The sequence below is a fragment of the Paracoccus pantotrophus genome (assembly GCF_008824185.1).
Lineage (GTDB): Bacteria > Pseudomonadota > Alphaproteobacteria > Rhodobacterales > Rhodobacteraceae > Paracoccus > Paracoccus pantotrophus.
The window spans coordinates 278887-334979 of sequence record NZ_CP044425.1 but is presented as its reverse complement, the minus strand read 5'-3'; the positions used below and the strand labels follow the sequence as shown (position 1 = coordinate 334979).

At 69.0% G+C, this 56093-nt stretch carries 47 protein-coding genes and 1 pseudogene (2 of these 48 only partly in view); 21 read left to right on the top strand and 27 right to left on the bottom strand.

Features of this window, described 5'->3' with window-relative positions; translation table 11 throughout:
- The 6 genes in view from phnH to phnN are tightly spaced (at most 3 nt apart) and all read left to right on the top strand, a layout consistent with a single transcriptional unit that may run on beyond the window.
- Nucleotides 1-497: the 3' portion of a phosphonate C-P lyase system protein PhnH gene (gene phnH / locus ESD82_RS09465; protein WP_024843916.1), read on the top strand. Its footprint begins 70 nt before the window's first position; 497 of the gene's 567 nt are visible here — the last part of the coding sequence; its start codon lies off the left edge, out of view; it ends in the stop codon at nucleotides 495-497.
- A complete protein-coding gene (locus tag ESD82_RS09460) occupies nucleotides 497-1579 on the top strand; it encodes a carbon-phosphorus lyase complex subunit PhnI (RefSeq protein WP_024843915.1) in 1083 nt (360 codons plus the stop codon). Before phnH ends, ESD82_RS09460 begins: the two co-directional genes overlap by 1 nt.
- A complete protein-coding gene (locus ESD82_RS09455; protein WP_024843914.1) occupies nucleotides 1576-2448 on the top strand; it encodes an alpha-D-ribose 1-methylphosphonate 5-phosphate C-P-lyase PhnJ in 873 nt (290 codons plus the stop codon). Before ESD82_RS09460 ends, ESD82_RS09455 begins: the two co-directional genes overlap by 4 nt.
- Nucleotides 2445-3227, top strand: coding sequence for a phosphonate C-P lyase system protein PhnK (gene phnK / locus ESD82_RS09450; protein ID WP_028710243.1), 783 nt, complete (start codon nucleotides 2445-2447; stop codon nucleotides 3225-3227). The genes ESD82_RS09455 and phnK overlap by 4 nt, the downstream gene beginning before the upstream one ends.
- Before the next feature lie 3 nt (nucleotides 3228-3230).
- The gene (phnL, locus tag ESD82_RS09445) at nucleotides 3231-3914 is read left to right on the top strand and encodes a phosphonate C-P lyase system protein PhnL (RefSeq protein ID WP_024843912.1); all 684 of its coding nucleotides are present in this window, start codon (nucleotides 3231-3233) and stop codon (nucleotides 3912-3914) included.
- Entirely contained in the window at nucleotides 3911-4444 is a 534-nt protein-coding gene (phnN, locus tag ESD82_RS09440) for a phosphonate metabolism protein/1,5-bisphosphokinase (PRPP-forming) PhnN (protein ID WP_024843911.1), read from the top strand. Before phnL ends, phnN begins: the two co-directional genes overlap by 4 nt.
- On the opposite strand, the gene ESD82_RS09435 is transcribed toward phnN, so the two are convergent.
- Entirely contained in the window at nucleotides 4426-5106 is a 681-nt protein-coding gene (locus ESD82_RS09435; protein WP_024843910.1) for a DUF1045 domain-containing protein, read from the bottom strand. The two genes, phnN and ESD82_RS09435, sit on opposite strands and share 19 nt — an antisense overlap.
- Before the next feature lie 95 nt (nucleotides 5107-5201).
- Here ESD82_RS09435 and ESD82_RS09430 point away from each other — a divergent pair, with 95 nt between their 5' ends.
- The 3 genes from ESD82_RS09430 (at nucleotide 5202) to ESD82_RS09420 (ending at nucleotide 7792) form a co-directional block, all read left to right on the top strand.
- Nucleotides 5202-6344: an alpha-D-ribose 1-methylphosphonate 5-triphosphate diphosphatase gene (locus ESD82_RS09430; RefSeq protein ID WP_024843909.1), complete on the top strand. Its 1143-nt coding sequence runs from the start codon at nucleotides 5202-5204 to the stop codon at nucleotides 6342-6344.
- Between the two features lie 100 nt (nucleotides 6345-6444).
- Complete coding sequence (locus tag ESD82_RS09425; RefSeq protein ID WP_024843908.1) at nucleotides 6445-6918, top strand: carboxymuconolactone decarboxylase family protein; 474 nt, start codon at nucleotides 6445-6447, stop codon at nucleotides 6916-6918.
- Nucleotides 6908-7792 carry a sigma-70 family RNA polymerase sigma factor gene (locus ESD82_RS09420; protein WP_024843907.1) on the top strand — a complete coding sequence of 295 codons (885 nt, stop codon included), beginning with the start codon at nucleotides 6908-6910 and terminating at the stop codon, nucleotides 7790-7792. The genes ESD82_RS09425 and ESD82_RS09420 overlap by 11 nt, the downstream gene beginning before the upstream one ends.
- On the opposite strand, the gene ESD82_RS09415 is transcribed toward ESD82_RS09420, so the two are convergent.
- The 5 genes from ESD82_RS09415 to ESD82_RS09395 are packed head-to-tail and all read right to left on the bottom strand — an operon-like array spanning nucleotide 7771 to nucleotide 13338.
- Nucleotides 7771-8730, bottom strand: a complete 960-nt coding sequence (locus ESD82_RS09415; RefSeq protein WP_024843906.1) for an ABC transporter substrate-binding protein — start codon at nucleotides 8728-8730, stop codon at nucleotides 7771-7773. The genes ESD82_RS09420 and ESD82_RS09415 overlap by 22 nt on opposite strands.
- Nucleotides 8731-8748: 18 nt before the next feature.
- Complete coding sequence (locus tag ESD82_RS09410; RefSeq protein ID WP_024843905.1) at nucleotides 8749-9717, bottom strand: ABC transporter permease; 969 nt, start codon at nucleotides 9715-9717, stop codon at nucleotides 8749-8751.
- A complete protein-coding gene (locus ESD82_RS09405) occupies nucleotides 9714-11198 on the bottom strand; it encodes a sugar ABC transporter ATP-binding protein (protein ID WP_024843904.1) in 1485 nt (494 codons plus the stop codon). The genes ESD82_RS09410 and ESD82_RS09405 overlap by 4 nt, the downstream gene beginning before the upstream one ends.
- Complete coding sequence (locus ESD82_RS09400) at nucleotides 11195-12289, bottom strand: Gfo/Idh/MocA family protein (protein ID WP_024843903.1); 1095 nt, start codon at nucleotides 12287-12289, stop codon at nucleotides 11195-11197. Before ESD82_RS09400 ends, ESD82_RS09405 begins: the two co-directional genes overlap by 4 nt.
- Nucleotides 12286-13338 (bottom strand): sugar phosphate isomerase/epimerase family protein, encoded by a 1053-nt coding sequence (locus tag ESD82_RS09395; protein WP_147429271.1) that lies wholly within the window; start codon nucleotides 13336-13338, stop codon nucleotides 12286-12288. Before ESD82_RS09395 ends, ESD82_RS09400 begins: the two co-directional genes overlap by 4 nt.
- A 97-nt stretch (nucleotides 13339-13435) precedes the next feature.
- On the opposite strand from ESD82_RS09395, the gene ESD82_RS09390 reads away from it, so the two are divergent.
- Nucleotides 13436-14446, top strand: coding sequence for a LacI family DNA-binding transcriptional regulator (locus tag ESD82_RS09390; RefSeq protein WP_147429272.1), 1011 nt, complete (start codon nucleotides 13436-13438; stop codon nucleotides 14444-14446).
- Nucleotides 14447-14498: 52 nt separating this feature from the next.
- Here the strand turns inward: ESD82_RS09390 and ESD82_RS09385 are convergent, their stop codons facing one another.
- A complete protein-coding gene (locus ESD82_RS09385; protein ID WP_024843900.1) occupies nucleotides 14499-15866 on the bottom strand; it encodes a dicarboxylate/amino acid:cation symporter in 1368 nt (455 codons plus the stop codon).
- Between the two features lie 206 nt (nucleotides 15867-16072).
- On the opposite strand from ESD82_RS09385, the gene ESD82_RS09380 reads away from it, so the two are divergent.
- A complete protein-coding gene (locus tag ESD82_RS09380) occupies nucleotides 16073-17758 on the top strand; it encodes a sensor histidine kinase (protein WP_147429273.1) in 1686 nt (561 codons plus the stop codon).
- A complete protein-coding gene (locus ESD82_RS09375; protein WP_147429274.1) occupies nucleotides 17755-19101 on the top strand; it encodes a sigma-54-dependent transcriptional regulator in 1347 nt (448 codons plus the stop codon). The genes ESD82_RS09380 and ESD82_RS09375 overlap by 4 nt, the downstream gene beginning before the upstream one ends.
- Here the strand turns inward: ESD82_RS09375 and ESD82_RS09370 are convergent.
- The 7 genes from ESD82_RS09370 to ESD82_RS09340 form a co-directional block, all read right to left on the bottom strand.
- Nucleotides 19098-20114, bottom strand: a complete 1017-nt coding sequence (locus tag ESD82_RS09370; RefSeq protein ID WP_024843897.1) for a nucleotidyltransferase family protein — start codon at nucleotides 20112-20114, stop codon at nucleotides 19098-19100. The two genes, ESD82_RS09375 and ESD82_RS09370, sit on opposite strands and share 4 nt — an antisense overlap.
- Nucleotides 20115-20217: 103 nt before the next feature.
- Nucleotides 20218-20928 carry an adenosylcobinamide amidohydrolase gene (locus tag ESD82_RS09365; RefSeq protein WP_167521752.1) on the bottom strand — a complete coding sequence of 237 codons (711 nt, stop codon included), beginning with the start codon at nucleotides 20926-20928 and terminating at the stop codon, nucleotides 20218-20220.
- Nucleotides 20929-20974: 46 nt separating this feature from the next.
- Entirely contained in the window at nucleotides 20975-22363 is a 1389-nt protein-coding gene (gene lpdA / locus ESD82_RS09360) for a dihydrolipoyl dehydrogenase (RefSeq protein ID WP_147429277.1), read from the bottom strand.
- A gap of 3 nt (nucleotides 22364-22366) precedes the next feature.
- Nucleotides 22367-23662, bottom strand: coding sequence for a dihydrolipoamide acetyltransferase family protein (locus ESD82_RS09355; RefSeq protein ID WP_147429278.1), 1296 nt, complete (start codon nucleotides 23660-23662; stop codon nucleotides 22367-22369).
- A gap of 1 nt (nucleotide 23663) precedes the next feature.
- Entirely contained in the window at nucleotides 23664-24680 is a 1017-nt protein-coding gene (locus ESD82_RS09350) for an alpha-ketoacid dehydrogenase subunit beta (protein WP_147429279.1), read from the bottom strand.
- Between the two features lies 1 nt (nucleotide 24681).
- Nucleotides 24682-25935 (bottom strand): 3-methyl-2-oxobutanoate dehydrogenase (2-methylpropanoyl-transferring) subunit alpha, encoded by a 1254-nt coding sequence (locus ESD82_RS09345; protein ID WP_147429280.1) that lies wholly within the window; start codon nucleotides 25933-25935, stop codon nucleotides 24682-24684.
- A complete protein-coding gene (locus ESD82_RS09340) occupies nucleotides 25913-26173 on the bottom strand; it encodes a hypothetical protein (protein ID WP_147277960.1) in 261 nt (86 codons plus the stop codon). The genes ESD82_RS09345 and ESD82_RS09340 overlap by 23 nt, the downstream gene beginning before the upstream one ends.
- A 108-nt stretch (nucleotides 26174-26281) precedes the next feature.
- Between ESD82_RS09340 and ESD82_RS09335 the strand changes: the two genes are divergently transcribed.
- Nucleotides 26282-26779, top strand: a complete 498-nt coding sequence (locus ESD82_RS09335; RefSeq protein WP_024843891.1) for an Lrp/AsnC family transcriptional regulator — start codon at nucleotides 26282-26284, stop codon at nucleotides 26777-26779.
- Nucleotides 26780-26838: 59 nt separating this feature from the next.
- Here the strand turns inward: ESD82_RS09335 and ESD82_RS09330 are convergent, their stop codons facing one another.
- Nucleotides 26839-35142 (bottom strand): GH36-type glycosyl hydrolase domain-containing protein, encoded by an 8304-nt coding sequence (locus ESD82_RS09330; RefSeq protein ID WP_244314510.1) that lies wholly within the window; start codon nucleotides 35140-35142, stop codon nucleotides 26839-26841.
- Nucleotides 35143-35405: 263 nt separating this feature from the next.
- On the opposite strand from ESD82_RS09330, the gene ESD82_RS09325 reads away from it, so the two are divergent.
- The 4 genes from ESD82_RS09325 (at nucleotide 35406) to ESD82_RS09310 (ending at nucleotide 40462) form a co-directional block, all read left to right on the top strand.
- Nucleotides 35406-36707, top strand: coding sequence for an esterase-like activity of phytase family protein (locus ESD82_RS09325; protein WP_147429282.1), 1302 nt, complete (start codon nucleotides 35406-35408; stop codon nucleotides 36705-36707).
- 549 nt (nucleotides 36708-37256) lie between these two features.
- The gene (locus tag ESD82_RS09320; protein ID WP_024843889.1) at nucleotides 37257-37604 is read left to right on the top strand and encodes a COG4315 family predicted lipoprotein; all 348 of its coding nucleotides are present in this window, start codon (nucleotides 37257-37259) and stop codon (nucleotides 37602-37604) included.
- 81 nt (nucleotides 37605-37685) lie between these two features.
- Nucleotides 37686-39230 carry an SEL1-like repeat protein gene (locus tag ESD82_RS09315; protein WP_024843888.1) on the top strand — a complete coding sequence of 515 codons (1545 nt, stop codon included), beginning with the start codon at nucleotides 37686-37688 and terminating at the stop codon, nucleotides 39228-39230.
- Nucleotides 39227-40462: a hypothetical protein gene (locus tag ESD82_RS09310; protein WP_028710239.1), complete on the top strand. Its 1236-nt coding sequence runs from the start codon at nucleotides 39227-39229 to the stop codon at nucleotides 40460-40462. Before ESD82_RS09315 ends, ESD82_RS09310 begins: the two co-directional genes overlap by 4 nt.
- A gap of 9 nt (nucleotides 40463-40471) precedes the next feature.
- Here ESD82_RS09310 and ESD82_RS09305 read toward each other — a convergent pair whose 3' ends face one another.
- Nucleotides 40472-42070: a peptidoglycan-binding protein gene (locus tag ESD82_RS09305; protein ID WP_028710238.1), complete on the bottom strand. Its 1599-nt coding sequence runs from the start codon at nucleotides 42068-42070 to the stop codon at nucleotides 40472-40474.
- Nucleotides 42071-42603: 533 nt separating this feature from the next.
- Here ESD82_RS09305 and ESD82_RS09300 point away from each other — a divergent pair.
- The 3 genes from ESD82_RS09300 (at nucleotide 42604) to ESD82_RS09290 (ending at nucleotide 45465) form a co-directional block, all read left to right on the top strand.
- Nucleotides 42604-43014, top strand: coding sequence for a molybdopterin-dependent oxidoreductase (locus ESD82_RS09300; RefSeq protein WP_244314509.1), 411 nt, complete (start codon nucleotides 42604-42606; stop codon nucleotides 43012-43014).
- Nucleotides 43014-45029, top strand: a complete 2016-nt coding sequence (locus ESD82_RS09295; RefSeq protein WP_151208814.1) for an ATP-binding response regulator — start codon at nucleotides 43014-43016, stop codon at nucleotides 45027-45029. The genes ESD82_RS09300 and ESD82_RS09295 overlap by 1 nt, the downstream gene beginning before the upstream one ends.
- 94 nt (nucleotides 45030-45123) lie before the next feature.
- Nucleotides 45124-45465: a zinc ribbon domain-containing protein YjdM gene (locus tag ESD82_RS09290; protein ID WP_024843883.1), complete on the top strand. Its 342-nt coding sequence runs from the start codon at nucleotides 45124-45126 to the stop codon at nucleotides 45463-45465.
- Nucleotides 45466-45672: 207 nt separating this feature from the next.
- On the opposite strand, the gene ESD82_RS09285 is transcribed toward ESD82_RS09290, so the two are convergent.
- Both ESD82_RS09285 and ESD82_RS09280 read right to left on the bottom strand, forming a co-directional pair.
- A complete protein-coding gene (locus ESD82_RS09285) occupies nucleotides 45673-46302 on the bottom strand; it encodes a 3-oxoacid CoA-transferase subunit B (RefSeq protein ID WP_024843882.1) in 630 nt (209 codons plus the stop codon).
- Nucleotides 46302-47015 (bottom strand): CoA transferase subunit A, encoded by a 714-nt coding sequence (locus tag ESD82_RS09280; RefSeq protein WP_024843881.1) that lies wholly within the window; start codon nucleotides 47013-47015, stop codon nucleotides 46302-46304. The genes ESD82_RS09285 and ESD82_RS09280 overlap by 1 nt, the downstream gene beginning before the upstream one ends.
- A 115-nt stretch (nucleotides 47016-47130) precedes the next feature.
- Here ESD82_RS09280 and ESD82_RS09275 point away from each other — a divergent pair, with 115 nt between their 5' ends.
- Entirely contained in the window at nucleotides 47131-47709 is a 579-nt protein-coding gene (locus ESD82_RS09275; RefSeq protein ID WP_024843880.1) for a LuxR C-terminal-related transcriptional regulator, read from the top strand.
- 431 nt (nucleotides 47710-48140) lie between these two features.
- Here the strand turns inward: ESD82_RS09275 and ESD82_RS09270 are convergent, their stop codons facing one another.
- The 9 genes and pseudogenes from ESD82_RS09270 to hpbA form a co-directional block, all read right to left on the bottom strand.
- Nucleotides 48141-49142 (bottom strand): glycine betaine ABC transporter substrate-binding protein, encoded by a 1002-nt coding sequence (locus tag ESD82_RS09270; protein WP_147429283.1) that lies wholly within the window; start codon nucleotides 49140-49142, stop codon nucleotides 48141-48143.
- Between the two features lie 247 nt (nucleotides 49143-49389).
- A complete protein-coding gene (locus ESD82_RS09265) occupies nucleotides 49390-50508 on the bottom strand; it encodes a mandelate racemase/muconate lactonizing enzyme family protein (protein ID WP_147429284.1) in 1119 nt (372 codons plus the stop codon).
- 10 nt (nucleotides 50509-50518) lie between these two features.
- Nucleotides 50519-51622 carry an alcohol dehydrogenase family protein gene (locus tag ESD82_RS09260; RefSeq protein ID WP_211331221.1) on the bottom strand — a complete coding sequence of 368 codons (1104 nt, stop codon included), beginning with the start codon at nucleotides 51620-51622 and terminating at the stop codon, nucleotides 50519-50521.
- A gap of 175 nt (nucleotides 51623-51797) precedes the next feature.
- Nucleotides 51798-52739: a LysR family transcriptional regulator gene (locus tag ESD82_RS09255; RefSeq protein WP_024846063.1), complete on the bottom strand. Its 942-nt coding sequence runs from the start codon at nucleotides 52737-52739 to the stop codon at nucleotides 51798-51800.
- A 73-nt stretch (nucleotides 52740-52812) separates the two neighbouring features.
- Nucleotides 52813-52968, bottom strand: a pseudogene (locus tag ESD82_RS09250) (S-(hydroxymethyl)glutathione dehydrogenase); the annotation flags it as partial.
- A gap of 189 nt (nucleotides 52969-53157) precedes the next feature.
- A complete protein-coding gene (locus ESD82_RS09245; protein ID WP_147429285.1) occupies nucleotides 53158-54084 on the bottom strand; it encodes an electron transfer flavoprotein subunit alpha/FixB family protein in 927 nt (308 codons plus the stop codon).
- The gene (locus tag ESD82_RS09240) at nucleotides 54084-54842 is read right to left on the bottom strand and encodes an electron transfer flavoprotein subunit beta/FixA family protein (protein WP_123130202.1); all 759 of its coding nucleotides are present in this window, start codon (nucleotides 54840-54842) and stop codon (nucleotides 54084-54086) included. Before ESD82_RS09240 ends, ESD82_RS09245 begins: the two co-directional genes overlap by 1 nt.
- A 33-nt stretch (nucleotides 54843-54875) precedes the next feature.
- Nucleotides 54876-55457, bottom strand: coding sequence for a dimethylsulfonioproprionate lyase family protein (locus tag ESD82_RS09235; RefSeq protein WP_147429286.1), 582 nt, complete (start codon nucleotides 55455-55457; stop codon nucleotides 54876-54878).
- Between the two features lie 59 nt (nucleotides 55458-55516).
- A protein-coding gene (gene hpbA, locus ESD82_RS09230) for an N-methyl-L-proline N-demethylase HpbA (RefSeq protein ID WP_024844569.1) crosses the window boundary here: on the bottom strand, nucleotides 55517-56093 show its 3' end. It continues 1460 nt past the right edge of the window; 577 of the gene's 2037 nt are visible here — the last part of the coding sequence; the start codon falls outside the window, past its right edge — the gene reads right to left on this strand; the stop codon is at nucleotides 55517-55519.

The following is a 56093-nucleotide window of genomic DNA, read 5'->3' as shown; positions in this document are numbered from 1 at the left end:
TGGAGGCCATGGCCCGGCCCGGCCGCATCTTTGCCGTGCAGGGCGCCCGGCCGCCCGCGCCGATCTCGGTCGCGGCCGGGGTGGCGCTCTTGACCCTGACCGACGCCACCACGCCGCTGCATCTGGCCGGCGCCGCGGATTGCGAGGCGCTGCGCGGCTGGATCGGCTTTCACACCGGCGCGCCGCTGGTTGCGGCCGATCAGGCGCAATTCGCGCTTGGCCGCTGGGATGCGCTGCAACCGGTCAGCCGCTTTCGCATCGGCGAGCCGTCCTATCCCGACCGCTCGGCCACGCTGATCGTGGATCTGGACCGGCTGGAGGCAGAGGGCGCCCGCCTGACCGGCCCTGGCATCGAAACCGAGGCGCGGCTTTCGCTGCCCGAAACTGCCGGCTTCCGCGCCAACCGGGCGCTGTTCCCGCTGGGCCTCGATTGCATCCTGACCTGCGGCGCGCGCCTTGCCGCCCTGCCGCGCAGCACCATCGTGGAGGACGCCTGATGTATGTCGCCGTCAAAGGGGGCGAGCGCGCCATCGACGCCGCCCATGCCTGGCTGGCCGAGGAACGCCGCGGCGATCCCGCGGTCCCCGAGCTGACCGTGGCCCAGATCCGCGAGCAGATGGCGCTGGCGGTAAACCGGGTGATGGCCGAGGGCTCGCTTTACGATCCCGACCTCGCCGCGCTGGCGATCAAGCAGGCGCGCGGCGACCTGATCGAGGCGGTGTTCCTGATCCGCGCCTATCGCACCACATTGCCGCGTTTCGGCGCCTCGCGCCCGGTCGATACGGCGGCGATGGCGGTCGATCGCCGCGTCTCGGCCACCTTCAAGGATCTGCCGGGCGGGCAGGTGCTGGGCCCGACCTTCGACTATACCCACCGCCTGCTGGACTTCGCGCTGGCCGCCGAAGGCACGCCGCCGCCCGCCCCCATGGCGCCTGTCTCGGACGAGCCGGTGCCGCATGTCACCGGCCTGCTGGACCGCGACGGGCTGATCGAGCAGCAGCCGGCCGAGGACACGCCCGCCCCCGACCTGACCCGCCAGCCGCTGGAACTGCCGGCCTCGCGCGCGCTGCGCCTGCAGGCGCTGGCGCGGGCGGACGAGGGCTTCACCCTGTCGCTGGCCTATTCCACGCAGCGCGGCTATGGCCGCACCCATGCCTTTGTCGGCGAATTGCGCATCGGCCGCGTCGCGGTCGAGGTGGAGCTGCCCGAGCTGGGTTTCGCCGTCGAGATCGGCGAGGTCGAGCTGACCGAATGCGACACGGTGAACCAGTTCAAGGGCTCGAAGACCGAGCCGCCGCAATTCACCCGCGGCTATGGCCTGGTCATGGGCCAGTCGGAACGCAAGGCGATTTCCATGTCGCTGGTCGACCGCGCCCTGCGCTGGCAGGAACTGGGCGAGGATTTCACCGGCGCCCCCGCGCAGGATGAGGAATTCGTGCTAAGCCATTGCGACAACATCCAGTCGACGGGTTTCCTCGAACATATCAAGCTGCCGCATTACGTCGATTTCCAGGCCGAGCTGGAACTGGTCCGGCGCATGCGGCGCGAGGCCGTGCAGATGCAGGAGGCGGCGGAATGACCGACCAAGCCTATAATTTCGCCTATCTGGACGAACAGACCAAGCGGATGATCCGCCGCGCGCTTCTGAAGGCGTTGGCGGTGCCCGGCTATCAGGTGCCCTTCGCCAGCCGCGAGATGCCCATGCCCTATGGCTGGGGCACTGGCGGCGTGCAGGTGACGGCGGCCTGCCTGACCCCGGACGACCGGCTGAAGGTCATCGACCAGGGCGCCGACGACACCACCAATGCCGTGTCGATCCGCCGCTTCTTCCAGCGCACGGCGGGGGTCGAGACCACCGAGCGCACTGCGGAGGCCACGGTGATCCAGACCCGCCACCGCATCCCCGAGCAGCCGCTGGCCGAGGGGCAGATCCTGGTCTACCAGGTGCCGATCCCCGAGCCCCTGCGCTTTCTGGAGCCGCGAGAGACCGAGACGCGCAAGATGCACGAGCTTGAGGAATACGGGCTGATGCATGTCAAGCTTTACGAGGACATCGCCCGGCATGGCGAGATCGCGACCGCCTATGCCTATCCGGTGCGGGTCGAGGGGCGCTATGTCATGGACCCCTCGCCGATCCCGAAATTCGACAATCCGAAGCTGGCCGGCAACCCGGCGATCCAGCTGTTCGGCGCCGGGCGCGAGGCGCGCATCTATGCCGTGCCGCCATATTCGGATGTGGTCAGCCTGGATTTCGAGGACCATCCCTTTGTCGCCTCGAAGGCCGATCACGCATGCGACCTCTGCGGCTCGGCCGGCAGCTATCTGGACGAGGTCATCACCGACGACCGCGGCACGCGCATGTTCGTCTGTTCCGACACCGATTTCTGCGCCTCGCGCCGGGCACAGGGGCATCGCGGCCGCCTGTCGCCGCAAGGAGCCACGCCATGACCCTGATGCAGAACGCCATCACCGCCGCACCACTGCTGTCGGTGCAGGGCCTGACGAAACGCTACGGTGCCCGGATCGGCTGCATGGGCGTCGGCTTCGACCTTTATCCCGGCGAGGTGCTGGGCATCGTCGGCGAAAGCGGTTCGGGGAAATCGACGTTGCTGTCCTGCCTTGCCGGGCACCAGCGCCCGGACGAGGGGCGGATCCTGTTCGACGGCGCCGATGTGCTGGCTTTCTCCGAGGCCGAGCGGCGCCGGCTGTTGCGCGGCGACTGGGCCTATGTCCACCAGAACCCGCGCGACGGGCTGCGCATGGGCGTCTCGGCCGGCGGCAATGTCGGCGAGCGGCTGATGGCCGTGGGGGGGCGCAACTATGCCACCATCCGCGAGAGTGCCACCGACTGGCTGGGTCGGGTCGAGATCGCGGCGGACCGGATCGACGACCGCCCCTCGGCCTTCTCGGGCGGCATGCAGCAACGCTTGCAGATCGCCCGCAACCTGGTGACGGGGCCGCGGCTGGTGTTCATGGACGAACCCACCGGCGGGCTTGACGTCAGCGTGCAGGCGCGGCTGCTGGACCTGTTGCGCGGGCTGGTGCGCGACCTTGGCCTGTCGGTGGTGATCGTGACCCATGACCTTGCCGTGGTGCGGCTGCTTGCGGACCGGCTGATGGTGATGAAATCCGGCCGCGTGGTGGAATGCGGGCTGACCGACCAGGTGCTGGACGATCCGCAGCATGCCTATACCCAGCTTCTCGTGTCCTCTGTCCTTCAGGTGTAGCCCATGATCGAGATCCGGAACCTTTCGAAAAGCTTTACCCTGCACAATCAGGGCGGCGTGGCGATCCCGGTGATGGCGGGAGCGCATCTGCGCGTGGCCGGCGGCGAATGCGTTGGGCTGGTCGGCCGGTCCGGCGCCGGCAAATCGACGCTGATGCGCATGGTCTATGGCAATTACCTGGCCGAGGCCGGCTCGATCCGCATCGGCGAGGTCGATGTGGTCACGGCCGAGCCGCGGCAGATCCTGGCCTTGCGCCGCGCGGTTCTGGGCCATGTCAGCCAGTTCCTGCGCGTGGTGCCGCGCGTGCCGACGCTGGAGGTGGTGGCCGAGCCGCTGTTGCGGCTGGGCACCCCGGCCCCGCAGGCGCGGGCGCGTGCCGCGGATCTGCTGGCGCGGCTGAACATCCCCGAGCGGCTGTGGCGGCTGTCGCCCACCACCTTTTCGGGCGGCGAGCAGCAGCGGGTCAACATCGCCCGCGGCTTCGCCCATGACTATCCGGCGCTGCTGCTGGACGAGCCGACCGCGAGCCTCGACGCGCAGAACCGCGAGGTGGTGCTGCGCCTGATCGAGGAGGCCAAGGCCCGCGGCGCGGCGATCCTGGGCATCTTCCACGACGAGGGGGCGCGGGACCGGGTCTGCGACCGGCTGGTCGACGTGACCGGCTTTACGCCGGGGCTGGCGGCATGAGCCGGCGGCTGGTCGCCGTGGTCGGCCCCTCGGGCGCGGGCAAGGACACGCTGATGGCGCTGGCCTGCGCCGCGCGGCCTGACATCCGCGCCGCCCGCCGCGTCGTCACCCGCCCGGCCGAGGCGGGCGGCGAGGATTTCGACGGCGTCACCGAGGCCGAATTCGCCGCGCGCGAGCGGGCAGGCGCCTTTGCCCTGCATTGGCGCGCGCATGGGCTGGGCTATGGCATCCCGGCCGCGGCCTTGGCCGGGCAGGGGACGCTGCTCATCAATGCCAGCCGCGCCGTGCTGGCCGAGGCGCGGGCGCGCTTCCCCGGCCTGACGGTGCTGCTGGTGACGGCGCCGCCCGAGGTGCTGGCGCGGCGGCTTGCCGGGCGAGGCCGCGAAAGCGGCGCGGATCAGGCGGCGCGGCTGGCGCGGGCGGGCTTTCCGCTGCCGCCCGGCATCGTGCCGCGCGTGGTGGTGAACGACGGCACGCCGGAACAGGGGCTTGCCCGGTTCCTGGCCGCGCTTCAGCCGGAAAGGGTATAGCGATGCAGCAGGTGAAAGCGCCCGTCCCCGGCCTCGCCGAACAGGCACAGGTCCGAGACCTTGAAGGGCCGGGGCAGGACCGGGGCGAAATGCGCCTCCAGGATCCGCGCCGCCTCGGCGGCCAGCGGTTCCTCCAGCCGGTCGGTCAGGGTCAGGTGGAAGCGGAATTCCTCCATCACATAGGGATAGCCCCAAAGCTCCAGCAGCTCGCGCTGCCGCGGCGTCAGCTGCTCGGGGCGGCGGCGGGCGATCTCGGCCTCGGTCAGGGGCGCGCGAAAGCCGTCCAGCGCCGCCACCACCGTCGCGGCCAGGGTTTGCAGCGGCGCGGTGTCGCCCTCGGGCACCAAGGCCAGAAAGCCGCCAAGGCTCGCCAGCCGCAGCCCGGGCAGGATCACCGGCGAAAGCCGCGCCGCCAGAGCCTCGACCGCCCGGTGCAATGCTTCGGCATCCCGGCCCTCGGCCAGCCGGAAGGGCGGCTTCAGCGTGCCGTGAAAGCCGTATCGGCGCGGATCGCGGGTGATCTCCTCGGCCGGCAGGCCCAGTTCCGGCGGGGTCAGCGGCTGGCCCGTGGTGGCATCCCAGCCCAGCCATGCATCGGCGCGGCGGGCGAATTCCCCCTCGGGCGGGGCGTAATAGACGGCGTAACGCTTCATGATTTCCATGCGCAGGCTCTTATCGCTGGCATGTCACAGGCTTGTGACACGGCGCTGGCATTCAGCCCGCCCATGGAGCCAGACGCAAGACAGGACAGCACGAAATGACCGAGACGATCCTTGCCAATGCCACGCTTATCCTGCCGGGCGAGGTGATCCGCGGCGCGCTGCGCATGGCGGATGGCCGCATCGCCGCCATCGATCCGGGCCGGACGGTGCCGACGGGCGCGCTGGATTGCGAAGGCGATCTGGTGCTGCCGGGCCTGATCGAACTGCATACCGACAATCTGGAGCGGCACATCCAGCCGCGGCCTCGGGTGCATTGGCCGCATCAGGCGGCGATCCTGGCCCATGACGGCGAACTGGCCAGCGTGGGCATCACCACGGTCTTCGACGCGCTGCGCGTCGGCTCGGTCGTGTCGGACGGCAAGGCGAACTATGGCGAATATGCCCGGGCGCTGGCCGACGAGATCCTGGAGCTGCGCGCCATGGGCGCGCTGAAGATCAGCCATTTCCTGCACCTGCGGGCCGAGGTCTGTTCCGAAACCCTGGTGGCCGAGATGGCGAAATTCGGCCCCCGGGACCGCATCGGCATCGTCAGCCTGATGGACCACACGCCCGGAGAGCGGCAGTTCCGCGACCTCTCCAAGCTCAAGGACTACGTCTGCGGCAAGCACGGCCTGTCGGACGAGGGCTTTGCCGACCATGTCGCCAGCCAGCGCGCCCTGCGCGACCGGCTGGGCGCGCTGCACGAGGAAACGGCGGTGGCCGAGGCGCGGCGCTATGGCGCGGTGCTGGCCAGCCATGACGACACCACGGCGGCGCAGGTCGCGGTTTCGGCCGGGCATGGCGCGCATTTCGCCGAATTCCCGACCACGGCCGAGGCGGCGCGGGCCTGCCGCGACCACGGCATCCGGGTGATGATGGGGGCGCCGAACCTGATCCGCGGCGGCAGCCATTCCGGCAATGTCGCGGCGGCGGATCTGGCCGAGGCGGGGCTTCTGGACATCCTGTCCTCGGACTACGTGCCCTCGTCGCTGCTGTCGGCGGCGCTGCTTTTGGGCGATCTCTGGGGCGACATGGCGCGCGGCATCGCCACCGTGACCCAGGCCCCGGCCGAGGCGACCGGGCTCGGGGATCGCGGCCGGCTTGCGGCCGGGGCGCGCGCCGACGTGATCCGCGTCGCCCGCATCGGCGAGGCGGGGGCGCTGCGCGGCGCCTGGGTGCAGGGCAGGCGCGTGGCCTGACCGGGCGGACTGGCGGCGGCCGTGGATATTCTTGCGGGCCGATGTCACATTTCCGGGCGCTGCCTCGTCAAGCCGGTGCAACAGCAGAACGGAGCAACCGATGACACCCCGCATGACCGATCATTTCGACCGCGCCAGGACCGGCTATCGCGCGCTGACAGGCTTCGAGGCCGCGCTGCAGGCCGGCCCGCTGGAGCCGAAGCTGCTGCATCTGGTCAAGCTGCGCGCCTCGCAGATCAATGGCTGCGCCTTCTGCATCCAGATGCACGTGGCCGAGGCGTTGCAGGACGGCGAGACCCATCTGCGCCTGCACATGGTCGCCGGCTGGCGCGACAGCCCGCTGTTTTCCGACCGCGAGCGCGCGGCGCTGGCCTGGACCGAGGCGCTGACGCTGATCGCCCAGACCGGGGCGCCGGATGCGGATTGGCAGGCGGTCGAGGCGGCCTTTTCCCCGGACGAGCGCGCCTGGCTGACGCTGGCCATCGGCGCGATCAACCTGTGGAACCGCGTGCAGGTCGGCCTGCGCGCCCCGCATGCGATGGGCCTGCCGGCAGAACGGGCCGATGCGGCCTGACCGCGCCACGCAAACCTTTCAGGCGCAGCGGCCCCGTCTGCTGCGCCTGGCCTATCGCATGCTCGGCAGCCATGCCGAGGCCGAGGACATCCTGCAAGAGGCCTGGCTGCGCTGGAACCGCAGCGACCGGACGGGGATCGCCGAGCCGGCGGCATGGCTGACGCGGGTCGTCTCGCGCCTGTGCCTCGACCAGATGAAATCCGCCCGCGCCCGGCGCGAGTCCTATCCCGGCACCTGGCTGCCCGAGCCGCTGATCGAACCCCAGGACGACAGCCTGCGCGCCGACAACCTGACGCTGACCCTGATGATGGCGCTGGAGCGGCTGACGCCGCTGGAACGCGCCGCCTTCCTGCTGCACGACGTCTTTGGCGAAAGGCTGGACGAGGTCGCGGAAACCATCGGCCGCAGCCCGGCCGCGACGCGGCAGCTGGCCGCACGGGCGCGGGCGCATGTGCGCATCGACCGGCCCCGCCATGCCCTGCCGAAAGAGACCGGCGAGGCGCTGGCCCGCGCCTTCTTCGAGGCCTGCCGGCAAGGCGATCCGGCGGTGCTGGGCCGGATCCTTGCCCGCGACGTGCGGATCTATTCCGACGGCGGCGGCAAGGTGGTGGCCTTCCTCAACGTGATCGCGGGGGCCGAGCGCGTCGCCCGGCTCTATGCCGGGCTGGCGCGCAAGCCCGGCCCGCCGCCCGAGTTCCTGGGCGCCGTCACCATCGACGGCCTGCCCGGTTTCCTCAGCCGGGTCGGCGGCCACCTGCAAACCACCGCCCTGCAGATCAGGGACGACGGCCGCATCGCCGCCATCTTCATCACCCGCAACCCCGACAAGCTGGCGGGGCTGCGGCCGGCCGTTCAGAACGGGCTGTCGGGATAATAGAACTGCTCGGCGTTCTCGGGGGTGATGAGCTGGCTGCTGATGATGAAGCGCCCGGTCATCGGCGCATTCGACACGAAGTTCAGCGCCGTCATCTCGATGGCCGAGGAGATCAGCGCCGGCGGATAGGTCACGTTCACCGGCAGCTGCTTGTCGCCCTCCATGATGCGCTTGACGATTTCCTTCATGCCGGCGCCGCCGATCACCCACATCTCGTCCTGCCGGTTCGCGGCCGAGATCGCTTCGAGCACGCCGATGGCCATGTCGTCGTCGGCCGCCCAGACCGCGTCGATCTGCGGATATTTCGCCAGATAGTCCTGCATCACCGCAAAGGCGTCGTCGCGGTTCCAGTTGCCGTGCTGCATGTCGAGGATCTCGACCTCGGACCCCTCCAGCGCCGCCCGGAACGCATCGACGCGCTCGTTGTCCAGCGTGGTCGGGATGCCGCGCAGCACCACGACCTTGGCGCCGGGCTCAAGGTTCTCCTTGAAGTACTCCCCCGCGACGCGGCCGAAGGCGGTGTTGTCGCCGGCGACGTAAAGATCCTCGATCCCCTCCTGGCTCAGCCCGCGATCCACCACGGTCACGAACTTGCCCGCATCCTTGACCGCCTTGACCGGCGCGGTCAGCGGCTCGGATTCGAAGGGCAGCACCACCAGCGCGTCGATGTTGCGCGTGGCCATCATGTCCTCGATGTCGTTGACCTGCTTGGCCGGGTCGCCGGCGGTGGAGAGCACGAATTCAAGGTTGGGATAGGCGGCGCCCAGCCGCTTGATCGTGTCCTGCGCGTGCCAGTTCAGCCCGCCCATGAACCCATGCGTGGCGGACGGGATCGACACGCCGATGATCTTCTTCTCGGCCTCCTGCGCGACGGCAGGGGCGGCGATCCCCATCGCCGCCATCAGGGCCGCGGCTTTCATCAGGCTTCTGCGTTTCATCTGTTGCTTCCTCCCCAGTCACCGCTCCTCGGCGGTGCGTTTCTCCCGCTGCAAGACGACAGCAAGAACGATGATGACCCCCTGGATCGCCCCGTTCAGATAGGGGCTGACCAGATCGGCCAGATTCAGGATGTTGTCGATCAGCGACAGGATCAGCACGCCGACCACCGTGCCCCAGACCCGGCCGCGGCCGCCCTTCAGCGCCGTGCCGCCGATGATGACCGCGGCGATGGCCTCAAGCTCCCACAGAACCCCGGTCGAGCCCGAGGCCGAGCCCAGCCGCGGCACGTAAAGCACAACCGCCAGCCCGACCAGCACGCCCAGCAGCACATAGGTCAGAAGCCGCATGCGATTCACGTCGATGGCCGAATAGCGCGCGACCCGGTCGTTCGAGCCGATGGCCTCGACATGGCGGCCAAAGCGGGAATGGCGCATGGTCCATTCGCCAAGGACCGCGACGATGGCAAAGGTGATGATCGGCCAGGTGATCCAGCCGATGCCGCTGTAATAGACCGGCCGGTAAAGCGTGCGCAGCCCGTAATCCAGCGACAGCGTGCCGCCATCGGCCAGCCATGTGACCAGCGAGCGGAAGATGCCCATGGTGCCCAGCGTGACGATGAAGGGCTCGATCCGCGCCTTGGTGACCAGCGCGCCGTTCAGGTATCCGGCGGCGACGCCGCCAAGGATCGCCACGCCCATGCCGACCAGGACCGTGCCCCAGTTCAGGCCGGTCGTCGGCAGGGCGGCGTTCATGGCGATGATGGCGATGCCGGCCAGAAACGCGGCCATGGACCCCACCGACAGGTCCAGCCCGCCCGCGGTGATGACGAAGGTCATGCCGACCGCGATCAGCCCGATGAAGGCCGAGCGCGCCAGCACGTTGGTGATGTTCGCCGGCGCCAGGAAGGCGCTGTTCAGCGCCGCGCCCAGGATCACCAGGGCGACCAAAGCGACAAGTGGGCCAAGGGTATGCAGGTCGATCTTCATGCGGCTTCTCCGGTCACGCCCATGGCAAGGCGGACGATGCGGTCCTCGGTCATGTCCTCGCCGGCCAGTTCGCCGGCCAGCCGCCCCTCGCGCATCACCAGCACGCGGTCGGCCAGGCCGATCACCTCGGTCATCTCGCTGCTGATGACGATCAGGCTGCGTCCCTCGGCGGCAAGCTTGCGGATGAAGGCATAGATCTGCCGCTTGGTGCCCACGTCGATGCCGCGCGTCGGCTCGTCAATGAGAATGATTCGAGGATCTGGAAGCATCACCTTGGCCATCAACAGCTTTTGCTGGTTTCCTCCCGACAGCTTTCCGGCCGGCATGTCGCGGCGCGGGGCGCGGATGTCGAATTCCCGCGTCGCGCTGTCCAGCGCGGCATCTTCGGCCCTGGTGTCCAGTCGCCATCCGCCGAAGCGTTCCAGCGTCGCCAGCGTCAGGTTCTCGCGCAGCCCCTTGTCGAGCAGCAGCCCCGCCTCCTTGCGGTCCTCGGTCAGATAGGCGAGGCCGGCGGCAAAGGCGTCGCGCAGGCTGCGGATGGCGACGGGCCGGCCCTCGACCCGGATCTCGCCGGTCGAGGGACGCAGCCCGACCAGCCCCTCGGCCAGTTCGGTGCGGCCGGACCCGACAAGGCCGGCGATGCCCAGCACCTCGCCCCGGCGCAGGGTAAAGCTGACGTCGCGGACCCGGCCGGGCACGGACAGGCCCCGGACCTCCAGCGCAGGCGCGTCGCCCGGCTGGCCCTTGGGCGGGTAGAAATCCTGCAATTCGCGGCCGACCATGGCGGTGGCCATGCCGTCCTCGGTCAGCTCGCCGCGCAGCGCCTGCCGCACGACGCGGCCGTCGCGCAGCACGGTGATGCGGTCGGCCAGATGCGCCACCTCGTCCAGCCGGTGAGAGCAGTAAAGGATCGCCACCCCCTCGGCCCGCAGCCGGTCGATCTGGGCGTAAAGCGCGCCGACCTCGCGATGGGTCAAGACGGCGCTGGGTTCGTCCATGATCAGCACGCGGGCCTTGCGCGACAGGGCCTTGGCGATCTCGACCATCTGGCGGTCGGGCACGGACAGGTCGCGGATGCGCGCCTCGGGGTCGATGCGGGTGTCCAGCCGCTTGAGCAGCGCGGCGGTCGCGTCCCGCATCGCGGCATGGTCCAGCCGCCAGCCGCCGATCTCGCGGCCCAGGAACACATTCGCCGCCACGGTCAGGTCGGGGGCAAGGTTGAATTCCTGGTGGATGACGACGATGCCCTGCGCCTCGGCCTCGGGCCCGCTGGCGAAATGGACGGGCTGGCCGTCCAGCAGGATCTGGCCCGATGTCGGGTCAAGGAAACCGCCCAGGATCTTCATGATCGTGGATTTTCCGGCGCCGTTCTCGCCGATCAGGGCATGGACCTCGCCCGGCTCCAGTGCCAGTCCGACGCCGTGCAGCACTTCGATCGGGCCGAAGCTTTTCGAGACGTTGTCGAGCGCCAGCACGGTCACGGCCGGACCTCGACCCAGGCGCCGCCGCGTGCCGAGGAAGCCTGCGCGGCAGCGATGAACGCCATGCCGGACAGCCCGGCCTCCAGACCCGGCACGCGGTCGGAGAGGCTGGAGTCGCCTCGAATAATCGAGGCTATATCTCGGTAAAGATTGGCGAAACCTTCCAAATATCCCTCGGGATGTCCCGGCGGCGTGCGATATGAGGCGCTGCGGTCCTGCGCCCGGGTCAGGATGCGGGCCGGGCCGTCCTTGGGCGACAGGATCAGCCGCTCGGGGTCGGTCAGGCGCCATTCCAGCGCCGCCTCGGTGCCGAAGACGCGCAGCGACAGTCCGTTTTCCTGGCCGACGGCGACCTGGCTGACCCAGATGCCGCCCCGCGCGCCCGAGCCGTAGCGCAGCGCGATGCGGGCATCGTCATCGACCGTGCGGCTCGGCACCATGCTGGAGAGTTCCGCCGACAGGGACGCGGGCGTCTGGCCGGTGACGAATTGCGCCAACTGCCAGGCATGGGTGCCGATGTCGCCGATGGCCCCGGCACCGGCGCGGGCGGGATCGGTGCGCCATTCGGCCTGCTTGCTGTCGGCGCGGTCGGCCAGCCAGCCCTGCAGATATTCGGCCTGCACCAGGCGGATATCCCCCAGCGCGCCCTCGGCCACCAGCGCACGGGCCTCGCGCACCATGGGCATCGCGCAATAGTTATGGGTCAGGAAGAACCGCGCGCCGCTGGCCCGCGCTGCCTCGGCGATCTCGCGCGCCTGTTCGGGCGTCGCGGCCAGCGGCTTGTCGCAGATCACATGGATGCCGGCGCGCAGAAAGGCCGCGGCGGGGGCGGCGTGCAGGTGGTTCGGGGTGACGATGCTGACCGCCTCGATCCCGTCCTCGCGGGCGGCCTCGGCCCGCGCCATCTCGGCGAAGTCGTCATAGCCGCGGATGCCCAGTTCGGCGGCGCTGGCCGCCGCGCGCGCGGGGTCCGAGGACAGCGCCCCCGCGACCAGCACGAATTGCCCGTCCATGCGCGCCGCGATGCGATGGATGGCGCCGATGAAGGCGCCGCTGCCGCCGCCGACCATGCCCAGGCGAACCGGCCTCATAGCCCCAGCGCCCTGTCGATGGCCGCTCGGTCGACGCGGCTGGCGGCGAAATCGTCGAAGGCGTGCGGCGTCACCCGGATGATGTGGTCGCGCACGAAACGCGCGCCTTCGCGCGCGCCGTCCTCGGGGTGCTTCAGCGCGCATTCCCATTCGACCACCGCCCAGCCGTCGAAACCGTATTGCGTCAGCTTGGAAAACACCGCGCCGAAATCCACCTGACCGTCGCCGGGACTGCGGAAACGGCCCGCGCGTTCGGCCCAACCCTGATAGCCGCCATAGACCCCCTGCCGGCCGGTCGGGCGGAACTCGGCATCCTTGACGTGGAACATGCGGATGCGGTCGCGATAGATGTCGATGTTCTGAAGGTAATCAAGCTGTTGCAGGACATAATGCGAAGGGTCGTAAAGCATGTTCGCCCGGCGGTGCCCGTCCACGCGGTCGAGGAACATCTCGAATGTCACGCCGTCGTGCAGATCCTCGCCCGGATGGATCTCATAGCAGAGATCCACCCCGTTTTCCTCGGCCAGGTCCAGCAGCGGACGCCAGCGTGCGGCCAGCGTGTCGAAGGCGGCCTCGATCAGCCCCGGCGCGCGCTGCGGCCAGGGGTAAAGATAGGGCCAGGCCAGGGCGCCCGAGAAGGTCGCCATCCGGTCCAGCCCCAACAGCCGGCTGACCCGGATGGCGCGGGCGACCTGATCGACCGCCCATTCCTGCCGCGCGCGGGGATTGCCGCGCAGGGCCGGCGGCGCAAAGGCGTCGAAACCCGCGTCATAGGCCGGATGCACGGCGACAAGCTGGCCTTGCAGATGCGTCGAAAGCTCGGTCACATCGACGCCGTTCTGCCGGGCGATGCCCAGGAATTCGTCGCGGTAATCCTGCGACTCCCCGGCGCGCGCCAGGTCCAGGATGCGCGGGTCGCTGGTCGGTACCTGCACGCCCAGATAGCCGCAATCGGCGGCCCAGCGGGTGATTCCGTCCCAACTGTCGAAGGGCGCCGTCTCGCCGATGAACTGCGCCAGGAACAGCGCCGGTCCCTTGATGGTCCGCATGGTTTCCCTCTCTCCCCAAGGGTCAGGCTGCACTTGTCTGCAATCGATTGCAAACATTTTCTTGCGCCGGGCCGCGCCGGGCGCGTAACCTTGGGCGATGGAAAGCCGGACCCCGCCCGGACGGGCCAGATTGTCGGATGTCGCGCGGCGCGCGGGCGTGTCGGCCTCGACCGTCAGCCGGGTGCTGTCCAATCCGGGCGTGGTGGCCGAGGCCACGCGCGAGGCGGTGATGCAGGCGGTGGCCGAGACCGGCTATCGCATGAACCACGCCGCGCGAAACCTGCGCAAGCAGCGGACCGGCTGCGTCGTGGCGCTGGTGCCCAATCTGGGCAACCCGTTCTTTGCCAAGATCCTGGACGGCATGGGCCGGGAACTGGCCGGCGCCGGCTATGACCTGCTGGTCGCCGATACGCTGGAGGACAGCGGGCGGCATAGGCGGCTGGACCGGTTCCTCGACCCCTCGCGGGCGGACGGGATCATCCTGCTGGACGGGCTCGCGCCCTTTGGCGACCTGGCCGGGCGCGCGGACCTGCCGCCGGTGATCACCGCCTGCGAATGGATCGAGGGCGCGGACCTGCCCCGCGTCATGCTGGACAATCGCGAGGGCGGGCGGCTGGCCGTGGCGCATCTGCGCGCGCTTGGCCACGCGCATATCGGCCTGATCGGCGGCCCGCCCGGCAACGTGCTGCACAAGGCCCGGCGCGAGGGCGCGCGCGAGGCCGCCGGCGGGGCGCGGATCACCGAGTTTCCCGGCGACTTCACCCTGCAATCGGGGCAGCAGGCGGCGCTGGCCTGGCAGGCCCTGCCGCCCTTGGACCGCCCGACTGGCATCTTCGCCTTTTCCGACGAGATGGCCTGCGCCTTCATGGCCGGGCTTCAGCGCGCCGGGCATCATGTGCCGCGCGACGTGTCCATTGTCGGCTTTGACGATATCGAGCTGGTCTCGCACCTGGCCCCGGCACTGACCACCATCCGCCAGCCCAAGCGCGAGATCGGCCGCAAGGCGGCGCGGACCATCCTGGACCGCATCGCCGGGTGCGAGATCCCGGCCGTGACCCTGCTGGCGCCGCTGATGATGGCGCGCGAGACGACGGCGCCGCCGCCCTGAATGGCCAAAGGGCGCCCCTGCGGACGCCCCCCTTGCTGCGATATGGGTCGGTTCAGTCGGCGCTGGCCTCGTTCAGGCGCAGCCCGGCGGGGGCGCCGTGCAGGTCGTGGATCGGGGCGACCTCGGCCCCGGCCTCGCCGGCCAGCACGCGGTCGAACTGTTCGCGGTCCAGCGCGCCTTCCCAGCGGCTGACGACGACCGTGGCCACCGCATTGCCGATGAAATTGGTGATCGAGCGGCATTCCGACATGAAGCGGTCCACGCCCAGGATCAGCGCCATGCCGGCGACCGGCACCGTGGGCACCACCGACAGCGTCGCGGCCAGGGTGATGAAGCCCGCCCCGGTCACGCCCGCCGCGCCTTTCGACGACAGCATGGCGACCAGCAAGAGCAGGATCTGCTGTTGCAGCGTCAGGTCGGTATTGGTGGCCTGGGCGATGAACAGCGCCGCCAGCGTCATGTAGATGTTGGTGCCGTCCAGGTTGAAGCTGTAGCCGGTGGGCACGACCAGACCGACGACGGAACGCTTGCAGCCGGCCTTCTCCATCTTCTCCATCAGCGAGGGCAGGGCGGATTCCGAGGAGGAGGTGCCCAGCACCAGCAGGATCTCGGCCTTGAGATAGGAGATCAGCCGGAAGATCGAAAAGCCGTTGAGCATGCAGACCGTGCCCAGGATCACGATGACGAACAGCGCCGAGGTCAGGTAGAAGGTGCCGACCAGCGTCGCCAGGTTCACCACCGAGGCGATGCCGTATTTGCCGATGGTGAAGGCGAAGGCGCCGAAGGCGCCGATGGGCGCGGCCTTCATCAGGATGTCGACCATGCGGAACACGGCATGGCTGATCGCCTCGAACAGCGCCACGACCGGCTTGCCCTTGTCGCCGATCAGGATCAGGCCGATGCCGAACAGGATGGCGACGAACAGCACCTGCAGGATATTGCCGTCGACGAAGGCCGAGGTGATCGTGGACGGGATGATGTCCATGACAAAGCCGGTCAGCGAGGATTCATGCGCCTTGGCGGCGTAATCCGAGACCTTGCTGGCATCCAGCGTCGCCGGGTCGATGTTCATGCCGGCACCGGGCCGGATGACGTTGGCGGTGATCAGCCCGACGATCAGCGCCAGGGTCGAGAAGGTCAGGAAATAGCCGAAGGCCTTGCCGACGACCGAACCCACGCCCTTCAGCGTGCCCATGCCGGCCAGGCCGGTGACGATGGTCAGGAAGATGACTGGGGCGATGATCATCTTGACCAGCTTGATGAAGGCGTCGCCCAGCGGCTTCAGCGCCTCGCCGGTCTCGGGATAGAAATGCCCGATCAGCGCGCCGGCGGCGATGGCGCAAAGGACTTGGAAATAGAGATGCCTGTAAAAGGGCCGCGGTGCGTGAGCGACCGGCGCGGCCGTGGTGTCGATGTGCATGGGGCCTCCTCCAACCTGCGTATGACGATGATGTGACCGCCATGATAAATTCGCGGGCCGCGGCGCCCAAAAACCCGGCGCATGACAGCAATGCATTGTAATCATGGCTTTTTGTCCAAGGGCGCCGGTCAAATCCGTGTGGTTTTCCGCACAGTGCGGATCTGCTAGTGTGGAAATCCGCACAAAGCCCGACCGCAAGGGAATCCATGGCTGCCACAACCGATTCGCAAGGCGAGAGACCCAGCCCGATGCTGTGGCGGCTGACGCTCGCCGTCGCCGTGGCGCTGGCCCTGCTGGCGGCGATGGCGCTGACCTTTCGGCTGGCCCATGGCAATGCCGCCCGCGCCCTGACCGAGCGGCTGGAGATCAGCGCGCAAAGCCGGGTGCAGACGCTGGAAAGCGTGCTGGCCAAGCAGCGCGCGGTGGCCACGGTGCTGTCCGACGATGCCGCCGTGCTTCAGGCGCTGGCCGAGCCGTCGCCCGCCAATGTCGCGCGGGTGTCGGAAAAGCTGGAACGGTTGCAGGAACAGACCAGCAGCGCGGTGATCTACCTGCTGGATCGCGACGGCACGGCCATCGCTGCCTCGAACTGGCACGATCCCGACAGTTTCGTCGGCTCGGACTACAGCTTCCGCAGCTATTTCAGCGAGGCGCTGCTGCGGGGCGAGGCGACGCAATTCGCGCTTGGCACCGTCAGCCGCCGGCCGGGGCTCTACCTGTCTCACGACGTGCCGCAGAGGGGCGAGCCCCTGGGCGTCATCGTGGTGAAGGTGGAATTCGACGCGATGGAACAGGGCTGGGCGCAGGCGGCCGAGACCACGCTGGTCGCGGACGCGGCCGGGCAGGTGATCCTGTCCAGCGCGCCGCAATTGCGCTTTGCGCCCCTGCCGCCGATCCCGGCCGGGCAGGTCTCGGCCCGGCGCGCGGTGCCGGGGGCGGGCTGGGTGCTGTGGATCCACGCTCCGGGGACCGAGGCGGTGCGGGCGGGGCTGCTGGCGGTGGGCACCGTCGGCTTCCTGTTCACGCTGCTGCTGGCGGGCGGGGTTTCGGCCGCGCGGGCCCGCACCCGCGCCGCCCGCCGCATGGACGCCGAGCGCCGCTATCGCGCCGACCTGGAGCGCGCGGTCGAGGAACGCACCCGCGACCTGACCGCCGAGATGCGCGAGCGCCGCACGGCCGAGCAGCGGCTGGCGCAATTGCAGGGCGAGATGGTGCAGGCCAACAAGCTGGCGACGCTGGGCCAGATCACCGCCGGCGTCGCGCATGAGGTGAACACCCCCCTGGCCACCATCCGCCTTCTGGCCGAGAACGGCCGGCAGATGCTGCCGGCAGAGGCGCCCGACCTGGACCGCAACCTGGGCCAGATCCTGCGCATGACCGACCGCATCGCCCAGATCACCACCGAGCTGCGCGGCTTTGCCCGCAAGGCTACGGGCGAGCTGGGTCCGGTCGCGCTCAAGGATGCGCTGGATGCGGCGCTGCTTCTGACCGCCAGCCGGCGGCGGGCGCAGGACATCCGCCTGGTCCTGCCCCAGATCCCGCCCGGCCTGCGGGTCATGGCCGAGACCGTGCGGCTGGAGCAGGTGCTGGTGAACCTGATCCAGAACGCGCAAGAGGCGCTGGAGGGCCGGCCCGAGCCGGAAATCCGCATCGCGCTGCAGGACGACGGGCCGGTGCTGCGGCTCAGCATCTCGGACAACGGGCCGGGGCTGTCGCCGCAGATCGCCGCCCAGCTTTTCACCCCTTTCGCCACCAGCAAGCCCGAGGGGCTGGGTCTGGGCCTGGTGATCTCGCAAGAGATCGCGCGGGATTTCGGCGGCCGCCTGACGGCCGGGCCGCAGCGCGAAGGGCAGGGCGCCACTTTCCACCTGGACCTGCCGAAAGCCGCATGACCGATACACCCACCCCCGATACCCCGCTTGTCCGCCTTGTCGATGACGATCCCGACCTGCTCGAGGCGCAGATGCAGGCGCTGCACCTGGCGGGTTTTCGCGCCGAAGCCTTCACCGATGCGGCCGCGGCGCTTGGCGGGCTTGGCCCGGACTGGCCCGGCGTGGTGCTGTCGGACGTGCGCATGCCCGGCATGGACGGGTTCCAGCTGTTCGAACGCATCCGCGCGCTCGACCCCGACCTGCCGGTGATCCTGCTGACCGGGCATGGCGATGTGCCGATGGCGGTCGCGGCGCTGAAGCAGGGGGTCTATGACTTCCTGGCCAAGCCGGTCGGCGGCGGCACGCTGGCGGCGGCGCTGGCGCGTGCGGCCTCCAGCCGGGCCCTGGTGCTGGAAAACCGCGCCCTGCGCCGCCAGCAACAGGACAGCGCCGCGCGCGAGACCCGGCTGATCGGGCAAAGCCCCTTCATGCAGCACCTGCGCGAGACCGTGGCGCGGCTGGCCGAGGCGGGGGGCGACGTGCTGATCCTGGGCCCCGGCGGCTCGGGCAAGGAAACCGTGGCCCGCGCCATCCACCGCCAGGGTCCGCGCCGCGCCCGCGCCTTCGTTCCTGTCGCCTGCGCCGCGCTGGACGAGGCGCGTTTCGAATCCGAGATGCTGGGCGCCGAGCCGCAGGGCCGCACCCCGCGCGCGCCCGGCCGGCTCGAGGCCGCGCATCGCGGCACGCTCTATCTGGACGAGATCGACGCGCTTGCCCCCGCGCTGCAAGCCCGCCTGCTGGCGCTGATCGAGGCGGGCCAGATCCAGCCCCCCGGCAGCGCCGCGCCGCGGCCGCTGGACCTGCGCGTCATCGCCTCGAGCCGTGCCGACCTGGAACGGCTGATGCGCGAGGGGGCATTTCGCAGCGACCTCTACTACCGGCTGTCGGGCGCCGTCCTGACCCTGCCGCCGCTGGCCGAGCGGCGCGAGGACATCCCCGCGCTGTTTAGGCATTTCCTGCTGGCAGCGGCGGCGCGGCTGAACCTGCCGGTGGCGCCGGTCACGGGCGCGGTCAAGGCTCGGCTGGCCGGCCATGGCTGGCCCGGCAACCTGCGCGAATTGCGGCAATTCGCCGAAAGCCATGCGCTCGGCCTGACCCCCTTCGATCCGCCGGCCGAAGGCGGCGACGCGCCGGGCCTGTCGGACCTGGTCGCGGAATACGAGGCCGAACTGATCCGCGAGGCGCTGCGGCTCGCGCAGGGCAATGCCACCCAGGCGATGGCGCGGCTGCGCCTGCCGCGCAAGACCTTCTACGACAAGCTGGCGCGCCACGGCATCAAGCCCGCCGACTTCCGCCCCGGCTAAAGCGCAGCCAGCCGCTGGCGCAGATGCGGCATCCGCGCCAGCGTCGCGGCCAGCCGTGCGCGCCAGGACGGGCCCTGCGCCATCGCCGTCTCATAGGCGTCGTGCAATTCCTCGGGGCGCTCCTCGGCCAGAACCTCGATCAGGAACTCGGCCTGCGCCCGGTCCTTGCGCGCCTTCAGCGTATCGGGCCCGTCGCGGCGGCGGTCGGCGACGATCAGCTTGTGGATGGCGTAACGCTCGGGCCGCGGCACCTGGATCAGGAAACCGGCGCGGTAAAGCAGCGGCACCCGGATCGGCTCGGCGATCAGGAAGTTCAGGTAATGCAGGCTCTGCGCCGAGACGCCAAGCGCCGGCAGGTCGCGCAGCCCCTCGGTGCCGTCGAAACAGGGGGTCAGGAACTCGACCAGCGTCTGCTGCTCGCCCTGGCGCCAGCGCCAGACCCGCTGCCCCTCGACCGAGGGCAGGGGGGCAAAGCGCAACTCGCGGAACACTTCGGCCAGCGGCTCGGTCACCTGGTCGCCCAGCACCAGGGACAGCCGTTCGAAACTGGCGATGTCGATATCGTCGGTCATCGCCGCCTGGTCGAAGCCGATGCGCACGCCCAACTCGCCCTCGTAGCAGCGGAAGGCCTGGGTGCCGACCAGCGTGCCGCCCAGGCGGAACACCCCCGCCCGCGCCATGGCCGAGATCACCTGCCCCGAGCCGCGGTCGGTCATCAGGCAGCCCTCGGCCCGCAGGATGCGCATCAGGCGCGCGCGTTCGCGCTGGCTCTGCTTCTCGGCCTCGCGCAGGCTCTCCAGCCGCTCCAGCCGCGCGCGCAATTCCTCGCCGTCCTCGCCGATATAGCGGTCGAGGGTGCGGTCGCCGATGCGGAAATGGTCATACCAATACCCCTTCCGCCCGACCTTCTTCAGCCGCGGCACGCCGCGCAGCTCGCTGACCGCCGCATCCTTGAGATGCCGCAGCAGATCGGTCCAGGCCGCCACCGCCACCGGCGAAAGATGCTGCGCCATGAAGGCTACCCCACGGATTTTTTCCCGTGGGGCAGGATAGCGCCCCAAAACCTACCCCACAAGAAAAAATATGTGGGGTAGTCAAGCCCATCTTCTTCGTTCCTTAAATACCCAATGCTCCCGTGCAACCTGGCGCTGCCAGGGCCGGCTCGGCGCCATGCTCGGCGACCCAGGCCAGGGCGCCTGCCAGCACGGCCTCGTGCACCGCGGCGCCGATGGCCTCGCCCAAGGCGGTGTGCAGCCCGGCGAATGCGACACCGCCCGCATCGCAGGCGACCGCGATGCAATCCGTGCCGGTGCCGGTCGCACGCCCGGTCGGCAACGCGATCCCGGCATCCATCACCGCGGCGGTGCGGGCCTCGGCCGCGATGCTCAGCGCCTCGATCATGGCGGCATCGGTCAGCCCCTCCTCGACCAGCAGGGCGATGTTGATCGTGCCGTAGCCGCCGGGCGAAACCATGCGGCGCCGGCCCACCCGCTCGGCATTGCCCAGGCCGACGGTGGCCAGGCAGGCCACCGGCCCGGCATGGGCCAGCCGGTGATGGTGCAAGCCGCGCGAGGTCATCATGCCCACGTCGCCGCCATGGCCGATCCGCGCCATCTCGGCCCCCAGCCAGCCCATGGCATCCAGGTCCGGGGCCAGGTCGGCGTCGCGGACCTGGCGGATCAGGATATGCCGGGCGCTGCGAAAGCCGGGGCGATGCGGGGCAAAGGACAGCACGCGCCGCACCCGTCCCAGATCGGCCCCCAGCCAGGGCGAGGCCAGCGTGACCCGCAAATCCACCCGTGCCACCGCAATCCCTCCTGTGCCCATGCCGGCAGGGGTTTGCGCCATCGCGGGGCGGCGATCAATGCCCCTTTCAGATATGCAGCGCGTGGCCAAGCGCGCGCAGGCAGGCTTCGTGCAGCGCCTCGCCGCGGGTCGGATGGGCGTGGATGGTGCCGGCGATGTCCTCCAGCCGGGCGCCCATCTCCAGCGCCAGGGCAAAGCCGCCGGCCATCTCGGCCACGCCGGCGCCGACCGCCTGGATGCCCAGCACCTCATGCGTATCGGGCCGGGCGGTGACGCGGATGAAGCCCGCCTCGTCGCCCGCCGTCATCGCCCGGCCGTTGGCGGCAAAGGGGAAAAAGCCGGTCACGACCTCGCGCCCGGCCGCCGCGGCCTCCTCGGGGGAAATGCCGACGCTGACGATTTCGGGGTCGGTAAAGCAGACCGCCGGGATCGCCCGCTTGTCCCAGGCGCGGCGCTGGCCGGCGACCAGCTCGGCCACCATCTCGCCCTGGGCCATGGCGCGATGGGCCAGCATCGGCTCGCCGGTCACGTCGCCGATGGCCAGCACGCCGGTCATCGAGGTGCGGCAGCGCTCGTCGATGCGGATGAACGGTCCCGCCATCTCCAACCGCAGCCCCGCCACCCCCGCACCGGTCGCGCGCGGGCGGCGGCCCACCGTCACCAGCACCTTGTCGGCCTGGATGTCCTCGGCCCCGTCCACGCCGGCGACGCGCAGCGCGCCGCTGTCCGACAGTCCCCCGGCCCGCGCCCCGGTCAGCACCCGCACGCCCAGCTGGGTCAGGCGCTGCGCCACCGGCCGCGTCAGTTCGGCATCGTATTGCGGCAGGATGCGCGGCGCGGCCTCGACCACCGTCACTTCGGCGCCCAGCTTGGCATAGGCGATGCCCAGCTCCAGCCCGATATAGCCACCGCCGACCACGGCCAGCCGGCCCGGCACCTCGGTCAGCGCCAGCGCGTCGGTCGAGGAGATGACCTTGCCGCCGAAAGGCAGCGCCGGGATCTCGATCGGCTCCGAGCCGGTGGCGATGACCAGCACCTCGGTGCGGATCTGCACCGGGCCTTCGGGCGTCTCGACCAGCACGGTCTTGCCGTCGCGCACCGTCGCCCGGCCCGTCACCAGCCGCACCTTGGCCTTGCGCAAGAGCGTGGCGACTCCGCCGGTCAGCCGCTCGACGATGCCGTCCTTCCAGGCCATCGTCGCCCCCAGGTCCAGCCGGGCCGGACCGGCCGAAATTCCCATCGAAGGCACCGAGGAAAGCTGCGCAAGACGATGAAACTCCTCGGCCGCATGGATCAGCGCCTTCGAGGGGATGCAGCCCACGTTCAGGCAGGTTCCCCCGGGCGGCTCGGCATCAACCACCACCGTATCGACGCCCAGTTGCCCGGCGCGGATGGCGCAGACATAGCCGCCCGGACCGGCGCCGATCACCAGCAGCCTGCATTGGATCTCGCGCATCGCTCAGCCCTCCACGAAGATCAGCGCCGGGGTTTCCAGCAGTTCTTTCAGCCGCGCCACGAAGACGGCGGCGTCCCAGCCGTCGATCACCCGGTGGTCGAAGCTGCACGACAGGTTCATCATCTTGCGCGGCTCGAAGGCGGCGCCGTTCCAGTGGGGCCGGACCGCCAGCCGGTTGACGCCGACGATGGCGACCTCGGGCACGTTCAGGATCGGGGTCGAGGCGATGGCGCCCAATGGCCCCAGCGAGGTGATGGTGATGGTCGAGCCGGCCAACTCGTCGCGTTTTGCCGTGCCCTCCTTGGCGGCCGTGCCCAGCCGCCCGATCTCGGCGGCGAGGCTGCGCAGGTCCAGCGCCTCGGCATGGCGGACCACCGGCACCATCAGCCCCGAGGGCGTCTGCGCGGCGATGCCGATATGCACCCCGCCAAAGCGGCGGATCAGCCCGGCCGCGGCATCGTAATGCGCGTTCATCAGCGGCTGGTCGTGCACGGCGCGCACGATGGCGCGGGCGATGAAGGGCAGCAGCGTCAGCCGCGCGCCCTTGGCCTGCGCATTCATCCGGCCGCGCAGATCCTCGACCGCCGTGGCGTCGATTTCCTCGACGATGGTGATCTGCGGGATGCTGTTCGCGGCCTCCATCCGCTCGGCGATCTTGCGGCGCAGGCCGATGACGCGGATCTCCTCGACCGAATTGTCGGGCTGCGGACCCGAGGGGGCGGGGATGCCGCCCGAGGCGATGAAGGCGTCCAGATCCTCGTGCCCGATCCGGCCGGCCGGACCCGAGCCGCGCACCAGCCGCAGGTCCACCCCCGCCTCGCGGGCCCGCGCCCGCACGGCGGGCGAGGCGATGGGCCTTTCGCCCTCGGGGCGCAGGGGCGCGGCGGTGGCGGCGGGGCGTGCTGCCGGTTTCGGGGCGGGCTGCTCTGTCGCGGCTTCGGCCTTCGCCTCCGCCGGCTCTGGATCGGGCGGCGCTGTCTCGGCCTGTCGCGACGGGCCCGATGCTTCGGCCGTCGCCGGTGCCGGGGGGGCGGCGTCGCCGGCCACGTTGCCCGGCCCGTCCACCTCCAGCCGGATCAGCTCGGCGCCGACGGCGATCACGTCGCCGGGCTGCCCGGCCTGCCAGACCACCGTGCCGGTGACGGGCGAGGGGATTTCCACCGTCGCCTTGTCGGTCATCACGGCGACCATCGGGTCGTCCTCGCGCAGGACATCGCCGGGCTTGACCAGCCATTCGGAAATCTCGGCCTCGGCAATGCCTTCGCCGATATCGGGCATGCGGATTGCGTGAATACCCATCTCAGGCCACCTCGACCAGTTGACGCAATGCCTCGGCCACCCGTGCGGGGCCGGGGAAATAGCTCCATTCATGCGTATGCGGATAGGGCGTGTCCCAGCCCGCCACCCGCCGGATCGGCGCTTCCAGGTGCCAGAAGCATTCCGCCTGCACCAGCGCCGCCAGTTCCGCGCCATAGCCCGAGGTCAGCGTCGCCTCGTGCAGCACCAGGCAGCGGCCGGTCTTGTTGACCGAGGCCAGGATGGTTTCCATGTCCAAGGGCAGCAGGGTGCGCAGGTCGATCACCTCGGCATCGACGTCGGATTCCTCGGCGGCGGCAAGCGCGACATGGACCATGGTGCCATAGGTCAGCACCGTCGCCGCCCGGCCCTGGCGGCGCAGCACCGCCTTGCCCAGCGGGACGGTGTAATGCCCCTCGGGCACCTCGCCCAGCTCATGGCTTTTCCAGGCCGTGACCGGCCGGTCGTGATGGCCGTCGAAGGGCCCGTTGTAAAGCCGCTTCGGCTCCATGAAGATCACCGGGTCGGGATCCTCGATGGCGGCCAGCAGCAGCCCCTTGGCGTCGCGCGGGTTCGAGGGCACCACGGTCTTGAGCCCCGTGACATGGGTGAACAGCGCCTCGGGGCTCTGGCTGTGGGTCTGGCCGCCGAAGATGCCGCCGCCGGTGGGCATCCTGACCACCATCGGGCAGGTGAACTGCCCGGCCGAGCGATAGCGCAGCCGCGCCGCCTCGGACACGATCTGGTCATAGGCGGGATACATGTAGTCGGCGAACTGGATCTCGACCACCGGCTTCAGCCCGTATGCGGCCATGCCGATGCCGGCGCCGACGATGCCGGATTCGTTGATCGGCGTGTCGAAGCAGCGGGTCTTGCCGTATTTCGCCTGCAAGCCGGCGGTGCAGCGGAAGACGCCGCCGAAATAGCCCACATCCTCGCCGAAGACCACGACGGAGGGGTCGGCGCCCATGGCCACGTCCAGCGCGTCGCGGATGGCCTCGATCATCGTCATGCGTGCCATGTCAGAACCCCGCCTCGTGACGTTGCTTCAGAAGATGCGGCGGCATCTCGGCATAGACATCCTCGAACATGTCCGCGGGGCTGGGGTGCTGGCCGTGGTGCAGGGTGCCGATGGCCTCGGCGCGCTTCTGCTGTTCGGTGATCTCGGCCAGGATCTGGGCCTCGGCCTGCTGGTGGCGTTCGTCGCTCCAGACGCCAAGCGCGATCAGGTGGTTTTTCAGCCGCAGGATCGGGTCGCCCAGCGGCCAGGCCGCGCTTTCCTCGGCCGGGCGATAGGCCGAGGGATCGTCCGAGGTCGAATGCCCGCCGGCGCGATAGGTGACGTATTCGATCAGCGTCGGGCCGAGGTTGCGCCGGGCGCGTTCCGCCGCCCATTTCGCCACCGCCAGCACCGCCAGATAGTCATTGCCGTCGACGCGCAGCGAGGGGATGCCGAAGCCGTGCCCGCGCGCCGCAAAGGTGCCCGAACCTCCGCGCGCAATGCCCTGGAAGGTCGAGATCGCCCATTGGTTGTTGACGATGTTCAGGATCACCGGTGCCTTGTAGGTCGAGGCAAAGACCAGCGCGGCATGGAAGTCGCTCTCTGCCGTCGAGCCGTCGCCGATCCAGGCCGCCGAGATCTTGCGGTCGCCCGAGATGGCCGAGGCCATGGCCCAGCCGACCGCCTGGATGAACTGCGTGGCCAGGTTGCCCGAGATGGTGAAGAAGCCATGCTCGCGCGAGGAATAGCAGACCGGCAACTGCCGGCCGCGCATCGGATCCTCGGAATTCGAGAAGATCTGGTTCATCATCGAGCTGAGCGGATAACCGGCGGCGATCAGCAGCCCGGCCTGGCGATAGGTCGGGAAGTTCATGTCGCCCGGCGCCAGGGCCCGCTGGAAGGCGCAGGAAATCGCTTCCTCGCCCAGGTGCTGCATGTAGAAGCTGGTCTTTTGCTGGCGCTGCGCGTTCAGCATCCGCGCGTCATAGATGCGCAGCGTCATCATGTGGCGCAGCCCCTCCAGCAGGTCGTCGGGGGTGATCTCCAGCGCCTCGGCCCAGGGCCCGACGGCCTGGCCCTCGCGGTTCAGGACGCGGATGATGGTGAAGGCCAGGTCGCGGATCTCCTCGGGATCGACATCGACCGGCGGGCGGCGCACCGTGCCGGCGCGCGGGATCGCGACATGCGAGAAATCCGGCTGCCCGCCGGGCCGCACCTCGGGCTCGGGCACCACAAGGCCAAGCGGCGGATAGTCATTCGGGTCTGGCCTCTGCATCGGCACCTCCTTTGCCTTGGGGAACGGGATGGGATCGGGCCACGCTGCCGCGGATGTCGCGGATGCCGGGTATCCGGGCCAGGCCGGTCTGCGCCGGGATGCCCGCCGCAGAGCGGCACGCCCTATGCAGCGCCCGGCTGTATTGCCGGTCGCCGTTGCGGTGCAATGCGCCCGGCGCGCGCGCCAGGTGTTCCGGCGGCGCGCCGGTCGGAAAACTGACGACGTGAAGATGTTCCATCCCGTTCCTCCCAAGCGGATGATGCCACAGATCGTCGCAAAATCTTCTTTCTTTGTTTCCGGCTATCAGCCAAAATGCAAAAGATTCTTCTGATAAACCCGGTAAGACATGAGTGGACCTTCTGCCACGCGCCAGCTTGACGCGATCGACCTCAGGATCCTGCGGGCGCTGAGTCGCGACGGGCGGCTGTCCAACAGCCAGCTTGCCGAAAAGGTCGGCCTGTCGCCCAGCCCCTGCTGGCAGCGCACCCGCCGGCTGGAGGCCGAGGGCGTCATCAAGGGCTACAGCGCCATCCTGGACCAGTCGCGCCTGGGCGCCGCCGAAACCGTCATCATCGAGATCACGCTGGAGCGGCACGACGACAAGGTGCTGGAGGAGTTCGGCCGCGCCATGGCCGCCATCCCCGAGGTGCAGGAGGTCTGGCTGACCACCGGCGAATACGACTACCTGCTGAAGGTCGCGGTCAGCGGCACCCGCGGCTACGAGGAGTTTCTGCGCCGCAAGCTTTACCGGGTGCCGGGGATCCGCAACGCCCGCTCGATCTTCACCCTGCGCTGCCTGAAGGAACGCGGCAGCATCCTGCCGCTGCTGGCCGAAACGGATTGACGCGGCGCGGGCACCGCCGCGACGGGCCTTGGGCCGTGTCGCCTGCCAGAAGCGGGCCGTCATGCCGCCCCCTCGGCGTCGATGCGGATACGCGGGGTGCCGGCCTGGTCGCGCGTCACCTCGACCTCGTGCCGGCGATTGCCGATCATCACCCTGGCGCGGAAGCCCGGCCAATGCGAGGGCAGGGCGGGCGCCACCTCCAGCCTTTCGCCGTCCTTGATGCGCAGGCCCAGGATATGCTCGACCGCGACGCGGTGCAGCCAGCCGGCCGAGCCGGTATACCAGGTCCAGCCGGCGCGGCCGGTCTTTTCCTCGGCGCCATAGACATCGGCGGCGACGACATAGGGCTCGCCGCGATAGACCTGCAGGGTGGCGGTGTCGCTGGCATGGCTGATCGGGTTGAGCAGCCGGAACACCCGCCAGGCGTCGTCGGCGCGGCCCGCCATGCACAGCGCCTGCACCATCCAGATCGCGGCATGGGTATATTGCCCGCCGTTCTCGCGCACGCCGGGCGGATAGCCCTTGATATAGCCGGGATCCTGCGGCGCGCGGGCAAAGGGCGGGGTGAACAGCCGCAAGAGCATGCCGTCCTCGTCCAGCAGATGCTCCAGCGCCGCGTCCAGCGCCGGGTCGCGGCGGTCCCTGCGCCCGGCGCCCGAGATCACCGACCAGCTTTGCGCGATGGAATCGATGCGGCATTCCTGCGACGCGGCCGAGCCCAGCGGTGTGCCGTCGTCATAAATGCCGCGCAGATACCAGCCGCCGTCCCAGCCGTGCCGGTCCAGCGCGCGGGACAGCTTGGCGGCATGGGCGCGCCAGCGTTTCGCGCGCCCGTCCTCGCCGCGCGCCTCGGCCAGGGGGGCCATCATGGCGATGGTCTGGGCCAGGAACCAGCCCATCCAGACCGACTGGCCGCGCCCCGCCGCGCCGACGCGGTTCATGCCGTCGTTCCAGTCGCCGCCCAGGAACAGCGGCAGGCCCTGTTCGCCGGTGCGCGCGATGGCCAGTTCCAGCGCCAGCGCGGCATGGTCGTAAAGCGGGGCCATGCGGTCGCTGGTCTCGGGCCGGTAGAAGGCATCGTGTTCGCCCGGCTCCAGCGCGCGGCCCAGGATGAAGGGCAGGGGCTCGTCCAGGACGCTCCGGTCGCCCGTCACCTCGACATAGCGCGCCAGCGCATGGCCCAGCCAGACCACGTCGTCGGCGATCAGGGTGCGCACGCCCGCGCCGGTGCCGGGCAGCCACCAATGCTGCACGTCGCCTTCGGGGAACTGGCGCGAGCCGGCTTCCAGCAACTGGGCGCGGGCCAGCGCCGGATCATAGACCAGCATGGCCGAGGTGTCCTGCAACTGGTCGCGGAACCCGTAGGCCCCAGAAGCCTGGTAGAAGGCCGAGCGCGCCCGGATCCGGCAGGCGATGGCCTGATAGGGCAGCCAGCGGTTCACCATCAGGTCGAAGGCCGGGTCGGGGGTCTGCACCTGCAGGCGGTCGAAGATGTGCTGCCAATGCTCGGTCTGGGCGGTGGCGGCCTGCCGGGCGGTGTCGGTGCGGGCCAGCAGCGGGGCTGCGGCGGCGCCGGGCGCGGCGGCCAGCCGGAAGGTCACGTTCTGGCTTTCGCCCGGCTCGATCTCGATGCGGGTTTCCAGCATCATCACCGGGTCGCCGTCGTGGCGATGCACGAAGCGGCGGCTCAGCGTGGCGTCGAACCAGGCCGGCAGGCCGGCGTCGCGGTTGCGGCCCTGCCAGATCAGCCGCGACAGGCATAGCCCCGTCACCTCGCGGTCCACCGACAGGATCATGCGCTGGCCGGCATAGTCGATGGAATAGGGGTTCTCGCATTCCACCGCCCGCGCCTCGGGCAGGTAGCGCAGCTGCAGATAGGGCGCGGTCTTGGCGCGGGCGCCGCCCATCACCGGCTCCAGGAAATGTGCCACGTCCAGCGTCAGCCGGCGCGTGCCGTGGTTGGTCAGCCGCAGCCCGATCACCCGCAGGGCCGCATCGGGCGTCAGGCTGTGCAGCGCGGTGATCTCCAGCTCGCCCGACCAGGCGGTGAATTCGGAAAACCCGGCGCCGTGGCGGCATTGGTAAAGTGCCTCGCGCTGGCTCGACAGCGCCGCATAGGGGGTGTGGATCGCGCCGGTGCCCAGGTCGCGGATCAGGATGCCCTCGCCCGGCGGGTTGCTGACCGCGTCGTTCGACCAGGGCGTCAGCTGGTGGTCGCGCGAATTGGCCGACCAGGTAAAGCCCGCGCCCTCGGCCGAGATGTGAAAGCCGAAATCGCTGCGGGCCACGACATTGATCCAGGGGTTCGGCGTCGCCTCGCCATGGCGCAGGCGGATGACGTAATTGCCCTGCGCGTCGAAGCCGCCGGTGCCGTTCCAGAAATGCAGATCCTCGGGAGGGAAATCGCTGCGCAGCGCGGGGCGCTGCAGGGGCCGGGCCGGCGGACGGGCGATGCCGCGGCGCAGCTCGGCCGCCTCCAGCCGCTGGATCTGCCCGGCCAGGCTGCCGTTCTGGGCATGGATCACCACGCGCGCCACGGCCAGCAGCGTGTCGCGCGTCTCGGCCGAAAGCCCGTTGGCATCGACGGCAAAGACCGAGGGGCGCGAATGCAGCAACTGCATGCTGTGGCACAGGTTGTTCAGCGCCTCGTGCAGATGGGCGGCATAGCTCACGCGCTGCTCGTTCAGGATCACCAGGTCGCATTCGAGGCCGCGCATGCGCAGGTATTCCTGCATGCGGATCGCCTGGCGGGCCACCGGCATCAGGTCGGGGTCGTTGATGCGCAGCACCATGATCGGATTGTCGCCCGAGACCGACATCGGCCAGAGCGCCGATTGCGGTCCCATGACATGGCGCACCTGCGAGGCCAGCATCTGGTTGGGATAGACCAGCAGCGCGGCATAGCGGCGGAACAGCGCCGCCTCCTCGGGGGTGATGCTGGCATGATGCAGCTGCACCTGGCTACGGGTCCAGGCCATCTGGTGTTCGTTGTCATAGCTGGCTTCGTCGGCCAGGTGCAGATGCGCCTCTTCCAGCGCCTCGCGGCTGGCGGCGGCGACGGTCCAGAAGGTCACGACCGCCTCTTTCCCCGGATCCAGGGTCAGCCGCCGGCTGAGCGAGAAGATCGGGTCCAGCGTATAGTTTTCGCCCGGCGCCACCTGGGTCAGCAGGTCGGGATCGTCCAGCGCCTGCGGCGCGCGGATCGAGCGGCCGCGGCCGATGAACAGCCGCCGGTCGGTGGCCGCGCCATCGGGCACGCCGGCCCCGGCGCTCAGATGCATCAGGTGGCGGTCTGGGTCATGCGGGTTGCGCTTGTTGCGGCGGGCGAAGATGCGGCCGCGCTCGGGCTGGGCCTCGGTCGCGACGAACATGCGCGAGAAGGCGGTATGGGCGCGGTCGGCGTCGTTCTGGTCCAGCACGATCTCGCCATAGCTGGTCAGCGCCAGCTGGCGCGGCCGGTCCGACAGGTTGCGCAGCTTGACCCGCGCGCCGCGCGCGTCCAGGTCGTCGGACAGGATCACCTCGGTCTCGCAATGGATGCCCTCGCCCAGGGCGGCGAAATTCGCCTTGTAGTCGAACAGCCGGGCGGCATAGGCGATCTCGGGGTCGAAGCCGGGCGCGGCGGTGGCCGACCACCAGCGCCCCGAGGCCAGGTCGCGGATGAACAGGAACTCGCCCCAGGCATCCGCCGCCGGGTCGGGCCGCCAGCGGGTGATGGCAGTGCCGTCCATGCGCAGCCGCCCGGCGCCACTGGCATCCAGCAGCATCGACAGCCGCCCGTTCGACATGACCGCGACGGTATGGGGCGCGGCGGCGGCATCGGCCACCTCGACGATCTCGGTCTGGCCCAGTTCGGACGGGCCGGGCAGGCGGCGGCGCATCGTCTCGCGCAGGAGCGGCGAGACCTCGCGCGGGGTCTTCTGCTGCAAGAGCGTCGAGACGCTTTCGATCACCGGATCGGCGTTGAAGCGGTTGCGGTGCAGCCCGTCCATCAGGCAATTGGCGATGGCGATCAGGCTCATGCCCTGGTGATGGGCCATCACGCTGCGCACCACGGCGCATTTATGCCCCTGCGGCAGGCGCGAGGGGGTGAAGTCCACCGCGTCGAAAAAGCCGTATTCGCCGCGCGCGCCGAGATTCGCCAGCCGGTGCAGGTTCTTCAGCGCGCTGCGCGGGCGGAAGCCGGCGGCGATGAAGCTGGCATAGGGTGCGACCACCTGGTCGTCGCGCAGCCAGCGCCGCAGTGCCAGTTCCGGCACGCCGAAGGCGTAATACTGATAGTTCATCTGCGCGTCGCGGGCGTTATAGGCGCTTTCCGACACGCCCCAGGGCCGGCCGGCGCGCCAGCCGTCGCGGATCTGCGCCTCGACCGCGACATCGCAGGAACTGTGCAGGATCGAGCCGGGCGGTTCGTCCATCACCAGGGGCGCCATCAGGTATTCGAACATCGAGCCCGACCAGCTGACCAGCGTCGAGCCATAGGGCATCACCGTCATCGGCCGGCCGAGCCGGTTCCAGTGCTCGGTCGGCAGGTCGCCCTTGGCGATGGCGAAAAGCGAGGCGAGCCGCGCCTCCGAGGCCAGGAGGTCGTAGAAGGACTGGTCCGGCGCGCCCTCGACGCAATTGTAGCCGATGGCGAGCAGCTGGCGCTCGGGGTCCAGGAGGAAGGCGAAATCCATCTCGAAGGCGAAGGCGCGGGCGCGTTCGGCCAGCGCCGCCATGCGCCGGGCCGACAGGGCCACCTCGTCGGGGTCGATGCGGCCCAGGTTTTCCATCTCGTCGCAGGTCGAGACCAGCCGGCTCGTCCACCAATCCAGCTCGCGTGCGGCGGCGGTGGGGATCTCGGTCACGAGGCCCTGGATCAGCACCTGCAGGTTCGCGGCGGCGCGGGCGTAGCTTTGCACATGCAGGGGCGCGAGATGCGGCGCCTGGGCGCTGGCCATGCTGTGCCACAGCCCGGCGATGCGTTCCTCGATGCGGTCGCGCAGCGGGTTCAGGCTGCGCCGCTCGCGCGGGATGGCCGCATGCAGGCGGCGCATCAGCGACAGGATGTCCACCGCGCCCGACAGTTCCGGCAGATGATAAAGCGCCGGGTTGCGCGTCCACTCCTTGAGCGTCGAGGACAGCGTGATCAGATGCCCCGCCAGATTGCCGCTGTCCACCGCCGAGACATAGCGGGTGCCCAGGGGCTGCAAGGTATCGGTCGCATACCAGTTGTAGAGATGGCCGCGATGCCGTTCCAGCCGCTCGATGGTGCTCAGCGTGGCCTCGATGCGGTCCAGCGCCTCGCGCAGGGTGATCCAGCGGAACTCATGCGCGGTCACGGTCGAAAGCAGGTATAGCCCGATATTGGTGGGCGAGGTGCGCTCGGCCAGCTTGGGCTGCGGATGGTCCTGGTAGTTGTCGGGGGGCAGGTGATTGGTGCGCGCGTCCACGAAGGTCTCGAAAAAGCGCCAGATCAGCCGCGCCTCGGCCCGCCATTCCAGCCGCTCCTCGGCGGTCAGGGGGCGGGCGCCCTCATGCTCGATCGGGCGGGCACTGACCCAGGCGATCAGCGGCGCGCCCAGCCACAGCACGCCCAGCACCAGCGCCGGCGCCAGGTTCTCGGGGCGCAGCAGCGCCGCCAGCGCGACGAAGCCAAGCGCCAGCGCCAGCCCGCCGCGCATCAGCAGGAAATGGCCGGGCAGCGTCTCGTGCGCGCGGCGGGCCATGGCGTCGGCGGTGGTCCATTCCAGCAGGTGCCGCCGCGACACATAGACCCGGCACAGGCTGCGCACCATCGCATCGACCATGCTGAAGGCCATCTGCGGCAAAAGCGTCAGCCGCATCATGAAGGCGGTGATCTGGTCTATCAGCTCGTTGCCGATGACCAGCATGTGCCGCAGCCGCGCCACCCCGGACTGGCGCGGCATCAGCCCCATCAGCCAGCCCAGCAACTGCGACAGCCCGACCGAGACGCCCAGCAGGCCCAGCCAGAACAGTGCATCGGCATGGGGCAGGCCGATCACCGCCACCAGCCCCGCCAGCATCAGCGAGACCGGCAGCAGGCTGCGGCGCAGGTTGTCCACGATGCGGAACCGTGCCAGCGCATCCAGCCCGTTGCGCAGGTCCAGCAGATAGGGCAGCAACTGCCAGTCCCCGCGCGCCCAGCGGTGCTGGCGCGACAGGTCCACGTCGAAGCGCTTGGGGTATTCCTCGATGAAGTTCACGTCGGTCGCCAGCGCCGCGCGCAACCAGGCGCCCTCGATCAGGTCGTGGCTGAGGACCGAGTTCTCGCGGATGCCGTCCTGGGCGGCGATGGCGAAGGCATCGACGTCATAGATGCCCTTGCCGGTATAGGTGCCCTGGCCGAAAAGATCCTGGTACAGGTCCGAGACGGTGAAGACATAGGGGTCGATCCCCTTGTCCTGCGACAGGATGCGCTGGAAGGGCGAGGTCTGGCTGCCGTGTTTCAGAAGCGAGGTGACGCGCGGCTGGATCAGCCCGTGGCCGCGGATGACGCGCTGCCGCGCCGGGTCGTAGACCGGGCGGTTGACCGGATGCGCCATCATGCCGACCAGCATCCGCACCGTGTCGCGCGGCATCCGCGTGTCGGCGTCCAGCGTCACCACATAGCGGATGCCCTCGGGCGGGCGCGGGCCGGTATCGACGAAGCTGGTGTCGGGGCTGCCGCGCAGAAGCGCGTTCAGCTCGACCAGCTTGCCGCGCTTGCGCTCCCATCCCATCCAGGCGCCCTCGGCCTCGTTCCATTGCCGGCGCCGGTGCAGCAGGTAGAAGCGCCGCCCGATATGGGCGTATTTCTCGGACAGCGCCGCGATGCCCTGGCGGGCATAGGCCAAGAGTTCGGCGTCGCGCGGCGTCGTCTCCTCGGGCGCATCGGTGAAATCCGTGAGCAGCGCGAAGCTGAGCGCCGGATCGGGGTTCGCAAGGTAATGCACCTCGAGATTGCTCAGCAGGTCGTCGATGGTGTCGAGGCTGGTCAGCAGGCAGGGGATGGCGACCAGCGTGGCATGGTCGGGCGGGATGCCGTCCTTGAACTCATAGGCGGGCAGCTGCGCCGGCGCGATCAGCCGGCTGGCCATGAAGCGCAAGAGCGCCAGCCCCGCATCGAGAAAGGCCGCCAGCGACAGCACGATCAGCGTGGCGGCCAGGAAGCCGCCGGTCTGTGCCGGCACATAGGCCAGGCACAGCAGCACCGCCAGCAGCATCAGAGCCGCCAGCGGCAGGATCAGGCTGAGGATGCCGTGGCGCCGGGCCAGCCGGGCCAGCCGCTCGCGCCAGACCGGGCGATAGCCGCAATCGGCCTCGAAGCGCGGCGCGTCGTCGCCCAGCAGCACGACCGAGACCGGGATGTCCCGCCGCCCGGCCGCCGCCAGCGCGCGCTCGGCCACCTCGGGCTCGGCCAGGTCGGAATGGCGGGCGATCATCTCGATGCGGTTGCGGATCGCGTTGCGGGTCTGGGGGGCAAGGCGCTGGTGGTCGGGATCCTCGCGCAGGATCGCCTCGGTGCGGCTGGTGGCCTCGAACCATTCGCGCCAGTTGATCTCGTCCAGGCGCTTCAGCGCGCGGATGATATGGGCGGCGGTGACGTTGTTCGCGGTCTGGCGCGTCTGTTCGCCGGCCATCACCTGCTCGGCGGTGCGGCCCTGCGCTGCAAGCCGGCGGGCGAGCTGTTCGGTGATGGCATGGGTGCGGTCGAGGCCGGCATGGACGCGATAGATCACCTGCGCGACGAAGGCCGCGTCCTGCAGGGCGGGACCGGGCACCGCCAAGTCGAAATCCGCAGGCCCCGGCTCGTCCATGGCCATCAGCCGGTCCATGGCGGCATTGGCCTCGCGCCGGCCGCGGCGGGCGCGCTCGGTCTCCTCGCTCAGCCGCAGCATGCGCAGCAAAAGCGCATAGCGCAGCATCGAGGGCAGCGACCACAGCTCGCCGATGGTCAGCCAATCCACCTGCTGCGCCCCGGCGATGAAATCGGCGAAGCTGCGTTCGCGCAGGTCGCCGTCGGTCATGGTGACATAGTCCCAGGCCAGGGCCAGCACGCGGGGGATCGGCTCGGCCACCGGCTGGAACTGCCCGCGCGGCAGCGAGCGCAGGAAGGCCGGGCTGAGGTCGCGGGTCAGGTGGCGATAGGTCTCGGCGATGGTGTGGTAATTGTCCAGCAGCCAGCGCGTCGCGGTGGTGATATGCTCGCTCTCGGCATCGGCGCGCAGCGCGGCCTGATACAGCACGCGCTGGTCCCGCGCCGCCTGCGCCAGGTCGAAGCGCGCGGCGCGGGGGTCGAAGCCGGTCGTTTGCAGCCGCTGCTGCTCCAGGACCGCGCGCCCGGCCGCCTCGAAGATCGACGCTGCGGTCGCCCCCATTCCGCCGCCCTCCGGGCTCCCGACACCGGCGCCGTCTGCCTGCATGGTTCCGTCTCCGTCCCGTCGCTTCTCGCTGTCGCCTCCCGGTAAGGAAGGGCCCGGGCGGCGGCAGGGTTCCCAAAAACCTGCACGCACCGCCCGGTGACCCGGCATTGCCCGGCATTCGGGCGGGACGGCATCACGGATCTGACACCGACCTGCCGCATCGCTGTCACCTGCCCAGCCTAAAGCGGCGGCATCGCGACGACAAAGGATTTCGAACCATGCGCCTTGGCCTTGCCTTGCTTGCCTGCTCCATCGCCGCCCCCATGGCCCCCGCTGCCCTTGCCGAAGAGACCTTTCCGGCCCGGCTGGCGGGCCATGCGGTGCTGCCCGCCTTTACCATAGTCCCGCCGCCGGCGGATGCGCCGATGTCGGTCGAGGGCGATACCGGCCCGACCTATGGCAGCCACAAGACGGGCATCGCGCTGCCCTTCCTGGGCCAGCCGGTCCAGGGCATGTCGGGCTTTGCCATGAATCGTGCCCCGGACGGCAGCTGGTTCACCCTGACCGACAACGGCTTCGGCTCCAAGGCCAACAGCCCCGACGCCATGCTGTTCTTTCACCGCATGCAGCCGGATTTCGCCGCCGGCACCGTCGAGCGGCTGGAGACCGTGTTCCTGCGCGACCCCGACCGCAAGGTGCCGTTCCGCATCGCCAACGAGACGACCGAAAGCCGCTATCTGACCGGCGCCGATTTCGACCCCGAAAGCATCCAGTATCTGGACGGCGAGATCTGGATCGGCGACGAGTTCGGCCCTTATATCCTGCGCGTGGCCATGGACGGGCGGGTGCTGTCGGTGCATCCGACCCGGCTGGAGGGCGAGGCGCTGGCCGGCCCCGACACGCCCGGCATCGCCGTGCCCGCCCAGCCGGGCCGCGATTTCCGCGTCCAGCGGTCGGGCGGCTATGAGGGCATGGCCCTGCAACCCGGCACCGGCCTGCTTTGGGCGATGCTGGAAAAGCCGCTTCTGGGCGATGACGGCCAGCCCGAGGGCGATTTCCTGCGGGTGATGAGTTTCGACACCGGCAAGGCCGACTGGACCGGCGAGCATTACCGCTTCAGGCTGTCCGAGGGCGCCACGGCCATCGGCGATTTCAACTTCATCGACGAGACCCGCGCCCTGGTGATCGAACGCGACAATGGCGAGGGCGATGCCGCCCGTGCCTGCCCCGAGGGCGCGGTGGACATGTCGGCCTGCTATCCGCTGCCCGCGCGGCTGAAACGGGTGGTGCTGGTCGATACCGCCAGCCCGGATGCCGAGGGCTATCTGCGCCGCATCGGCCATGTCGACCTCTTGGACATCGCCGACCCGGAGGGCAGGGCGCTGCCGGACCACAAGCCCGAGCAGGGGAATTTCACCTTCCCCTTCTTCACCATCGAGGACGTGGCGCGGGTGGACGAGAACCACATCATGCTGGCCAATGACAACAACCTGCCCTTCTCGGGCGGGCGGCGGATCGGCACGGCGGCGGATAACGAATTCATCCTGCTGTCGGTGCCGGAACTGCTGGCGGCGCAATAGCCGGGCAGAGGGCGGCGCGACGGATGGCGCGGCCTTCCTGATGCCTCATGCCTGAACATTCTCCTGTGCGGCGGGGCGGGTGCCCCGCCCTGCCACGGGACAGGAAAAACCCGTGGGGAAGGGCTGCGACATGACGCTCCCGCAGGGTTCTGGATGGCATCCGAACGCCTGTCATCGCCCCTCCAGGCCGATGGCGCGATCGATTGCGACGCGCGCACCGATCTGGTCGCGCGGCGGGCGGCGGCGGGACCGGCGGGAACCATGCCGGGACGGCCGAGGGACGGCTGGCTCTGGCGCGCTTCGTCACCGGGCGCGGGGAGGGCGGCACCCGTGCCATTCCATCGCCCCGGCCGAAGGCACCTGCGCCAGGGGCGCCGATGCGATCCTGCCGGGTGCGCCGCGCCGGCTGATCCGCGCAAAACCCATCGACGCCGGCCGGGGACGCGCCTATCATGTCCGCGGCCGGCAGTCATGCGTCCCGCAAGGGAGCAGGCGGGCCATGCGCCTGACCGGCCGCTGTCCGATGCAAGATGCTCCGGGGTGTCGATCATGAAGATGGTTTCGATCTGCATGGCGGCGGGGCTTGCCCTGCTGTCCTTTGGCGCGGCGCAGGCCCAGACCGTGGTCACGGGCGATGGCGGCATGACGCTTTACACCTTCGACCGGGATGCCGAGGGAAAATCCGCCTGCTACGACGATTGCGCCCGAAACTGGCCGCCCTATCTGGGCAGCAGCGACGAGGACAAGGGCGAGGGCTGGACCCTGGTCGAGCGCAACGACGGTGCGCTGCAATGGGCCTATGACGGCAAGCCGCTCTATTACTATGCCGGTGACAAGGCTGCGGGCGAGACGACCGGCGACGGCCGGGGCGGCGTCTGGCACGTGCTGACCGAATAGGGCGGCCCCGGCGGCGAAGCGGCTTGCAAGTTCCGCGCCGATGCTTTCCCTTCTTGCCCAAGCAGCAAGAGGAGAAAGACCATGCGCCCGCTTGCCCGACGCCTTGCCGCCGGCACCGTCCTTTCGCTGGCCCTGGCCGGCGCCGCCCCTGCCGAGCCTGCGCCGGCGACGACCAGCGTCTTTTCCCCCGCAAATATCGCGGCGGGGCTGGTGCGCGGGGCGATTTCCTATGCGCGGATGGTGGCCGACATCCGCTATGACGGGCTGGAGATCGACGCGGCCCGCGGCGGGCTGGTGTTGCGCGACCTGCAAATCGCCGGGCTGGGCCGGCACAGGAATTGCCGGGTTGCGCTGGGGCGGTTGCAGGTCTCGGGCCTGAGCCTCTGGAGCGACGCGGAATCGCGGCTGCGCCTGGATGCCGCCGAACTGTCGATCGCCAACAACTGCTTCGGCGCCGACGCGGCCATGATCGGCGTGGTGACGGGCGGGGCCAGCATCCCCCTGGCGGCGCTGTCGGTCGATCTGCGCCAGGCTGCGGGCAGCGGCGCGCTGAGCGCCGACATCCGGGCGATCAGCCCCGGCATCGCCCGGATCGAGGCGAGCGCAGATTTCGATTATGTTTCATTGTTTTCTCCGGATTTCTTCGAAAAGATCACGGCGGCGAGCCAGGCTGACGAGGCCGGGGCCGAGACGGACGAGACGCCGCAGATCGGCCTGCGCGGCACGCTGCGCGCGGCGCATCTGTCGGTCGAGAACCTGGGTGTCTGGGAAAGGCTGAAGCCGCTTTTGCCGCCCGAGGCCAGCAGTCCCGAGGCCTTGCAGGCGCTGCTGACCGCCGAGCCGGGCAGCGCCCTGCACCAGTCCCAGCAGGGGCTGGTGCGTGCCCTGCGCGCCTTCATGGCCGAGCCGGGCCGTGTCACCGCCGAGATCCGCCCGGCCGAGCCGGTAGCCTTCGACACGACGCTTTGGGCGGGGCCCGAAGATGCGGCGACGCTGTTCCGGCCGCGCTTCTCGAACGGGTTGCCCACGCCGCCGGTGGCGCTGATCGCCGATCCCGCGACGCATCAGGACAACCGCGCCCTGGGCCTGGCACTGGCCGAGGGCAGGGGGGTGCCGCAGAACAGCCGCCGGGCCGTCGAGTTGCTGACCCCCTTGCGCGAGGATGCCGAGGTGGCGCTGGCCCTGGCGCGGTTGACGGCCGACACCGATCCCGCGCTTGCCTATGGCCATGCGCTGCGGGCGGCGGCGCAAGGGGTGACGGGTGCGGCCGGGGTGCTGGAGCGGATCGAGGCGCGGCTCGGCACCGCCGATCTGCTGGCGGCGCAGGAGGCGGCCGAAACCGCCCCGCCCGAGGGCAGCTTCGCCTCGACCCAGGCGCTGCGCGACGCGGCGCTGGCTCATGAGCGGGGCGAGGGCGTGACGCGCAGCTATGCGCTGGCCTGGCGGCTTGCCACGCTGGCCGCGGCTGCGGGCGACGGGCCGGCGCAGGCGCTGATGGCGCGGCTGGAGGCGCGCTTCGGCGCCGATCCGATCTGGCTGCGCGCCCGCGACCGGGCAGAGGAACTGGCGCTGGAGGACTGGACGCGGCGCAAGCTGGCGCAGCGCCTGGCGGAGGGCCGGCCATGAGGCGGCTGGTTCTTTCGCTGGCGCTTGTTCTTGCCGCGCCCGCCGCGCCCGCCCTGGCGCGGCAACCGGTCGATCCTTCGGCCCTGTCGCGGGAGATCGCGCAGCAGGGCATCGCGCCCACGCTGGCGCGGCTGCACGCGCTGTCCGACCCGGCGCCCGACGAGCGTTTCGCCATTGCCGGGCTGGAGTTCCTGGGCGCGGTCGAGGCGGCCTGGCGCTGGCGCGTGACCTATGGCGTCGCGCCCTTTGGCGGGATGATCTTCGGCTCGGCCGCCGAGTTGCCGCAATCCGTGCCGCCGCAGCCGATGCCGCCCGAGGCGCTGGCCGAGCAGACCCAGGCCACGCTGGAGGCGATGGCGCGCAGCCGCGCCGCGCTGGAGGGGCTGGCCGAGGACGAGGATTTCGGGCTGGCGATCTCGCTGGGCGATCTGTGGTTCGACCTGGATGCCGACGGCCGGCGCGGGATGGGCGAGGGCGCGGCGGAACTGCTGGCCGGCATCGTCTGGTCCGGCATGCCGGCCTTTGACCCCGAGACCGGCCAAGCGGCCCCGCCGCCCGCGCCGCCGGTGATCCGCTTCGACCGCGCCGATGCGGCCTGGCTTGCGGCCTATACGCACCTGGTCTCGGGCGGTGCCGAACTGCTGCTGGCCTTCGACCCGACGCCCAGCCTGGAAAAGGTCTTTGCCATGCGGGCCCGGATCGACGAAAGCCGCCTGGCCGGGGGCGAGGCTGCGCTGCCGCCGATGCTGGACGATTTCATCGACCCGCTGGCCGTCGCCATCGACATGCTGCGCCGCCAGCCCGATGCCGGGCGCACCCGCGCCGCCCGCGCGCACTGGCAGCAGACCATCGACCAGAACCGCCGCTTCTGGGCGCTGGTCGGGCAGGAAAGCGACAATGCCGGCGAATGGATCCCGAACGACCGCCAGATCTCGGCCACCGGCATCGCCTTTCCGCCCGGCACCGGCGCGGCCTGGCAGGCGGTGCTGGCCGATGGCGAGGCGCTGCTGGCGGGCGACAGGACCATCCCGTTCTGGCGCGGGCCGATGGGCATCGACCTGGGCGCCTGGCTGGAAGACCCGGCGCCGCTGCCGGTGGACGGGGTGATCCAGGGCTGGGCGCTGGCCGATTACTTTTCGGACGCGCCGCCGGTCAGCCCGGAAAGCTTCCGCCGCTTTTCGGACATGCTGCTGGAGACGGGGCCGTTCCTGGCCATGGTGATGCTGAACTGAGCGGGCGGGTCACTTCACCAGTTCGCGGATGATCGTGTCCAGCCCGATGACGCCATTGCCGATCTGGCCCTGGTTGATCAGCCGGTTGCGGCGCTGGCGGGCCTGCTCGGCATGTTCGCCGCGCGGGAAGTTCTGAAGGTATTGCGTATAGGATTGCACGGTATCGACCTGCCGCGCGCGCTGCCAGGCCTGGTCCTCGCGGTCGCGGCGCGGGTTGTCCCGGTCGGCCTGGGCCAGCCGCTGCCGGGCGGTCTGGGCATAGATGCCGTCGGGATAGCGGTCCAGATAGGCGCGCAGGTTGCGCACCCCGCCCTTGGCGCCGGTCTGTTGCCAATAGGCGCGGTCCTGCTGGTCGCGGCTGGGGGCGGCTGCATTGGCCTGCGCCCGCATGGCGTCCACCTGCGGCCCGGTCAGATAGCCCGTCACCGCATAGCCGTTGCGCTGCTGCCAGCCGCGGATGGCCGAGCGCGAGCGCGAGCCGAAGATCCCGTCCGCGCCGCCGGTCGAATAGCCCAGCGTGTTCAGCCGGCGCTGGATCGCCACCCGGTCGCCCCGCGACAGGTTCAGCCGGTTCTCGGTCAGTTCGGCCTGCGAGACCTGGCGCGGCGGCGTGACCTGGCGCGGCTGCTGGATCTCGGGGGCCGGCGCCGGCGCCGGGGCCGGGGCAGGGCGCAATTCGGCCAGCCGGTTCTGCGCGGCCTGGGCAAACTCGCCCTGCGGATAGCGGGCCAGGTAATCCTGATAGGCCGCGACCGTATTGGCCGCCGCGGCCTCGGCCCAAAGATCGCGGTCCGCCTGCGCCGCCCCCAGCGCATCCAGCCGCGCCTTGGCCGCCGCCGAGTAGAGCCCGCCGGGATAGCGGTCGAGATAGCCGCGATAGGCCGCCGCCGTATCCTCGGCCGCGGCCTGGGCCCAAAGGTCGCGGTCGGCCTCCAGCGGCCCGGCCGGGGCATCGGCCTGCGGCCCGGCCGCGACCAGCACCAGCTGCGCATCGCCGCCCTCGGCCATGACCAGCCGGTCATCGGCGCCGACCACCGTGCCGACCGAGGTGCCCGGCTCGAGCAGCGCCGCCGCCGCCGCACTGGTTGCCGCGGGCGGCCCCGAGATCACCGTTACCCCCTCGGGCGGGGTCAGCGGGCCGATGCCGTTCTCCAGCCCGGTCGCATGTTCCATTTCGGCCTCGTCCGAACCCAGGAGCAGCACCGCGCCCGGCCGCGCCTCTTTCATCAGGTCCAGCACCATGGAAAGCGGCACGCCCTGCGCCCCGGCGCCGACCAGGTCGGGCTTGTCGGCATCGGTGCCCATATACCAGCTGTCGTTGCCGCCATGCAGGAAACGCCCGTTCAGCAGCACGATCCGCGCGCCGGGCGAATCGTCGGGCCGCAGCAGGTCGGCAACCGCCTGGCGCACGTCACGCACCACCAGGTCGGCGCCGGTCACGGTGCGAAAGCCGGCCGCCCTCATCGCGGCCGCGGCGGCGCCGGCATCGGCATCGGCCAGGTCCGGTGCGTTCTGGTAGCGCGCATTGGCGATCACCACGCCGCGGTTCTCGGCCAGGGCCGGACCCGCCACAAGCAGGGCGGCCAGAAAGAGCGACAGGTGACGCATGGCTTTCTCCTTTATCGCGATGCTCCCGGCCATAATCGCCGAACAGCGGATTCGTTCCCGGTTAGCGGCGCGGCAGCGACCGGACAAGCCGAGGCAGGACACATGGGCGCGAGCAGCGCGTGCGCTCGGCAGGGCTCCGCCGAGGCGTCCGGCGCGGCCGAATCGCACCCCAGCCGGTCGAGGCGCGGGCCATTCCCCGATTTTGGGGAATGGCGCCATGCCGCCGGAACTGTCAGGAATGCCGGTGTCCATTCGGGCTCGTGTGATTGTCGCGAGAAAGCTCGGGGACGCTATTTTTATAAAATTCATTATCGTAACGAGTACGCCGGCCTGCGGGCCGGAGGTGATGAAATGGCATGCGCGGGCTATACCCCGGTTCGCGCATGCCATACTCCGTTGCTATGTTCTGGCCCTGGAGATAGCCCATGCATCGCGCGCCCGAGACGTTCCTCAGCAGAAGAACCCTTGTCCTGTCCGCCTCGATCGCGGCCCTTGCGCCCGCCTCGCCGCTTTTCGCGCACGCGGCCCGGCCGATGCTGACGATCACCGAGCCTTCGGGCCGCGTCAGGGAATTGGAGGACGAGGACATCGCGGCGCTGCCCTGGCATCAGATCGCCACGCGGACCCGCTGGACCGAGGGCGTCCAGACCTTTCGCGGCCCCTTCCTTCGGGACGTGCTGACCGGCGGCGGGATGTCGCGGTCGGACCTGGCCGGGCGCAAGCTCCTGGTGAAGGCGCTGAACGATTACGGCATCGTGCTTCCTGCCGGCGATGCCTGGGACTACGCGCCCATCCTGGCGCGCGAGATGAACGGCAAGCCCATGCGCGTGCGCGACAAGGGGCCGCTCTGGCTGGTCTATCCGCGCGACCAGCGGCCGGAACTGCAACGCGCCGTCATGGACGAACGCTGGGTCTGGCAGCTGTTCGAGATCACCATCCTCTGATGCGCCTGCGCGGGTCTCATTTCGCGCTGCTGACGATTGCCAGCTTCGTCCTGCTGTTCGTCTATTCTCTGTTCCAATTGGTCAATATCGACCACGCTTTTCGCGAGGAACTTGTCGAGCGCAACCTGTGGGCGGCGAACCAGGCGGATCGCGAGGCGCAGAACCTGATGCTGACCCTGTATCGCGTCAGCCTGGACCGGGATGTCGAAGACGTGTTGCTGCGCTTCGACATTCTCTACAGCCGCATCGCGCTGATGGCGGATCGGCCGCAGATCGACTATTTCCGCGAGATCGGGGCCGGCGACCTGGTCGCCCAGGCCAGGAGCCTGCTGGAGGAACTCGACGCGGCTTTCCAGGCACAGGATTTCGACCCCACCGATGTCGCCGCGCTGATGCCGCGCGTCGTCGTGCTTGCCTCGGTCCTGCGCGAGATCACCAACGCCACCGCGCTGGAGGAAAGGCTTGCCCGCCATGTCCGCCGCGAAGCCCTGTTGCGGGTCATGCAATTGCTGCTGCTGGCGGTCGGCGGCGCCTTCCTGACCGGGGTGGTGATGGCCGGCCTGCTGTGGCGCAACATGCGCCGTGCCATGCGCGCGCAGGCGGAATTGCAAGAGCATCGCGCGGAACTGGAACGGACGGTCGCCGCGCGCACGACCGAGCTGCAGGAGGCGCTGGAGGTCGAGCGCCGGGCCAAAGAGGTCTATCGCAGCTTCATCGTTACCGTCTCGCACCAGTTCCGCACGCCGGTTTCCATCATCCACATGATCGCGCAGAGGCAGTTGCGCGACGAGGAAACGCCGCTTTCCGAAACGCTCAGGCGCAAGTTCAGCCGGATCCTGGATGCGGCGGAACGGCTGGAGCGGCTGCTGAGCGGCTTTCTCGCCTCGGCCAGCGTCGAGGGCAAGGACATCGCGCTGTCGCGCCGCATCGTCGATTTCAACCAGATCGCCCGCATCGCCGCCGAGCAGACGCGGCAGGCCAATCCCGGCAGGGTGCTGGAGGTCGCCCTGTCGGAAACGCCGCTGCAGGCGGATGCCGATCCCGTGCTGCTGGAACAGGCCGTGCTGAACCTGCTGTCGAATGCGATGAAATATTCCGAGGCGCCGTCGCCGGTCAGCCTGGAGACATGGCGGGACGGCGGCCGGATCTTCTGTCGCGTCAAGGATCGCGGCGCCGGCATCCCGCCGGGGGCGCGGGGCGCGGTTTTCGACCGGTTCTACCGCGCGCCGAATGTTCACCGATTGCCCGGAGTCGGGGTTGGCCTGAGCCTGGTTCGTGATATTGTTGCGCTGCACGGCGGCGAGGTCACGTTCACCTCGCGCCTGGGTGAGGGGTCCGAGTTCGTCGTTGCCGTGCCTGCCAAGGGGAACAGGACGATGAATCGGCAGCGCGGGCCGGCGACCATTCTTTGTGTCGAGGATGAGCTGTTCATCCTCGAGGAACTGCAAGAAGAACTCGCATCCAGGGGCTACAAGGTTCTGAGCGCGCGCAACGGCGACGAGGCCGAGGCTCTGCTGGCGCAAAACCGGCCCGACATCGTGCTGTGCGATGTCATGCTGCCCGGCCGCAACGGCTTCGAACTGCTGAGCGACCTGCGCGCCTCGGGCAAGCTGGCGGAAAGCACCGCCTTCATCTTCCTGACCGCGCTGTCGGATCGCGAGCCGCATCTGGCCGGGCTGCGCGCCGGGGCCGACGATTACCTGGCCAAGCCGATCGACCTGGACCTGCTGCATCTCAAGATCGAGAACACCCTGGCTTTCGCGCAGCGGCTTCGCGAAGGCATGGTTCCCGCGGGCGAGCCGCTGGACGTGCGGCTTTCCCGGCGCGAGGAGCAGGTCCTGTCCTTGCTGGGGCAGGGCGAGCGGACCTGCGCCATCGCCTCGCGGCTGGCGATTTCCGAACATACGGTCAGCCACTATATCAAGGAACTTTACCGCAAGCTGGGCATCAACAACCGTGCCGATGCCGCCCGCGTAGCGATCGCGTTGGGGCTCGGCACGACGAGCAAGGTCTAGGCGCTGCCGTGGCACGCCGCCTGCGGCGGAAGGCCCCGGAATGCCGCAGTTTTCCCGATGGCCAAGCGCAAGGCCCAAGGCTAGAGTGGCGGCCATGACCCAGAGCCTGCCGCCGTGCCCCGAATGTTCCTCCACCTATGCCTATCAGGTGGACGCCCTGCTTGTCTGCCCGGAATGCGGGCATGAATGGTCCCGGGACGCGGGGCCCCAGCCTGCCGACGAAGTGCGCGACAGCGTCGGAAACGTCCTGAAGGACGGCGATACGGTGACGGTGATCAAGGATCTGAAGGTCAAGGGGTCGTCCTCGGTGGTCAAGGTCGGCACCAAGGTGCGCGGCATCCGCCTGGTCGAGGGCGACCACGACATCGACTGCCGGATTCCGGGCATCGGGCAGATGGGCCTGAAATCGCAATTCGTGAAGAAGGTCTCCGAATAGCCCGCCCAAGCCCGCGGGGCCGAGCCTGCCCGCCAGCCCTTCGGAACGAAAAGGGCAGGGAAGTCGCCCATCCCCGCGCGTCACGCCGAATCAGACGATTCCGGCCTTCTTTCTTGCCGAAATATCCTCGGGGGTGAATTGCGGCCCCAGGCCGCAAGAGGGGGCAGACAGCCCCCTCCGCCTCCCTTGACGCTCGGCCGAGCTTGCTCAGCCGACGATGGTCGCCTCGGTCGCAGCGCGCAGCTCGGCCTCGCTCACGCCATCGGCCAGCTCGACGAGCTTCAGCCCGCCCGGAACCACGTCCAGCACGCCCAGATTGGTGATGATCCGGTTGACCACCGCCTGGCCGGTCAGCGGCAGGGTGCAGGATTTCAGCACCTTCGACTCGCCGTGCTTCGACGTGTGGTCCATCACCACCACCACCCGGCCGACGCCCGCCACCAGGTCCATCGCGCCGCCCATGCCCTTGACCAGCTTGCCCGGGATCATCCAGTTCGCCAGGTCGCCGTTCTCGGCCACCTCCATCGCCCCCAGGATCGCCATGGCGATCTTGCCGCCGCGGATCATCGCGAAGCTCTCGGCGCTGTCGAAATAGGCGGTCTGCGGCAGCTCGGTCACCGTCTGCTTGCCGGCATTGATCAGGTCCGGGTCCTCCTCGCCCTCATAGGGGAAGGGGCCGATGCCCAGCATGCCGTTTTCCGATTGCAGCGTCACATGCACCCCCTCGGGGATGAAATTCGCCACCAGCGTCGGGATGCCGATCCCGAGGTTAACATACCAGCCGTCCTGCAGTTCCTGCGCGGCCCGCGCCGCCATCTGGTTGCGGTCCCAAGGCATCAGACAGCCTCCTTCTTGCGGGTGGTGCGCTGCTCGATGCGCTTTTCATGCTGGCCCTGGACCAGGCGATGGACATAGATCCCCGGCAGGTGGATGGCGTCGGGGTCGAGGCTGCCGGTCGGCACGATCTCCTCGACCTCGCAGACGCAGATGCGGCCGCATTTCGCCGCCGGCACGTTGAAGTTGCGCGCCGTCTTGCGAAAGATCACGTTGCCGGTTTCGTCCGCCTTCCAGCCCTTGACGATGGAAAGGTCGGCGACGATGGCGCGTTCCAGGATATAGGTCTGGCCGTCGAAATCCTTGTGTTCCTTGCCCTCGGCGACCACGGTGCCGACGCCGGTCCGGGTATAGAAGCCGGGAATGCCGGCGCCGCCCGCGCGCATGCGTTCGGCCAGGGTGCCCTGGGGGTTGAACTCCAGCTCCAGCTCGCCCGAGAGGTATTGCCGCATGAACTCGGCGTTTTCGCCCACGTAGGAGGAGATCATCTTGCGGATCTGCCGGCTGTCGAGCAGCTTGCCCAGCCCGAACCCGTCCACGCCGCAATTGTTGCTGGCAATGGTCAGATCCTTCGTTCCCGCCCGCAGGATCGCCTCGATCGCCAGTTCGGGGATGCCGCAAAGCCCGAAACCCCCGGCCGCAATCAGCATCCCGTCCTTCAAGAGCCCGTCCAGTGCGGCATCCGCGCTGGGATAAAGCTTGTTCGATCCTGTCATTCGCACGCCTCGATATGATGATCCGACGGCCGGCTTTCTCCTCCGCCGCGACCGAGCTTGTCGCATGCGGTGGAAATACTCTATCCGTAGGAATACGTAGTCGAATAGGTATTCCATGCAGCCAGCCCATCGCCAGTTGACGGCCAGGGATTACGACAGCCTTGGCTTTCAGAACGCCCCCGATGCGACCCTGGTCCTGGCCGAGCGCGTGATCGTCCGCGCCAGCCTGATGGTCGAGGCGGTCTTCGGCTGGACGCCGCAGGAGCTGGCGGGGCGGTCCATGCGCTGCCTTTACCCCGGCCAGACCGATTTCGACCTGGTCGGCGAGCGGGCACGCAAGGCGCTGCGCGAGCGGCCGTTCTATCGCGACGAACGCTTCATGCGGCGCAAGGACGGGCAGATCGTCTGGATGGAGGGTCGCGGCCGGACCATGGACCAGGCCGACCCGCACCGGCTGGCGATCTGGACCTACCGGCCGCTGGATTCCGCGGTTGGTGCCGGCAGCCTGCTGACTGCGGCCGAGAAGCGCGTCGCCGGCTATCTGGTCAATGGCTTTACCAGCAAGGAGATCGCCAAGTCGCTGGGCTGTTCGCCCCGCACGGTCGAGGTGCATCGCGCCAACATGATCCGCAAGATCGGCGTGCGCAACAGTTTCGAGCTGGTGCGGCGGCTGCTCGACACCGGTGCGGGCTGATGACGATAGGTTCTGGTGCCGACGATCAGAGATCGCATTGATCTGCCTGGATCGGGATGGGGCTGGCAGTTTATTTACATAACTCCGGTTATCGGTTGAATACAGCCTTGGGGGTCGCATCGTCACGGCGCAAGCGGTGATTTACCTGTCGCGGTTCTGCTGTGAGGCATGACATGAAAGCCATTCTTCCTGTGTTCGTGAAAGCCGTGCTGCCGGTGTCGTGGGTCGCCGACCATGGTCCCAGCCTATCATGCCGCCGCTTGTGGCAGCGGCGGATGCCATGTTTGCTGCTCCTGTGTGGATAGGCTTGCGGGTGGGATGTGAAAGGCCCGCCCGGTCATGACGACCGGGCAAACCAAAGGGCTCGGGAAATACGGATCACTGCGCCAGAAGGTCGGTTGATCGGCCCGGCCATGACGCAGAGGTCACGATCAAAGCGCAGCTTCGACCTTTTCCGCGACTTCGGCGGGAACCCATTTCGTCCAGATATCCTTGTTCTCCTCCAGGAAATGCAAGGCCGCATCCTCTCCCATGGCCTGATTCTCGGCTTGCCAGGCCATCAGGCTGGCGACGGTGTCATTGCTCCAGCCGCGGGTGTTGAAATAATCCATGATCGCCGGGTCTATGCGGTCGGCGAAAGCCTTGGTCACCACGGTCATGACCGTGTCGACGGGCCATGCCGTCACCTTGGGATCGGGGCAATCCAGGTTGGTGATGCACCTTTGCCATTCGGCGGCATCCTGCTCGGCATTGGGCTCAAGCAGGACCAGATCATACCGGCCCAGAAGCGCGGTCGGCGCCCAGTAATAGGTGATGAAGCCTTCCTGACGCTCATAGGCTCGGGCGATGGCGCCATCCAGGCCCGCGGCCGAACCAGGCCGCATCAGGTTGAAGCCCTTTTTCTCGGCCTCGTAGGCCTTGAACAATTGCGCGGTGACCACCGTCGCCCCCCAGCCTTCGGCGCCGTTGAAGATCACGCCCTTGTCGGGGTTTTCCGGGTCGGGGAAAAGCTCGGGATGCGCCAGGGCATCCTCGACCGTCTTGATGTCGGGATGCGCGTCGGCCAGGTATCTGGGGATCCACCAGCCCTGGATGCCGCCATCGGGCAGGGCCGGCGCGCCATAGACGATCTTGCCGTCCTTGAGCCCCTGCGGCACGATTTCAGGCAGAAGGTCCACCCAGGTTTCCGAAGAAACATCGGGCGAGCCTTTCTCGATCATGGATGTGGTCGAGGGAACCGTATCCCCCGGAATGGTCTCGACACGGCAGCCATAGCCGTTCTCGAGGATGAACTTGTCGACATAGGTCAGCAGTTCGGCGCTTTGGACGTTATGGAGCGCAAGGGTCACGTTGCCGCAATCCTGCGCGGCGGCCGACCAAGCGCCGCCAAAGACGCCGGCAGCCAAGGCTGTGGAAGCGAGTAGTCTGTGCACGTTCTTTCTCCCTGTGTGCGGCATTGATCGGGACAGGGCGCCGCATTGTTCTCTCCTGACCCAGTTCCAAGTGATCGGGCATTCCACATGCGCGATGGATCGGTCTTGCGTGCATTCGTATACGATATTTATGCTACGAAATTTTCTGTGTGAAGGCGATTCTGTCAAGCGATTTTTCCGCATGGGCATGCCGTCAGGCGTTCCCACGCCTGACGGCTTGTCGCGATCATGTGCCGGTGGCGGGCCATTACCGCTGATACGAAGCGACGGGCGCGCCCAGCACATCAAGGCGCGGGGTCACGCCCAGGCCCGGCCCGTTCGGGGCACGGACATGCCCCGCCTCGACACCGAACGCCCCGTCCGCCGTCTTCAGCGAGACCATGTCGCGGCATTCCAGCAAGCATCGCAGCTGACGCTCGGGCACCGTCTGGCCAAGATGCACGATGGCCGCGAAGGCGATGTCCGAGCCGGTGGTCTCTTGCACGCTGACCGTATAGCCGGCGGCCAGGCAGATATCGCGGTGCCGCCGCCCACGGGTCAGCCCGCCGTTCTTCGAGATCTTCAGCCCGATGCCTTCGGCGGCGTCATCCGCGATCAGCTGGACGATCGAGGCATCGCTCAGCGCCAGCTCGTCGAAGATGATCGGCACGTCGGTGCGGCGGCGCAGGGACAGGCATTCGCGCCAGGTCGCACAGGGCGCCTCCAGTACGAAATCCAGGCCATGCGGCAGCAGGCGCAGCATGCGCAGGGCGGTCTCGACACTCATCCCGCCATTCGCGTCCACGATGAAGAACTCGCCCGGCCGCTTGTCGGCCAGCGATGCGGCGATGCGCGCGGCATCTTCTGCCGGATCGCCGCCGATCTTGACCGAATGGCCGATATAGCCCCGCGCCCGATGCTCGGCCACGCGGCGGCGCATGTCCTCGGGATCGCCCATGTAGATCGACGAGATCACCGGCATCCGCGCATCGGTGCGCCCGCCCAGCAGGTCGCAGACCGGCATGCCCACGGCTTTGCCGAAGATGTCCCAGCAGGCCACGTCCAGCGCGGTCTTGGCATGCTCGTGCCCCAGCAGCGCCTGATCCATGGCGTCGTTGATCCGATCCACCCGGCGCGGATCCCGCCCCAGCAGGCGCGGCGCGATCTCGGCGATGCCGGCCCGGACCCCGAAGGCATGCGAGGCGATATAGGTCGAGCCGAAGGGCGTGCTTTCGCCCCACCCTTCCAGGCCGTTGTCGGTGGTGATGCGGACGATGGTCGCATCGAAGCTGCGATACTCCCGGCCGCCGGACAGCGTGTAGACCCCGCCCGAATAAGGCAGTTCCACCCGGAACACGTCGATTTTGTCGATTGCAAGTTCGGACATGAATGCCGCCTTATTGGGGGATGGTCAGCACCAGCTTGCCGCCGGTGCTCTTGGACAGGAATTCCTTCTGGGCATCCACGATCTGCTCCAGGGGCCAGGTTCCGGCGACATTCGGCCGGATCTCGCCGCGCTCGATATAGGAGATCAGGTTCTCGAAGACCTCGTCTTCCTGGAAGGTGCAGCCGAAGAAGGTCAGATCCTTCAGATACAGTGTCCGCACGTCCAGTTCGACGATCGGCCCGGCGATGGCGCCGGCCACCGCATAGCGCCCGCCGCGCTTCAGCACCTGGAGAAGCTCGGGGAAAGCCGGGCCGGCCACCACATCCAGGACGACATCGACCGATTGCGGCTCGATATGGTCCGCCAGTCTGTCGCCGCGCGGGATCACATGGTCGGCGCCAAGGGCCTTCAATTGCTCGGCCTTGTTCTGTCCTGCGATGGCGGACACCCGTGCGCCCCTGCGCCGGGCCAGCTGGATCGCCGCCGAGCCGACCCCGCCAGATGCGCCGGTGATCAGCACATGCTCGCCCTCGCCGACCCGCGCGCGATGGACCATGCCTTCCGCGGTCGAATAGGCGCAGGGCACCGAGGCCAGTTCGACATCGCTCCAGTCGCAATCGACCTTGTAGGTCTCGCGCGCCGGCGCCTTGGCATATTGCGCGAAGGCCCCGTCGCATTCCGACCCGAAGGTCCAGCATTCCCAGGGACGATAGCCGACATAGGAACGCAGCATGTTGCGCACCAGCACCCGCTCGCCGATGCGGTCGGGACTGACCCCCTCGCCCACCGCGACGATGCGTCCGCAGCAATCGGCGCCCTGGATGCGCGGGAACGTGAGGGCGGTGCCGGACCAGCTGGCGTCGTCGTCATTCGTCGTTTCATAGCCTTCGGCCCCGCCGGCCGAGGTCGCGCTGGTGACGCCCTTGGAATACCAGCCGATCCGGGTGTTGATGTCGGTATTGTTGATGCCGGCCGCGGCGACCTTGATCAGCACCTCGCCCGGCCCGGGCTCCGGGACCGGCAGGTCGTCCCGGATCTCCAGCTTTTCGAATCCGCCATGGCCGGTCAGCAAGGCGCCGGTCATTCGTATCGGAATTGTATCGTCTGATGACATCGCAGTTTCCCTGGTTCGGTCGGATCGATCCCGGCCCCGGCGGGTGCGAGACGATCGCCCCCATCAAGAAGCGGGTTCGGATTCGGGGCAACGCACGAAAATTTCCAAGTCGAGTTGAGCTGAAGTCAACCGGGGCCGCGGAACCGCTACCAATCCGAATGGATCCCCTGGCACCTCAAGCCGGAGGGCGGCCTCCGCCGGGGCAGGGGGTCTCGCGCACCTGCCGGGCCTGTTCCCGGATCCAGTCGCGCATGACCATGGCGGTATCCGACAGTTTGCGCGTGCTGTTCCTAGTCAGGTAATAGCCCCCAGGTGCCGGGATGACCAGATCGGTGAAACGGACCAGGGCGCCCTGCTCGATCAGCGGCCCGACCAGCCGGTGCCATCCGATCACCAGCCCCTGGTCGGCCATGGCGGCCTGCAAGGCGATGCTGAACTTTCCGAAGCGCCGTCCCCTCAGGGCCCCTGCCCTGACCCCGCCGCGCAACAGGATCTCGTCCCAGCCCAGCCAGTCAGGCTCGACCCATTCCACGCTCAGCAGCGGCAGGTCCACCAGATCGGCGATCCCGGCCCCCTCGTGCTGCCGCGCGAAATCCGGGCTGCATACCGGATAGATCCAGTCGTCAAACAGCAATTCCGCCGTTTCATCAGCCCATGAGCCGAGACCGTATCGCACCCGCAGCTCGACATCGCTTCTGCGATAGTTTCGTGCGTTTTCCCAGATGACGTGATCCACGAACACCCTGGGATGCCGGGCCCAGAAATCCGGCATCCTCGGGATAAGCCACATGGTCGCAAAGACATCGCTGCATGCGATCGCGACGATGTTGGAGGCCTCGCCTTCCTTGATCGAGCGGATGACCTCGGATGCGCGGGAAAAGCCGCTTGCCAGGACGTGGAACAGTTCCTCGCCCGCCCCGGTCAGCACGACGCCCTTGCCGTTTCTCAGGAATAGCGGTGCGCCCAGCTCCATTTCGACGGACTTGATCTGACGGCTGACCGCGCCCGGCGTCACGTTCAATTCTTGCGCCGCGAGCTTGAAGCTCGAATGCCTGGCCGCCGCTTCGAACACGGCCAGCGCGCTGAGGGACGGAAGATCATAGTAACGACGAACCAAGATTGCCTCTCGTCTCTGACGGAAATAAAATCGATGCGACTCGTCGGGAACAGTCGCCGACGCATCGCACCCTTCAATAAGGCATGGCCGCGCGGATGGATTCGCCCGCATGCATCAGGTCGAAGCGCTTGCCGAGGCCATCGAGCGACAGGGTGCGGGTGATCATCGGGGCGAGTTCGATCTTGCCGTTCATGTACCGGTCGACGATCTGCGGCAGGTCGGTACGGCCGCCGCCGACGATCACCACGTCGTAATCCATCGATTCGCGTTCAATTTCGGACATGGCTCGGCCCCCTTGGCTGGCTGATGGTGGTTGCGGTGCGCAGGGTCCGGGGGCTCTGCCCCCGCGGCCCCGTGGCCCCTCGACGGGGCCGCGGGGTCGCTCCCCCCGGGGTATTTGCGGAAACGGTGAAAGCCCTCAGAGCTTGCCGGTCAGTTCCGGGACCACGGTGAACAGGTCGCCGACCAGGCCGTAATCGGCGATCTGGAAGATCGGCGCCTCCTCGTCCTTGTTGATCGCCACGATCACCTTGCTGTCCTTCATCCCCGCCAGGTGCTGGATCGCGCCGGAGATGCCCACCGCGACATAGAGCTCGGGGGCGACCACCTTGCCGGTCTGGCCCACCTGCCAGTCGTTCGGGGCATAGCCGCTGTCCACCGCCGCGCGCGAGGCGCCCACCGCGGCGCCGAGCTTGTCGGCCAGCTCTTCGATGATCGCGAAGCTCTCCTTCGAGCCGAGGCCGCGGCCGCCCGAGACCACGCGTTTCGCCGAGGTCAGCTCGGGACGGTCGCTCTCGGCCACCTCGTCGGCGACCCAGCTCGACAGGCCCGGATCGGCGGCCAGCGCGGCCTCGGTGACCGGGGCGTTGCCGCCGATCCCCGCCGCGTCGAAGCTGGCGGTGCGGATGGTGAAGACCTTCTTCGCGTCCCGCGACTTCACCACCTGGATGGCGTTGCCGGCATAGATCGGCCGCTCGAACGTGTTCGCGTCGAGGATGGCCGAGACGTCCGACAGCACCATCACGTCGAGAAGCGCCGCAACCCGCGGCATGACGTTCTTGGCGTCCGTGGTCGCCGGCGCGGCGATGTGGTCGTAATCCCCGGCCAGCGACACGATCAGCGCCGCGGTCGGCTCGGCCAGGCGGTGGCCGTAAAGCGGGGCTTCCGCGACCAGCACCCTGGCGACCCCGGCGATCGTCGCCGCCTCCTCGGCGGCCGCTTTGGCCGAGGCGCCGGCGCAGAGCACCGTCACATCGCCAAGCGCCTTGACCGCCTGCACCGCCTTCGCCGTCGCATCGCGGTTCAGCACCCCGTTCGTCACTTCCCCAAGCAGCAGAACAGCCATCAGATCACCCCCGCTTCTTTCAGCTTGCCCAGCAGCTCGTCCACCGAGCCGACCTTGATGCCGGCCTTGCGGCCCTCGGGCTCGCGCACCGAGACCACCTCGAGACGCGGCGCGACGTCGACGCCGTAATCACCGGCGGTCTTTTCCTCCAAGGGCTTCTTCTTGGCCTTCATGATGTTCGGCAGGCTCGCATAGCGCGGCTCGTTCAGCCGCAGGTCGGCGGTGACCACCGCCGGCAGCGCCACCGCGATGGTCTGGAGGCCGCCGTCGACCTCGCGCGTCACCTTGGCCTTGGCCCCTTCGATCTCGACCTTGCTGGCGAAGGTCGCCTGCGCCCAGCCCAGGATCGCCGCCAGCATCTGGCCGGTGGCGTTCATGTCGTTGTCGATGGCCTGCTTGCCGGCGATGACCAGCTCGGTGCCCTCGGCTTCGGCGACCTTGGCCAGGATCTTCGCCACCGCCAGCGGCTCGATGTCCTGCTGCACGTCGTCCGCGGCCACCACCAGGATCGCCCGGTCGGCGCCCATGGCCAGCGCGGTGCGCAGCGTCTCGGCCGCCTGCTTGACGCCGATGCTGACCGCGATCACCTCCTCGGCCTTGCCGGCTTCCTTCAGACGGATCGCCTCCTCCACCGCGATCTCGTCGAACGGGTTCATCGACATCTTCACATTCGCCAGATCGACACCCGTGCCATCCGCGCGAACCCGCGCCTTCACGTTGTAGTCGATCACCCGCTTCACTGGCACGAGGATCTTCATGGCATTGACCTTCCTGCTGTTGTCGTTGATCCGTCAGGCCCGGAGCGCCCGGAGCGCGAACAGCGGTTCCTCCTCGGCCCGCATGGCATGAACCGCATTGGGTGGCACGAAGAAGCTGCCGCCGCCGCCGGGCTCGAACCAGTCGCGCTCCGGCTTGAGGAATTGGCCGGGCGACAGGACCAGATAGGTTTCCTCGGGCGCATGCTGGTGGACGGGATAACGGGTCTGCGGTGCAAGCAGGTTGAGGCTGATCCTGGGGTCGCGGCGCTCCTGGATGCCGGCGGGGCCGAGCAGCATGGCATTGGCATGGCTTTCGGCACATTCGCGCTGGCGGCGGCATCGCCGGTCCGCCTGCGCCAGCACATGAGCGGCGCCAGCCGCTGCACCGCCTGCAAAAGATCGGCAAGTCCTGGTGTTCCATGGGACGGCCAGGGCTGTGTCGAGCCAAGCCTCGACCACCGGCAGGCCGGCCGGTGCCGCCCCTTGGTCCCCAACCGAGAGGATTGCCTCGGAAATGCCCTGAAGCGAGGCCGGCGAATTGCCGTCACGGGCGCGTGCCCGCATGGCGGGCAAGGCGACATCGAGAAAGCCTTGCCAAGCCTGGTGTCTCGGCATTTCGGTTCACCTCCCGGATGCAGCATGGCGTCGGCGTGCCTCCCCGCTCCCCTGGTGCCTCACAGATCCTTGAGCAGCCGCAGCGCGTCGTAGATCGCGGCATGGGTGTTGCGGGCGGCGACGGCATCGCCGATGCGGTAGAGGCGGAAGCGGCCCCCGGGGTTCTTGCGCACCTCCTGCAACCCGCCGGTGGTCAGCGCCTCGTAATCGACCTCGCCCAGGTTCGAGGAGAGCGGCTTCAACTCGAAATAGAGCTCGTCCAGCGGCCGGGTGCCGTGGTTGACCACCACCTGGTCGACGATGCGCTCGCGGGTGAAGGCGCCGTAATCGCTGCCCAGGCGCGCGCGCAGCCGGTTGCCCTCGCGCGTCACCGAGCGGAGCCGCCAGGTGACGGTGAAGGTGGTGTCGCGCTTTTGCAGGTTGCGCATATAGGGCACCAGGTTCATCGCCATCACCTCGGGCGAGAAGCTGCGGTCCGGGGTCACGATCTCGACCGCGGCGCCGCTGGCCGAGATCAGGTCGGCGGCCTGCAGCGCCGCATGGTCGCCGGCATCGTCGAAGATCAGCACGTTCTGGCCCGGCTTCACGTCGCCCGACAGGATGTCCCAGGCGGATGAGACCAGCTCGTTGCCCTGC

Coding starts and splice junctions, on each gene's coding strand:
- ESD82_RS09460 (WP_024843915.1), top strand. CDS start 497: ATGTATGTCGCCGTCAAAGGGGGCGAGCGCGCCATCGACGCCGCCCAT.
- ESD82_RS09455 (WP_024843914.1), top strand. CDS start 1,576: ATGACCGACCAAGCCTATAATTTCGCCTATCTGGACGAACAGACCAAG.
- phnK (WP_028710243.1), top strand. CDS start 2,445: ATGACCCTGATGCAGAACGCCATCACCGCCGCACCACTGCTGTCGGTG.
- phnL (WP_024843912.1), top strand. CDS start 3,231: ATGATCGAGATCCGGAACCTTTCGAAAAGCTTTACCCTGCACAATCAG.
- phnN (WP_024843911.1), top strand. CDS start 3,911: ATGAGCCGGCGGCTGGTCGCCGTGGTCGGCCCCTCGGGCGCGGGCAAG.
- ESD82_RS09435 (WP_024843910.1), bottom strand. CDS start 5,106: ATGGAAATCATGAAGCGTTACGCCGTCTATTACGCCCCGCCCGAGGGG.
- ESD82_RS09430 (WP_024843909.1), top strand. CDS start 5,202: ATGACCGAGACGATCCTTGCCAATGCCACGCTTATCCTGCCGGGCGAG.
- ESD82_RS09425 (WP_024843908.1), top strand. CDS start 6,445: ATGACACCCCGCATGACCGATCATTTCGACCGCGCCAGGACCGGCTAT.
- ESD82_RS09420 (WP_024843907.1), top strand. CDS start 6,908: ATGCGGCCTGACCGCGCCACGCAAACCTTTCAGGCGCAGCGGCCCCGT.
- ESD82_RS09415 (WP_024843906.1), bottom strand. CDS start 8,730: ATGAAACGCAGAAGCCTGATGAAAGCCGCGGCCCTGATGGCGGCGATG.
- ESD82_RS09410 (WP_024843905.1), bottom strand. CDS start 9,717: ATGAAGATCGACCTGCATACCCTTGGCCCACTTGTCGCTTTGGTCGCC.
- ESD82_RS09400 (WP_024843903.1), bottom strand. CDS start 12,289: ATGAGGCCGGTTCGCCTGGGCATGGTCGGCGGCGGCAGCGGCGCCTTC.
- ESD82_RS09395 (WP_147429271.1), bottom strand. CDS start 13,338: ATGCGGACCATCAAGGGACCGGCGCTGTTCCTGGCGCAGTTCATCGGC.
- ESD82_RS09390 (WP_147429272.1), top strand. CDS start 13,436: ATGGAAAGCCGGACCCCGCCCGGACGGGCCAGATTGTCGGATGTCGCG.
- ESD82_RS09385 (WP_024843900.1), bottom strand. CDS start 15,866: ATGCACATCGACACCACGGCCGCGCCGGTCGCTCACGCACCGCGGCCC.
- ESD82_RS09380 (WP_147429273.1), top strand. CDS start 16,073: ATGGCTGCCACAACCGATTCGCAAGGCGAGAGACCCAGCCCGATGCTG.
- ESD82_RS09375 (WP_147429274.1), top strand. CDS start 17,755: ATGACCGATACACCCACCCCCGATACCCCGCTTGTCCGCCTTGTCGAT.
- ESD82_RS09370 (WP_024843897.1), bottom strand. CDS start 20,114: ATGGCGCAGCATCTTTCGCCGGTGGCGGTGGCGGCCTGGACCGATCTG.
- ESD82_RS09365 (WP_167521752.1), bottom strand. CDS start 20,928: ATGGGCACAGGAGGGATTGCGGTGGCACGGGTGGATTTGCGGGTCACG.
- lpdA (WP_147429277.1), bottom strand. CDS start 22,363: ATGCGCGAGATCCAATGCAGGCTGCTGGTGATCGGCGCCGGTCCGGGC.
- ESD82_RS09355 (WP_147429278.1), bottom strand. CDS start 23,662: ATGGGTATTCACGCAATCCGCATGCCCGATATCGGCGAAGGCATTGCC.
- ESD82_RS09350 (WP_147429279.1), bottom strand. CDS start 24,680: ATGGCACGCATGACGATGATCGAGGCCATCCGCGACGCGCTGGACGTG.
- ESD82_RS09345 (WP_147429280.1), bottom strand. CDS start 25,935: ATGCAGAGGCCAGACCCGAATGACTATCCGCCGCTTGGCCTTGTGGTG.
- ESD82_RS09340 (WP_147277960.1), bottom strand. CDS start 26,173: ATGGAACATCTTCACGTCGTCAGTTTTCCGACCGGCGCGCCGCCGGAA.
- ESD82_RS09335 (WP_024843891.1), top strand. CDS start 26,282: ATGAGTGGACCTTCTGCCACGCGCCAGCTTGACGCGATCGACCTCAGG.
- ESD82_RS09330 (WP_244314510.1), bottom strand. CDS start 35,142: ATGGGGGCGACCGCAGCGTCGATCTTCGAGGCGGCCGGGCGCGCGGTC.
- ESD82_RS09325 (WP_147429282.1), top strand. CDS start 35,406: ATGCGCCTTGGCCTTGCCTTGCTTGCCTGCTCCATCGCCGCCCCCATG.
- ESD82_RS09320 (WP_024843889.1), top strand. CDS start 37,257: ATGAAGATGGTTTCGATCTGCATGGCGGCGGGGCTTGCCCTGCTGTCC.
- ESD82_RS09315 (WP_024843888.1), top strand. CDS start 37,686: ATGCGCCCGCTTGCCCGACGCCTTGCCGCCGGCACCGTCCTTTCGCTG.
- ESD82_RS09310 (WP_028710239.1), top strand. CDS start 39,227: ATGAGGCGGCTGGTTCTTTCGCTGGCGCTTGTTCTTGCCGCGCCCGCC.
- ESD82_RS09305 (WP_028710238.1), bottom strand. CDS start 42,070: ATGCGTCACCTGTCGCTCTTTCTGGCCGCCCTGCTTGTGGCGGGTCCG.
- ESD82_RS09300 (WP_244314509.1), top strand. CDS start 42,604: ATGCTGACGATCACCGAGCCTTCGGGCCGCGTCAGGGAATTGGAGGAC.
- ESD82_RS09295 (WP_151208814.1), top strand. CDS start 43,014: ATGCGCCTGCGCGGGTCTCATTTCGCGCTGCTGACGATTGCCAGCTTC.
- ESD82_RS09290 (WP_024843883.1), top strand. CDS start 45,124: ATGACCCAGAGCCTGCCGCCGTGCCCCGAATGTTCCTCCACCTATGCC.
- ESD82_RS09285 (WP_024843882.1), bottom strand. CDS start 46,302: ATGCCTTGGGACCGCAACCAGATGGCGGCGCGGGCCGCGCAGGAACTG.
- ESD82_RS09280 (WP_024843881.1), bottom strand. CDS start 47,015: ATGACAGGATCGAACAAGCTTTATCCCAGCGCGGATGCCGCACTGGAC.
- ESD82_RS09275 (WP_024843880.1), top strand. CDS start 47,131: ATGCAGCCAGCCCATCGCCAGTTGACGGCCAGGGATTACGACAGCCTT.
- ESD82_RS09265 (WP_147429284.1), bottom strand. CDS start 50,508: ATGTCCGAACTTGCAATCGACAAAATCGACGTGTTCCGGGTGGAACTG.
- ESD82_RS09260 (WP_211331221.1), bottom strand. CDS start 51,622: ATGTCATCAGACGATACAATTCCGATACGAATGACCGGCGCCTTGCTG.
- ESD82_RS09245 (WP_147429285.1), bottom strand. CDS start 54,084: ATGGCTGTTCTGCTGCTTGGGGAAGTGACGAACGGGGTGCTGAACCGC.
- ESD82_RS09240 (WP_123130202.1), bottom strand. CDS start 54,842: ATGAAGATCCTCGTGCCAGTGAAGCGGGTGATCGACTACAACGTGAAG.
- ESD82_RS09235 (WP_147429286.1), bottom strand. CDS start 55,457: ATGCCGAGACACCAGGCTTGGCAAGGCTTTCTCGATGTCGCCTTGCCC.